This is a genomic window from Clostridium sp. JN-9 (assembly GCF_004103695.1).
GTDB lineage: Bacteria > Bacillota > Clostridia > Clostridiales > Clostridiaceae > JN-9.
On the sequence record NZ_CP035280.1, the window covers coordinates 2,191,510 to 2,249,180 of the forward strand.

Here is a 57,671-nt window from a genome sequence, read left to right on the forward strand (position 1 = left end):
TAATCAGCTTTATATTCAGAAAGTCCAAGATACTGATCAGGATGATTGCATATTTGTTTAAACTTAATTATACTTCCAAGCACAAGGCCTTTTCTTTCTATTCCCTCTGTAGTTTTTAATTTAGCTTCAATGTCTTTTACAAGTTTATTATACAGAACAATTTGTTTCCTGCTTAAGGATGCATATTCTTTAATTTCAATTTTCTCTGGAAGATCAGCTATAACTCTTTTATCAGTCTTTAACCTTCTTAATATAAATGGATTCACAATGTTTCTAAGCTTTGCATAATTAGTTTTGTTTTCTGATATTCCCTTGGTGAATTTCGTAAACTCCTTAGCATTTCCAAGAAGACCCGGGTCTAAAAAATCAAATAATGACCAGAGATCTGAAAGTCTGTTTTCAATAGGCGTACCTGTCATTGCTATCCTTGTTTTTGCCTTTATTTTTTTAATGGTTTTAGTCTGCTTTGTTCCTGGGTTCTTAATTGCCTGCGCCTCATCAAGAATCAGTATATCCCAAAATCTATTTTTAAGTTCATCTAAACGTGCTGCCATACCATATGTTGTAATGTATAAAAATGCACTTTCTTCTTCTAAGTTTGCCACAGCTTCTTTCCCATGGATTACAACTATGGGCATTAGAGGAGCAAACCTTTCTATTTCCTTTTCCCAATTTCCTATAAGAGATGCAGGTATTATGAGAAGTGCTTTTCCTCCTTTTGTAACTCTTACTTTTTCGAGAAAGGCAATAATCTGCACAGTTTTACCAAGTCCCATGTCATCTGCAAGGCAGGCCCCAAAGCCAAGTTTCTGCATATAAGAAAGCCATGAAAAGCCTGTATTCTGATATGGTCTTAAAGTGGCATGAAAATCTTCGGAAGGTTTTACTTCTTTTATAATTTCAGGTTTAATCATAGTTTCTCTTACTTTTTTAAGCCATGCTCCATTTGATACTTGTAAATCTACATATTCTTCATTAATTCCAAGACCTTCCTCTGGGTTTAATTCCATTCGCATTGCCTCTGATATAGTTAAGCCTTCTTCTTTAGATAAACTATCAGCTTTTTCATAAGCCTCCAAAACCTGTGACAGCTTGTTCTTATCAATCTCTACCCATTTTCCCTTAATTAAAGTTAAACCTTCTGATTCTAAAAGAAGCTTTTTCAATTCTTCTTTAGAAATCTTTTCTTCTCCAAGTAATATTTCAGGTTCAAAGGATAATAATGCATCCATTCCAATCTTTGAAGGCTCTTTTTCTCCAATATGAACTGAAAGCCTTAAAGAATTGCTCTTCTTCCTCCACCAGTTTGGAATTCTGCACATTATTCCTGCTTCCTCATAAATAGGAATTTCCTTTAAAATCGTATATGCTTCTTTTTTTGTAAACTTTAACGGTGAAAACAGTTCACCGCTTTCCATAAGCTGTGATATAAACTCGCTTTTATCTGCTGCCTTGCTTATGGTTGACATTAACTGAAGAAGCTTTTCCTTATCATCTTTATATTCTAAAAGAGCATTTTTTAAAGGCACATGTTTTGCCTTATGTACACCTGCATCTTTATTTTCCGTTGAATATGTAGCCAAAAATGCAAAAGGATAATTTTCATCCTTATTTTCCACCAGGTGAAAATATACTCTTCCAACTACATTGATATTATTATTTCTCTCCATTAAGAAATCCTTAACAGTTCCTTTATAGCCTGATATCTCTTTTCTGTATATATCAGCTATCTTTTCGAAGATAAAAGAAATCCATTCATTATTTATAAATTCTGTACCTATTGAAAAAGGTATCATGCTTTTAATCTCATCAAGCTCATCATAATCTAAGGATAATTCTGCTTCTTCCCTTGTGAACTCTATATCTGGCTGCCTTGAAATTTTCATTATTAATTTATTTGCAAGAAAGTTTAAAAAACTTATTGACTGAGACATCCAATCATCCTGCTTTGAAAATCCAAGTTCCCATAATGCCTTATATTTATCTTTTGAAAATCTTGTATACCATTCTTCCTGTTTTTTCTGATTTTCTTCAGATAGATTTTTTTTAGGAACTATTTCATAATCTACTATAAAACCTGTCTGTGTAAAAATAACTATTAATTCCTTATTTTCTTTATGCTTTTGTTCCAAAGTTACCCTCCTAACAAATTAGCCTCATCATATTCTACTGGTTTTATTCATCATCCATCAAATCCTTGTAATAACCCTGGGGCGCTTTTCCCAATCACCCAGCTCTACAGTCCAATACCCTGCCCATTCCTGCATTTCTTTGTATTCTGGAGAATTAGGATTCATCATAATTTCACGGAAGTTAATAAATCCTGGTACCCCTCCCACGTCCTCTGGGGGCGTTTGACCGCTTGCCTCCAGCAAATACGGAGACTCCTTATGATACTCATCTATTATATCTATAAGCTGGATTTCATGCTGCCAGCTATCTCCCATATCATAGGTATATATTATATATTTCTGCTTAGACAAAAATTCTGACAAGGTGTGATTTCCCATTAAAATTGCTTCATTATCATACTCTAAGTCCTCCTCAGAAGGAACAATTCTGGCAGTCATCTTGTTACTACCCTTATCAAAAACAGTGAAATCATATAGATGGTAGTTCTTCCATTCAAACACTGACTGCAGCACCTTGTGTAATTGCTTAAATTGTATATCAGCAGGTACAATAATTTTCCTTACCGCCTTATATATGTCCAAATCAAGTGTAACAAGTAATTCAAAAGCACGATATTTATAGGCTTGCCTCCCAGTAACCTTAGAAAGTGCATTAATCATTGCAACATAAGGGTAGAACGCATCTTTATAAGCACCAGAACAATTGACAATAAGTCGGTTTACAAAAGAGCCTACTGTATCATTAAACATTTTTGGTATTCCATTATATTCGCTTGCCACATATAAAGCACAATCCATTCCTGCCTTTGATACCCATGATGATGCCTTTCTGCTGCTATTTTGAACGAATTCCACTTCACCTGACATCCGCATATATTCTGCCACAAGATCTGGATTTAAATTCATAGAAAGAAGTGTATTTAAAATAGCTGTTTTCATCATTTCAGCTACATTTTTCAGCGAATTTCGCTTAACTTCATAAATTGCAACAACAAAACGTGTCTCATTATTCACTAGAACAAGCATATCCTCTGCCCTGCGATTATCCCAAACTTTAGTCCAGTTTGCCGTCCATGAAAATATTGGATCTACAACCTCATGAATACGAGGTGGATTTATTTTCATGGCAGTAGCCAGTTTTTTAGTTAGTGCTATCTGCATATTCTCTCCTCACTTTCATCAAATTTAAATTTTTACACTTAAATATGTATATTTCATATTATCACCACTTTGTTACATTGCTAAACCATTCATTTGTGGCCTTTTTCACCTCTTTTGGCAGCTTTTTATTATACACCTCATCATACAGCCATGCCAATGTCTTATTATTTAAGTATTTTCTCATTTCATCTTCTGCTTCTAACATTACAACTTTTATTAAACAAGGACATTTGGTATAAGTATCTGGTAAATTATCTTTATCTAATAATATATTTTTTTGTCTGATTTCTGCACATTGAAAAAATGGTTCATTTCCTTCTACTGCTTCAACAACATCCCAAAATGTTATTTTTTCTGCACTGCGGGCTAATGCATAACCACCTTTTACACCTGGCATAGATTTTATAATTCCTGACTTACTTAATTTTGCATATACTTTTGATAAATAAGTTTCCGAAATGCCTTGAAATGCGGCTAAATCCCTTATTCCAACAGACTTACCTTCATCCAAGTTTACCATATATAATAAGCAATGTATTGCGTACTCTACTCCTACTGAAAATTTCATTTTTCATACTCCTCTGATATATACTCTTTTATTAATATTATCCCATAATTTATTTTCATTCAAGGTGATCATAATGCAATATTAAATATACTATTGACCAAGGTATGAAAAAGATATATCATTATTAAGGATAAGTAATGTCCACGATAATGATTGTCTTTAATTCAAAAGAAGGAAGGAATATAAAATGCTTACAGAAAAGTTTTATGAGGTATTAAATCACGAAGGAGTAGTTTCAATAGTATCATGGGGAGTAGATGAAGCACATGTAACCTGCACCTGGAATTCCTACTTAATAGTAACAGATGATGAAAAGATTTTAATTCCTGCAGCTGGAATGCATAGTACAGAAAATGATGTAAATCATAATAGTAAAGTAAAGATTACTTTAGGTGCCAGGGAAGTTATGGGACGCAATAACTACCAGGGAACAGGTTTTGAAGTTGAAGGTACTGCAAAATTTCTTACAGCTGGTTCAGAATTTGATATGATGAAAGAAAAATGCCCATTTTTAAGCAGAGTATTAGAGATAACAGTTACATCTGCAAAACAATTGCTTTAAAATAATAGCTGCATCAAAACCTCTTGTTATCTTGATTTCTAGATATCTTCTTAGCTATTTAACTAGCTGCTTTTAGAATTAGAGGCCTGTCCTTTTGCAATAGGTCAGGCACTTTCATAAACTGGGACATCCTTTGTTTCTAATTACCAACCATCGAGGTCATTAAATCGGAAATCCATGGCCATATATTAGGATATTCTTTATTAATTACTGCTTTTACGTCACTTCTATTAATTGTACTTAAATCATGTTTTGGTGAATTGTCGATGAATGTTTTTGCCCCATGGGCTATATGACCAATAGCGATATATCCATTTGCATAATCACCAACAGCGATATTCGAAGCGACGGAACAAGCGCCCATTGAAAACATACCAATAGATACAGCACCGATTGAAATGATACCTACTGCTATAGCACCAACTGCAAAAATTCCAACAGCAACTGATGCAGCAGCAAATAAAATACCAAGGGCAAAAACGCCTATACTGATAAGGCCAAGTGAAAGTAATCCAAAAGAAATAACTCCCTTAGATAAAAGACCAACGGCAACAATACCTGTAGCATTGTTACCAACTGCAATAATACCCTTTGCTTTTTTCATGCCTCCACCGATATTAACATGGACAATGGGCAATCCAAATAACGAACGCTTGCTTTTATATTCGTAAAATCTTCCTCTGGTAAACCAAAAGGGTTGGCTTACCACATTCTCATTATCTTTTTTCAATTCGCCGTTTTTAACAAGGCTGTCCATTGTAACACTAAATAATTCGCTAAGCGCAATCATTTTATCCATTTCAGGATAAGACTGACCACTTTCCCACTTGCTGATAGCTTGCCTTGATACATCCAGTATCTCAGCTAAATTTTCCTGGGACATCCCTTTTTCTTTTCGCAGCTTTTGTAATTTTTCATTAAACTCCATTAGTCACCAGTCCTTAAATAATATTAGAGACAAACTCTTATATAAGCTTACCAAAAGACTGTATTTTCACCTACCAACCTTCACTTGCATTTTGTCAACTTTAGGTTGCAAACGTGTTTTTAGGCTCTTTTGATATTGAGATAGGTTTGATTTGACCTAATAGTATTATATCATCTTATAAACGAACATTTGGCCAATGCTTTTTATATTTTACAGTTTAAATTTAGTATTCAATTGAATCATTGACCTTATTATCTCTCTATAAAAAACTTCACATAAATAAGAATAATCACCATTCAGATCTGCTTCTTTTAAAGCTTCATAGTAATAATCTTTATTATCATATTTTAGGTAAACAGGAGGTAATCCTTTAATCTTAAATAGCCAATTTAACATAACCCTAGAACATCTGCCGTTTCCGTCAATAAATGGATGAATTACAGTTATTCTATGATGGATTTTTACAGCTTCTTCTATATATTCTGCGATAGACATATCATTCATTTTATTTATTAATTTCTTTAACTTTTCTTCTAGTTTTAACAACTCATTAATTATATTATTATAGTCAACTGTTTCAAATTTTGCTTCTGTAACAAAATTGTTTGAGTTTCTTATTTTCCCAGCTGCTTCTGGGTATGGTGCAAATTGAAAAAGCATAGTATGTAGCTTTAAAAGTTTAAAGATGCTAATTGGTTCTTCTGTTTCTAGTAAGAAATCATACATGGATGCATGTCCAACAACTTCAATTATATCTTTGTATTCAGATTTGCAATATACACTGTTTTGCTTATAAATTCTAATATCTGTTAGAATTTCAGCAACATCTTCTTTATCAATATTTACCCCTTCAAGTCTATTTTCATTATAAATAAAGTCATTCTTGAATTTATACCAAACAGCCTTACTTTCATTGTTGTAAAAATAATCGTAGGAATTTATTATATTTTTTAATAATGATGAATCATATTTCTTAAAACCTAGTTCAATTCTCTTTTTATCAGGTTTAAATTTATTTATTCGCTTTTTTAGCCTTAAAGGTTCTATGTTTCCTTCAATTTTATTAAGCTTATAGGCTATATTAAATACACATGCTTCAAAACTTACGCCAAAGTAATCAGCAATATAAATAATATTTTCAAAATTTATGTACCCATTATTTTCAAATTTACCTACCTGTTTTTTTAATTCTTCTGTTGGCATTAATAATTCACTAGCAAATTTATCCGCATACTTTTCAATAGGGTTTTTTTCTCTTCCATCAATTGGACATATAGAACTTTCATTTTTATCTTTTATATGATGGCATAGTTCATGTGCGGCTGTAAATCTTTGCCTTGTTACTGGTCTATTGTTGTTTATACCTACAATAGCTATATCATCCTCGTCCTCAGGAACAATATAAATACCTTCTAAATCCCTAAAATCCCTGAATTGATAGACTATATTCATCTGTTTTAAAATATCAAAAGGATCTATTGGATAAGAAGGTATTTTTTGAGAAAAATATATTTCTAAAACCCTTTTCGCAAGAATTTCCGGCTTATAGAAATAATCTGATAAATCTATACTACTAAACATTTGTTGTAAGTCTCTCTTTTATTTTTCTCTTGAATTCAATTAGATTCATTATTTCTTCTTTATCTATATCTGAAAGGCTAGAAAATGCTCTTGCAAACATTTTAGTTTCTTTGGTATTGTCCTGATCATAAACTAATTCATCTAAGGTTACTCCATATAATTCAGCGAATTGCTTTAATTCATCTGCTGTTACTTTTCTACTTCCCGTTTCGATAGCCGTTATAGTTGTTCTATGCACTTTCATTACACAGGCAACATATTCTTGTGAAAGTCCTAAGTTTTTTCTAGCTTGTTTGAGCCTTTCATTTAACTTATTTGACATGCTATCCACTTCCTTTCACTATTATTATATGCAATTCGGATTGTTTTCGCAACAAGAATTGTTAGATATTATAACATTTTTATTATTACCATTTTATTAATATTTATGCAATGTTCATATAATTCCAAGCTGTTCCTTTTCAAAAATTGTCAAATAAAAATATAAATTTATCTACCAATCCTTTTTTCATCTCATCCTTCAATGCTGGTCTTCTTCTGTTAACATTTATCAAATTATCATAATAAGTATTAAATTCTTCCGATTGTTTTAAGAGTGTTAATGTATCTTTAATAACACTGCAATAATAGGCTGCTTTTTCATACCTTGTTCTTTTTGCAGCCTCTATATGAAAACTAACCATTTCTTTAAGAAAATTTATTGCCGTTCTTAAATAGAATTCTCTTTTACTGTTATCTTCCTGCAGCCTTTTCAAATCAACTATACCTTCTATATTCTCATCTTCAATATCTTTCATAAACTCCTTTAGATTAGCAGGTTCTGCTTTCTCATCTTTAAGTGCACGGTAAACCAATGCTCTTGCGCCATATTTCAAATAATCATATCTAGAATAGTCGGTAGCCCCCTCTATAAAGTTTTTAAGTTTTTCCATGAATCCCTTGTAAGATAAAATTCTTATAAGTAAAGATGATGCATAATAGTCCTTTTTACCTCATCAAACCCGCTGTTATATCTTTCGTAAAAATTTTTAAGAAGCTCAAAAAACAAGTGCTGCGAAGTCCAGTCGCTTGAATCCTCCGCATTTTTTCTAATAATTTTTTCTATGCTTTCCAAATCATCTATATGTTCTAATATATGCACAGTGCATCTTTCACCGAAACTAATTCATACTTCAAAGGCCTTATTTGTCATTTCCATTTTATCTTTGATACAATTTTTTATACAGATATAATACTGATCAAAAGCATCATTCCAGTCAATTTCTATATAATTCTCAGGTGACTCTGTGCCTAGAATCTTTTCATCATAACTGGCTTTATAAATACATTCAAAAAGATGTTCAAAAGCATCAAAGGCAATATCATAGTCACCATTTCTTGAATACATAACAGTCAGGTTAAAGTCTTTAGTAAAGATTTCAGCCCATTTGCAGCCATTAAAAACCTTTTCATTATAGCTGTCCCAATAGTCATTGTAGTCTGGTTGAATATAATAATCTCCGTTAAGGCAGCCTTTACAGAATTTCTTGACTTCTTTTAAGAAATTCTCTTCGCTCATATTTATTTCTCCAAAGTATGTAACTTATTTACATTAATTTATTTTGCCTTATCATCTATAATAGGAATAATTCCATTGCTTTCACACATATCACTCCATGTACAAGTTTTTTATTTTAATATAACCCTCATGCTGTAATTTTATATCTTCCAATAAAATATAATCCAGTTAACAGCTCTAATAATGCACCGAAAATAAAAATCCATTTCACTTCAATTAAATTAGCACAAATACCGCCTATTAGAATAGATACTACACCTACAGGTTGAACTATTGAATTAATAAAACCTGAAACACGCCCCAGTAAATTTCCCGGGGTTTCTTCCTGAATAACTGTTTGTAAAATGCTGCCGTTAAATGCACCAACCACTCCCATTCCTCCAAATATGAATAAAGTAATAGGAAAATACCTATTTAATGAAAAAGCTATAACTAACATACTATCAAAAACAAGAGAAACTGAAAGGAGCATTAACTTATTTCTATTTTTAAAACTTCCAAGTATTATTCCGCCAAATATTGTGCCAATACCTGCAAAGGAAAATAGAAGTCCAGTTCTTTTTGCCATCAGGATACTTCCACCTAAATATTTTTCTACAAAAATATATGTAAGCGGCGTCTGCATTGAAATAATAAAGTTGATAATTATGTCAATGAAAAACATATATTTTACATTCTCGTTATTCTTAATGAAATTCCAGCCATCAATTATATCTTTTTTTAAATTTGTTTCATTATATCTATTACTAATAAAATTAACCTTATTAATACTAAAAAAAATAGATATCATTGCTATAAATATAAAGGATAACCCATCAAGAATAAAAGCTATAGTATCTCCAGTAAAACTAATTAAAATACCGGCAAATGCGTAACCAGCTATCATTATGATTCCACTTATAGACATTTTAAGGCCATTAGCTTGAGTTAAATATTTTTTATCAACTAATAATGGCATTAAAGAAGTTTCAACTGGAATGTAAAAGGCTTGAATAATGCCATTTATAAGAACAATAGAAAAAATAATAAGTTTATTATAAGTTAAAGCAAAAGTAAAAGAAGTAAAAGCAAAAATAATATTAATTATTATAAAGGCTGCTTTCTTATTAATCTTATCTACTACATTACCAGCTAACATACCAAAAATTAAAATGGGTATACTTTGAAGCATAAAAACCAAACTTACATTAAAATCATTTCCAGTAAGCCTCAGCACTTTATCAGATAATGCTATAGTCGTAAGTTTTGTCCCAATACCTGACACAAATATACCAATTAAATAAATAATCAAATTTGAATTTTTATATATACTTTTCATATGTTTAATAATCATTATTCTTTTTTTCAAATGCCAAACTTCCAATAGTTGAACCAAAGGAAATAGCTATGGAACTAATAATTTTATCCGTCATTCTTAATTCACCTTTAGTTATGTAAATAAATAAAACAGTCAAGCCCCAGATAACAAAGGAACTAATGATAAATCTTAATATTATTTTTCTCACTATACTTCCTTTTAATTTTTTAATATTAAAAAATGCAGAGATTATAGACTTTACAAATAGTACCAATAAAAATACTAACCAACCTATTACAAATTGAAAAGCAAAAGGAAATTTAATATTTTTATAAACAATAAATAATACAATTACAGTCCAGATTGTACCTACAAAAAATAAAGCTTTTTTTATGTTAGTTCTCATATATTTTTTATTTTCTCCTTAATGTGATATCCATAGTATACCATGCAATTCGAGGAAGTTGTACTAAAAAAGCATCTATTTCTTCACTATTTCTTTTTTGCTTACTCATCTTAGTGTGGTGGACGCTAGATGCAGATACATATCATTGGCAAAACATACCTGTTAGAAATAATTCTGAGTTAAAAATACTATATAGATTTCAAAGTAAATCAGCTATTTAAGCTTCTCAAAAAACTGTAGAAGCATCAGTATTTTTGCTCGCTTAAATAGCGATTTACTAAATGAAATTATATAGTAACCAAATTCTAATATATGGTTATACTAAGAAAATAGGTACATTATTCCAATTACTGATTTGCACCCATATTTAATTATTTCGGAAAGAATTAGACAGGCAAGATCTTATTTAAATGATTAGCTTATGCTTGGGAACAGCGTAAGTATAGCAATGTATTTACAAATATACCACATAATACTTTAGCTAGATCTGAATTGAATTACAATTCTGGTCTAGCTAAAAACGTACATTACGGGGATGTTCTAATCAAATTTGGAGAATTACTAGACGTCGAAAAAGATGAAATACCGTATATTACAGATGGTGCTATGGTAAACAAATTCAGGTCATCAAAATTGAAAAATGGGGATGTAATTATTGCTGATGCAGCGGAAGATGAAACGGTTGGAAAGTGCACAGAATTGGTAAATGTAGGCGAAGAAATAGTCATTTCTGGACTACATACAATTCCATGTAGACCAACATTATCTTTTGCATCAGGATACCTTGGATATTTTATGAATTCTTCTGCATATCATACTCAGCTTTTACGATTAATGCAAGGAACCAAGGTGTCATCTATTTCCAAATCAGCATTGCAAGATACAGTTATCTTTTACCCATTTGATATTGTAGAACAAAAGAAAATTAGTGAGCTTTTTCAACAGCTAAATAACCTTATCACCCTTCATCAGCGTAAGCAATTTTCCATAAATTAAAAGGAGGAATTAACATATAATGTTAGAAAAAATAAAAGGGACTGATTTATTTTACCAATATTATGCACAATGGATTACAGTATACAAAGATGGTGCTATAAGAAAAGTAACTATGGATAAATATCTTATGACAGAAAAGTGGCTTGAAAAACTCATTCCAAACCTTATGATTTGCGATTTGAATCGTATAACTTACCAGCAATTACTTAATGAATATGCTGCGTGGCATGAGCGTCAAACAACAATGGATTTTCATCATCAATTAAAAGCTGCAATTTTGGATGCAGTGGATGAAGGCCTAATTGATAGGGATCCCACGCTAAAAGCAATAATCAAAGGAAAAACTCCAAAAAATAAAAAGACAAAGTACCTGAATCAGTTTGAGCTGCATACTCTATTAAGCAGTCTTGATTTAAAGTCTGAAGTAAGCTGGGATTGGCTTATACTATTAGTTGCAAAAACCGGGATGCGCTTTTCGGAAGCATTAGCACTTACCCCTAAAGATTTTGATTTTTCACATCAGATGCTTTCAATTAGTAAAACATGGGATTACAAAGGAAATGGCGGCTTTCTTCCAACAAAAAATCAATCCTCTGTACGAAAAGTACAAATAGACTGGCAAACAGTAATTCAGTTTTCTGAGTTACTAAAGGGATTGCCAGAAGATAAACCCATATTTACAGGAAACAAAGTATATAATTCAACTGTTAATGAAATATTAACAAGACACTGTAAGAATGCAAAAGTTCCAGTAATTTCAATTCACGGGTTACGCCATACGCATGCCTCTCTTTTGTTATTTGCTGGTGTATCAATTGCAAGTGTTGCAAGAAGGTTAGGGCATGCTAGTATGACAACAACCCAAAAAACCTATTTACATATTATTCAGGAACTTGAAAATAAGGATATAGATTTGGTTATGCGTTCATTGTCAGAATTAAGTTAAGAGAGAATTAGATTAACTAGTAACCATTATGGAAAATTGCCTCACGCTGTACCTGGAGCAAATGCGGGAAAGTGAATGTATCACTTTCCCACTGCCAACAAATCTAATTTTTCACTCCCAAAATCTTCAATTGTTCATTAATTTCAGCTTCAAGTTCTGCGATTTCCTTATTATCTTGTTCTAACTGCTTATTTACCTCTCCCAAATCAATTGGAGTTTCTTCTTCAAAAGTATCAACATAACGTGGAATATTCAGGTTAAACTCATTTTCCCTAATTTCCTCAATTGATGCCACATGAGCATATTTATCAACATCTTTACGTTTCTTAAAAGTATTAATGATCTTATCTATATTTTCATTGTTTAAGTTATTTTGATTCTTACCCTTTTCAAAATCATTGCTTGCATCAATGAATAATATATCCTTGGTTTTACGATTCTTCTTAAATACCAAAATGATTGTTGGTATACTTGTCCCATAAAATAAGTTAGCTGGCAAACCTATAACCGTGTCAAGATAATTTTTTTCAATGAGAGTTTGACGAATTTTACCTTCTGCTGCACCTCGAAACAGCACGCCATGAGGCAAAACAATAGCCATTGTACCAGTGTTATTTAAATGATATATACTGTGCAATATAAAGGCATAATCAGCTTTTGAGGCTGGTGCTAATTTTCCATAATCACTAAAACGTGGATCTTTTAATTTTGTTTCATCATTATCCCATTTTGCAGAATATGGTGGATTTGCAACTACTGCATCAAAACTGCGTGGGTGATCAATGCCTTTTTCATCTGGTCCATCCGGCCAATCGTTTTCCAAAGTATCAGCATTATTCAGTGTCATATTATTATAAGGTACATCATGCATCATCAGGTTCATACGTGCCAGATTATAAGTTGTTGTATTCAGCTCCTGGCCAAAATACTTAATAGGAGTACCATTAGGCAGTTCTTGTCCAACAGTAAGCAGTAATGAACCTGAACCCATTGTGGGATCATATACATTGAAGAAATCATCTGATTTTTCTACACCGCTGGTGACTACTTTAGCTAAAATCTTACTTACCTGATGAGGCGTATAGAATTCGCCGCCTTTTTTACCGGCACTTGCAGCAAATTGACCAATTAAATATTCATAGATTTCACCTAGAATATCTTTTCCATCATCTCCCTTGTATTCAACTCCATCAACTAATTTAACCATATTGTTAAGCGATTTTGCACGTTCATTTGTAGAACTTCCAAGACGTGAATCTCCCAAATTAATATCGTTGAATATACCACGAAAATCTTTCACTGCTTCTTTATTTAATTCTGCATTTTTATTAAAATTATCAAAAATGGTTTGGTAGTCACTAGGGATAACCTGTGCATCATTAATTTTATTAATCAAAGACTCCCATGTATCATTTGGTGCAATTGCATACCCAAGACTTGATGAAATATCTTGTAAATAGTCATTTAAATCTTCACCTGCAGCTTGTTTTAGGTAAGCATCATTGATAGATCCCCCATCGAGAACATCAATAACATTACTTTCCACTAAATATTGCTCTTGATGTTCCGAAAGGTATCGATAAAACATGAATGCTAAGATATAGTTTTTGTACTCTGATGCATCCATTGTGCCACGCAGTTCATTCGCCATAGCCCAAAGTTTGCTGGTAATTTCTTGTGAATTATTACTCATTATTTTTATTTCCTTTCTTTTTTCAAATTATTTTATACAAACATCTGTTGTAGTAATGCTTTCTTTAGTTCTTGCAGATGGCTTAACTTCCGCTGATGAAGGGTAATAAGATTGTCAAGCTGTTTAAAAACCTTTCCAATCTGAGATTGTTCTTTTAAGTTTTCTGGAATATAAACATCTACATCAGTAAAAGAAGTTTTATTCACAATAGGAACTGCTTGAGTAGCTGCAAGTCCTTTTATAGTTTTAGCTTTGGTCTCCATTAATGAATAAATGAAATCTTTATCTAAAATATCATTAACTTCTATTGCGTTGATCTGTTGATTTGTTACTGATAATCTCTTTGTTTGAGCCACTTTCCCAATTGTTGAACCAATACTAACGAAAAGAATAGATCCTTCTTTTAGTATCCTACTCATACGAAATCCTTTTTCGCTTAAAGTAGTATTTGTATTTTCAACATATCTAGCACCCTGAATATCTGCTGGACTAACAAATAAATATTCTCCACCATAATTTGATAGATCATTTGTAGGCGGTGTTGATCCTGTTATGATATTTCCCAAATCCCCAACCTTACGCTGTTCCCAAGGGTCAGTAAATCCCGGAAAGCGAAGTTCTGGAAAGCATTGTCCACTTTTCGGGAACATTTTTTGTAACAAACCTTTCTTCTTATCTTGCAGGTGATTTAACTTACGCTGATGAAGGGTTATAAGATCACTAAGTTGGTTGAAAAATTGTCCTATAACTATTTGTTCTTCCACCTTTGGAATAGGAACGGATAGTTCCATTACCTTTGTTTTAGAAATATTATATCTAGAAATTCCTTGGGCTAAAAATAAAAATTTCTTTCTAACATCTGGAGATCGTAGCATATACGCCATGTAATATGGATCTAATTTTTTCGTAGGTCTATATCCAAAGCAAAAGCTATTAAGGTAAACATTTGGCTTATTTCCAAGCCAAACGGAAGACATGCCAACTTCTTCTGGTGTCTCTGAAGAAGTTGTAAAAAAGATATCTCCATATTCAACTTCATTTTGCCTCTCATCTATTTCAACCTTTTCTATTTGGTCAGTATTAGTTAGAGAATTACTAAAAATATTCATATAAGTTACAAATTCTGCACCTCCATGCCCAAAATCATCCTTCGTTTTCCCTGATAAACCAGTAAATGTTTTTCCCATATCTCCTAACTTACGCTGTTCCCAAGGGCTGGTAAACCCTGGAAACCTTATTTTAGGTACATTCCCTTTATTCTTATTCATTTTATCTCCTATCTTAACTGTCAATTGATAATCCACAGTTCAATAATTAATTTTAAAGTGTCATTAGTTATAATTTAACTTTCAGCCTGATCATCAGCCAATTCATAAATTGCTTCACGCAAACCATTACGGTACTTGATTTTAGACAAGGATTGTATATCTTGGTTATGCGCTAACATCTTATAATCCACGCTTGCCTTAGCAATTATATCCCGGATTTGACCAGTATCATCTAAATCCTGCATACCATAGCGATGGCGGCTGAATAATTCACGCATCTGAGCACTAGTTATAATATCTGTAATTCCCCATTCCACTCGAAAATCCAGGAACATTCTATCAAGACTCACATTGTTAGCTGCCTGAATAATCTGTTCACTATCCTTCAATTTAACCGGATATTTAAGATCAAAGCCTCTAGGAGGAAAATGCCCTTTGATAATGGCAATTGCTGCATTTATAACCTTGGCAGCGTAATTTCTGTCTTCCAATCCATTGGCAAATTGATTAATTTTCTCTCTGGTAATTTGTGCTTCCTGGTTCCTGCCCTCATGCACCTGGTTTAATAATTGTTCTACCAATTCAGTTAAATAATCATAATCTATTTTAACATCCTTCACATGAGTCATTCTTAATTCAATTTGATTAAAAGGGATTTTCTTCTTTTTTGACATATATTGTTTAAGCTCATTTGTTAAAACTGTAGTAAGCATATTTTCCTTTTCACTTGTCATTCCTAGTTTTTCAACTAACTCATCAGGATTATCATAATTGAAACCTACTGCATTTCCATTAACTTTTTCAGGTGCATATTGTTTTAACTTAGCCATACCAGCATTATAATCATGCATCAAATCAAACATATATTCTTTTTGCTTCTCAGAATATGGCAATTGTTTAAAATTATCAGTTAAGCTGTCCAATTTCTCAACAACCTTTTTAACTTCTTTAAATATATCTTCAAAGGATTTAGCTATAATACCAGCATTTTGGTTAGATTTACGCTTTTCATCATCTGATAAATCTGCTGAATCCTTATTAGCATAAACTGCCAGAGCCTCATTCATCAGCTTCTCATTCTGAGCAGGCCAGCGATAATTTACAATATGCCCCCAAGGTTTTTCCTGCATATCAGCAATACGGTTTGTTCTTGAATAGGCTTGAATAAGTCCAGCCCCTTTAAGTGTTCTATCCATATAAAGAGTATTAAGTTCCGGCGCATCAAATCCAGTCAAAAGCTGGTCCACCACAATTACAATATCTAAGAATTTCTTGTCTGTAGCAGTTTTATTCAAACGACTAGTAACATCTTGCGTATATCCTGCTACATCATCCATGCCAAAGCTTGTACCAAATTCTTTGTTATAAGCTTTAATAGCATCATGCAAACCTTCATTGGTGACAAGCATACTATCATTATTAGATGAATTTTGGCTAAATGTAACTGCTACTTTTAATATCTGCCCGCCATTTTTCTTATTCTCTTCATTTACCCGCTGAAATTCATTGAAATACATCATTGCCATTGGGGTACTGGCTTTCCCACCTCCCACATGGGTGGTAAACAGGGCATTATACTTACCCTGGTTTGAACGATTTCGCCAGTTCCTGAAAATATCTTCAACTACTAACCTTATATGGTCTGGATTTTCATCATAGAAACTTGGTTCAACTGCATCATCCATATCTTCCTGGCTTAGATTGCAAATTTTCTCTTGAATCTGCTTTTCAGTCCACTTGGGATAATGTTCCCTGTAGAAATCTGGCAGATATCTTAATTTCATTTGTTTTTCATCAATGGTTGTTTCAAAATCCACTTTAAAGCCTAAAACATTTCTATCTGCAATTGCTTCACGAATGGTATAGGCGTGTAATAATGGTCCAAAAATATCTTCTGTTCTTAACCCAGTAGTAGTTTCTTCAAACATTGGAGTTCCTGTATAACCAACCCATGCAGATCTCTTAAAAGACTTTTGTATATTTTCAAAACTTTCGCCGCCAGTTGAACGGTGTGCCTCATCCACTATAAATACAATATTTTTATCAGGTGATTTAAAAGATTTACGTTTCACCAAGGTATCAAGTTTTTGAACAGAAGTAACAATTATATTATTATCTTTACTTTTTAGTTTACGGCTCAGGTCATTAGTATTATAAGTATTTTGAACGCTGCCAATGGTATCTTCACCAGCATCTGGATCATAGGCCCTGTAATTTTCATTTGTTTGTTTCGTTAAAGCAATTCTATCTACTACGAAGATAACTTTATCAACTTTTGGCATACGGCTTGCAAGCCATGCTGTTTTAAAACTGGTTATAGTTTTACCAGAACCAGTGGTATGCCAAATATAACCTACTTTATTTGTGCCAAGTTCAAAATCAACCTGCTTTAAACTTTCAATTACTTTCTGAGTAGCATATACCTGATATGGACGCATTACCTTTAAGGTTTGTTTGTTTTTTGTGCCATCCAGAATCATATAATTAGTAGCCATCTGATGAGCCATTGGAATACTTAACATGGAATCGGCAAACTCTTTCCAATTACGTACAATGGTATTATCACTTTTACGCTGCCAGTTAAAAGCAAAGTCCTTATTAAACTTATCCGGGGTGGTATTTGCCATATACTTCACGTTATTTGGTGTAATTGCAACCAATATCTGCAAAGTTGAAAAAATATCACCGTATTGGTTTTCTTCAGAATATTGATGCATTTGATTTAGTGCTTCATTAACATCATGTGTATCACGTTTTTCTTCAATTTGTATAATAGGCAGCCCATTAATGAGAAGTGTGGTATCAAAACGGCGATCTTGTTTACCGGATTGGCCCCTTTATTTTGGACAAAATCTTACCAAAGCTACGAATATCTTAATATTTTAAAATTATTTATCAAAACTCCCATCCAACTATAAATGAATTGCCATACTTTCAATTTCTTTCCCCATATTCTGTATATAAAACTCATTTGGAGTTTTGTATTTAAGGCTTGAGTGAAGCCTCCTAGTGTTGTATCTTTTCATAAACCTTGCTACTTCTGCATATGCATCCTTGTAACTATCAAATTCATATATACCTATGCATTCATCTTCAAAGATCCTGTGGAAAGACTCAATATGAGCATTTTTATTGGGAGTTCTGCTTGGAATCCTTTCATGATAAATGTTTATATCTTTACAGCTTCCTTCAAATATATTACTGATAAACTGTGGGCCATTATCAGTCCTAATGACTGGCTTGCCTTCACTGTCAAGCAGATCTCTCCTAATCAGGCAGCGTCTTATTAAGCTTGCTGCATCTGAGCCTGTACATCTATAGCCCATGTAATAATCGATTATGGATCTATCAAAAACATCTATTACTGACAATACAAAGAAAAACTTATCTTCACCAATAATATAACCATATTTGATGTCTGCCTCCCAGAGTTCGTTTGACTTTTTAACTATCCTATTGACTGATATTGAGCTTTTAACATGAGGCTTGATAACTCTTTGTTTCTTGAGTATATTGAGTTCTTTACACAGCCTGTACACCTTCTTATGATTAATAATCAGGTTGTATTCTTTCATCAAATCGTGGGTAATTTTATGATAGCCATAGAAGAAAGCATCACCCTGGATTAGCTCCATAATGTTGTCTTTAATCTCTTCATCACATATCTTTTTACCACTTGTTGTAATAGAATATCCTACAATAGGTCTTCCAACATTCTCTGGCTTCACCTTAACTTTATTTTCACTTGAGACATGATAGTAATATGTAGATCGGCTTAAACCAGCGTATTTCAGCACTAACGTTATTTTATAACCTTGCCTTATATAATGCCTGGCTACCTGAAATCTATCATCTATAGAAAGCTCTTTTTTTTTAATAAGTCCTTTAAAATTGCTATTTCAAGGTCTTTTTCACCAAGCGTTTTTTTCAATAAATCATTTTCTTTTTCTATTTCTTTATTAGAATTAATTGAATTAAAGTTACTTGATTTTGGGCCCCTGGCAAAGCCAGCTTTAGCAGCATCCTTTTTCTTTTTTACCCATGTATTAATGGTTGTAGATGGTATATTATGATTTCTTGCAACCAACGTCATGTTACCCGTTTCGCCTACTTCTTTTAACACCTGCTCCTTAATCTCTTTTGAATAACAGCTACCTTTCATTAATTCTTCCTCCTTAAGCTTCTAATATTATTTTAGCTAAAGGTTCGTAGATTGTCCAAATCAATTAAGGGGCTTAAGAGGGCGATCTTGTTTACCTGTGATAATTGCAGGACGTTCAATTTGATTAACTACTTGATACACTGTATCTCCTGCACCAATTTGTTTTTGGTCGAAAACTGTTAAAAACACATGACGGCCGTCATCTAAATCAATTTCGATTTGTGATACACCATTAAGTCCATATAAAAATTGTCCAGCTTCATATGGTGTTTGAATATTAGATATAATCTTTTTAACCTGATTAAATTCCACAGTACTTAGCGGATGATCAAGTGTATTCTGATTGTGACTTTCAAGAATCTCTTTGAAGTTGTCCCAAAGCTGATCTGTAGTTTTAATTTTTGCTTCATACTTCCACAATTTCTTTTTTACACCGTAATCAGCAGGTCTTTCACTAACCATAGAGCCACTGATTCCTTCTATGTGCTCAGGTTTGGTTATGGTTCCACTGGTAATATATTGTATTAGTTCAGTTTCAAATTGTTCTTCATTCATTTCTCACTTGCCCCCTCTAACTTGGATAATATTATTTTTGTTTCAAGTTCTGCTGCTCTATTTCTAATGGCCTGCAGTCTTAACTGATTAAAATAGACTTGTCCTATAATTTCCTGCTTATCTATGGAAGGTATTTTCGGTATTTTAAGTTCTTTAAGCTGCTTAAGTGTATATTTTAAAACCTGCGAGCCTTGCAGTCCAATCATAAGCTGTTTCCTGATTGTTTTGTTTTCATTAATAAGATAAACCAAAAACTTTGAATCAATATTATGTATAGGTAATAACTTAACATAGTTTTGCGTATAAAGATATCCCTCATGCTCTTTTCCCACCATGGCTGCAATTCCAGTAATTAAACTAAACACCACATCACCACGACATAAGGTATTTACTTTATCATTGGTTCTCACTTGTTTGTTGTCCACATCCTTTGAAATAATATCTGCCAAATCATCTGTTAAATCTGTTTGACTATAATAAGTAAAAAGCGGTGTTTTCTCGTCAAACATTTCAATAATTCTAAACTGAGGTGATCCACTTACTAACTCAACCAACTCACTCAACTTTTTCATAAGATATTGTGCCTTTCCAAAATTAACTTTATTTGCTATGATGTAATAATATCGCAAAAGGAATTTTATTGCAACTATTAAAAATGTAATTTTAAAAAATTACATTTTTAATTCTACTCAAGCATGTTTTAATGAGAGCCCTTAACTGATTATCTAATTTAGTTTACCGGCACACATACAAATTAAGGCATAATACAGAAGTTTAGCACCTAAAAAAGTTTTAGGGCGCAGCCCGCTGATTTATATTGATTTGCTAGTATTTAATAAAAACATTGTAAAATCCGATTTCTACTGGAAATTATAAAAAAAATTTGCATAATAAAAGCATCCTTTTTATAATAGTTTTGCACAACACAATAGAAAGGATGCCTTAAGATGAATAAAAGTTATTTAAAACAAATGCTCACCTATATTAATAAAGTATACGATATAGGTGAAAAAATCAATACCTTAGAGGATAAAAAGATAAAATCTCTAGTAAAAATTTCAACAATCACCTTTGTAGTTTTGTTTGGATTTATGCTTCAAATAAGAAGTTTCAACAGGTTAGAGCATTGGCTTAAAAAAGGTAAATTTAAAAAAGTATTACCTAAAAACACTAAAATGATTCACATTGATGCCGTTAGGCGCTGCTTAAGTGATTTTGATTTGAATGGTTTGAAAAATATTCATGATAGTATAATTAGAACTACGATAAAAAATAAGATATTTAGAAATGGTACCATAGATGGCTTAAAGGTAGTTGCTGTAGATGGTGTAGAATTATTTGAAAGTGCTAAAAAATTTTGTGACAAATGTCTTTCACGAAAGAATAAGGATGGCACTACTCGTCATTTCCACAGATCTGTAGTTTGTATTACCGTAGGTTCGGATCCCCATGTTATTTTAGGACAAGAAATGCTTGAACCTAAGAAAGATAGTTCGAATAAAGATGAAGGTGAAATCACCGGAGGTATAAGATTAATAAAAAAATTATATCGTAAATATCACCATTTTGCCGATATTATAGTAGCTGATGCTTTATATTGTAAATCTACTTGGATAAAAGAAGTCCTTTCAATAGGAATGAATGCAGTAGTAAGAGTTAAAGATGAGCGTCTTCTCATTGTAAAGGATGCATTAGCTCTATTTAAGCGCCGTGAGGCTGATAAGAAATGGATTGTAAAGCAGGGAAGTAAAGACTATACCAAAATTAAAGCTTGGGATGAAGATAATTTTGAAATATCAGATCCGACTATCAAAGTTAGATTTATAAGGTTTATAGAAGAAATTCATACTGGAGATAAGGTAGAAATTAAAGAAGGCTGGATTATAACAACAGACAAATTTGCCTCAGTAGAAACCTTGTGGAAGATAATGCACAAGAGGTGGGATATAGAAAATAATGCCTTTCATCAGCTTAAAACAGAATGGCATTTAGATCATTGCTTTCTTCATAGCCCTACGGGCGTAGAGACAGTACTGATGTTTATAATTATAGCGTTTAATCTGATGCAGTTATATTTTTTTAGATGTATCAGAGGTTTTAGAAAGAAACGGATGCTTCAAATAGATATTATTGAAGATATAAAAGATGAAAGATTTACTATAGATGACAACTGGAATAATCCAATATTTAAAAAGACTTAATATAAAAATAAAATTGGAAATCGATTATTAAAATTTCTTAGGGTAAGGGTAATTATAACTATTTTTTCGACATATCGGTCTGTTGATTTACCAGCCATGTAAGAAAGTACAATAAAATACAATTCCAGTAAAAGTAAATCTTTTACTGGAATTTAGATGCGAAATCTCTGGGCATAATATATTATCATTGATAATGCTGCCTAATTTGGGTATAATGATATAAATAGTGAAGCCAACTTAAAAACTACATTAATATTATAGTATTTAAGTTCTATATTCTATAAATTAGAGGAGCTGTGACCATGGATAATGAAAAATTATTTGATTTGATGACAAAAATGTATGCAGACTTAAAAGCAGGGCAGGATGACTTAAAAAAAGAAGTTAAAAGTAACACAGAAAATATTAATAAGTTAAGCAAAACTGTGCTTCATATTGAGCAAGACCATGGCAGAAAGCTTGATGCTTTATTTGATGGTTACAAACAAAATTCTGAAAAACTCACAAGGATAGAAGAAGAAGTTTCAAAGCATAAAGAAATCATTTTAAAAAGAGTAAAATAATTATATATTTTAAAAATAGCAGGTGCTATGGATAAATTTCTGTAAAGTCAGAAAAAGGATAAAAGGTTCCCTCAAACTATTAATCTGAGGGAACATATTAATTTATATATTATGAAAATTTCATTAATTGATCAGCAATGTTTGCACCGATAAAGAAGGATGGAGCCGAGGTATTACCATCTGAAACAAATGGTGCAATGGAATCATCTGCAACAATCAAATTCTTTACCCCAAAAACGTGTCCTGAAGCATCTACAACTCCACACTCCGCATTAGGTGCCATTCGCAGTGTGCCCTGTACATGGTGTGTTGCATCCAGGTTTTCCTTTATAAACGCCTCAAGCTTTTGATCATCATCAATGGCTTCAGGTGTTGGTGAAACAAGCCTATAGCATGAATCAATTCTTGAGAGTTCTGCTGCAATATTTTTAATATATACTTTAAAAACATTTTTTATGGCTGCAATATCATCTGGATGATTCAAAAATCCTTCATCTGCAAGTGACATCTTTAATGGATCATTGTTTTGAATTACTAAGGATCCCTTAGCTTTAGGCTCTGTGAGATAAAAGGCAATATTTAATGTGTTATTTTCACCAGCCAGCCCAATAATCTGTACTCCACGGCGGCACTGGTCTGCTCCAGGAGTTGGATCCGGTAAAAAGGCCCCGCCGGAATATAGTGCAAATGGATCATTATCTGGTAATGCTTTATCATGTGGATTTGTTGTGAAAGTTGCCATATTAACAGCGTGGGTTGTCAGATGTCTGCCAACATTAGGGTTATGGCATATAACGGGAACACCAGCTTGTTTTAGAATCTTTGATGGCCCAATTCCAGAAAGCATTAGCAGCTGGGGACTTCTAATTCCAGCAGATATAATGACTTTTCTGCGGGCATAGGCACAAATACATTTTCCTTCTTTGACGAATTCAACGCCTATTGCACATTTTTCATTATTGAAAATTATACGCTGTGCCATTGAATTTAAAGATAATATTAATCTTCTTCCTCCCACCCCTTGGCCGCATTGGTTCACAATATCTGGTGACAAAAATGCTGTATCTGAACTTTCTCGGACACCATTAGGCATCTGATAGAGCTGCCAGCTTGTAAAAGGCCCAATTGGAGTGCACGGATCATTATAGTCCAGAATCCTTGGAAAACCAGTAGCCCTTTCCATAGCCAGAACCAATTTTTCAACCATACTGGTTGGGTGCGCAGGTGTCTGTCTAATATCTAATCTTCCATTGAATCCCCGTGCATTGGGGTTACTGGTCATACCGTTATAGCACTCCAGTTTTGAAAATTCAGCTGTCTCTTGCTTCGGAGACCAAAGTGGGCCAAGTAGGTCCTCCCACTGTTTCATATTGGCCTTTGAAGGTCTTACATACTGTTGATTGTTAACCGAGGAAGTACCGCCTAGGGTTCGCCCCCCTGTCCATGGAAAAGAGCGAAAATTTACATATTTTTGAGGCATACCTTTTCCTGGCCAATAATATTGCGCGGAATAATTATTCCTTAAAATAAATGGCGGGGCATACAGGGAATCCCTAACTGGAATTTCATCACTATTGTTATCCCCTGCTTCTAAAATAAGTACCGACGTTCTATTATCGTCTGTAAGTTTTTTAGCAATAACAGCACCCGCAGGTCCTGTTCCTACTACTACATAATCAAATATTAGTTTATTCCTTTCACTTTGATTCATTTAAATTCTCCATAATAGGTTCTACTCTGTATATTATGTTCCAGGACATGAAGATGTTACCATTATAAATAAAGAACTTTGATGTCCTCCTGCTCCAGAATCAAATCCTTTTCTGCTCAAAATTATTTTCAAAATAGTTTGACTAATGTCGGAACATAGTGGTAAAATGTTAATTAACTGATAGACATATACATTATATTAATTTTTTGTTAATGAGGAGGTTCATTATGAAAAATTATTTCGATTTGACAGGTAGAGTTGCACTGATTACAGGAGGCTCTTCCGGTCTTGGTGTACAATTTGCAAAAGCATTGGCAAATCAGGGCGCTGATATTGCTCTTTGCGCTCGTCGCATGAACCGTTTGGAAGAAGTCAAGAAGGAAATTGAAGCAATTGGATCAAAATGCTATATTCACAAATGTGATGTTACGCATCCTGATGAAATTGCAGCTACTGTAAAAGATACAGCTGAACATTATGGCAAAATAGATATCTTAATTAATGATGCAGGACTTGCTATTTTTGACGCTGCAACAGATATTACAAATGAGAATTGGAAAAAAATGATGGATACCAATTTAAATCAAGTTTATTTCTTCTCACGAGAAGCAGCTAAGTATATGATTCCAGCACATTATGGCAGAATTATCAACTTAGGTTCCATCCATTCTACTGTTTCTATGACTGGATTCCATTTGTCAGCATATGGCACTACAAAAGGCGGCGTTTTGATGTTAACCAAGTCTTTAGCAAATGAATGGGCTAAAACTGGTGTAACGGTGAATGCAATTGGTCCAGCTTATTTTTCAAGTGAGATGACTAGTGCTGCTCTTGATAGTGATGAAGCAAAGAAAATTATTCAAACATATTGTCCTATGGGCAGAATTGGCAACCCTGGAGAATTAGATACGGCTATCATCTATTTTGCTTCCGAATTTTCCAGCTACACTACAGGTCAGCTTTTACAAATTGATGGTGGTTGGACAACCATCTAAGTATCTTACAGACAGGCAGTAAATAATGCAAAAATCCAACCTATGAAGTTTTGATATGCTCCCTTTATACAGGCAGTTAAAATAATAAACTGTTTTCATGAAGGGGGCATATTTTATGGGTTATATGCAAATATTACATTTCTACTCATTCTTTCATCAGCCAATCCAGAACATTTATCTGCTTTATACCATTATAAGAAGTAAGCGGTGTGTAATCCATGGTAAGAAGATACTTAGGATTATGATCCTTTATGGCATCAAGGGATGAAAGTTCTCGCTTTAGCGTCCGCTCCTCCATTACCGTCTGCGATACCTGATAATACTCTTTACCCTCAGCATTGATGGCAGTAAAATCAACCTCGGAATCACCAACTTTTCCAACATATACTTCGTAGCCTCGTCTTAAAAGCTCAAGATATACGATATTCTGCAAAATATGTCCCATATCTGCCTGCCTTGTTCCTAATATAAAATAACGAAGCCCGATGTCTGCCACATAATATTTTGAACCTGTTGCAAGATATTGTTTTCCCTTTATATCGTATCTTCCAACTTTATATAGGATAAAGCTGTCAGTAAGAGCAGAAAGATAACTTTCCACAGTAGGGACACTTATTTTTCTTCCAGATGATGTCATTGCATTGGCTATCTTAGTAGATGAACACATATTCCCGATATTATCAAACATAAATTCCACCACGCTTTGAAGCATAGATGGGTCAGATATTTTTTTTCTTGTAACAATGTCTTTAATCAAAATCGTATTATAAATACCCTCAAGATAAGTTCTGATATCCTGCTTTCTTGTGAATTCAAGGGTTCCCGGAAAAGAACTATTCTGCAAGTAATTCATATAAAGGGCTGCCATATTAGTATTATTTGGATATGCTGATACATATTCTTTAAACGAAAGCGGTAGCATCTTTACTTCAACATACCTGCCAGAAAGTAAAGTCGCTAGTTCCCCAGAAAGCAGAAAAGCATTAGAGCCTGTGATATATAAATCTACGTTTTTTTTTGTATAAAGCCAGTCAACTGCCTTCTGGAAGTTCTCTACTTGCTGCACTTCATCTAGAAACACATAGTTCTTCTTGTCCTTTATCAATTTGCTTTCTACATATTCATATAGTGTTTCTGGTGTACGAATTTCACGATAATCTCCATCTTCAAGATTAACTGTTGTGATTTGTTCATTCTCTATACCATTTGCTTTAAGATAAGTCTGAAACAATTCAAACATAGTTGACTTACCACAGCGGCGGATTCCAGTTATTACTTTTATCAATTTTTTGTCTTTAAAACTAATCAAGTCTTCAAGATATTCTTTCCTTTCTATCATTATCTACACCTCCTCATAGACTTTGTAAATTCATAATAGTATAAATTTGTGTATTTGTCAAGTTTATAAATTGCACCTTATAAACTTGCTGTATCTTTATTGTTTAGAAAGTATATTAAATATTATAGCCATTTTGTTCAATTATACACAAAAAGCACCCTACTAATTTCAATAAATCAATAAGGTGTCTTTATTCACTCTTAAATCCGTATATTTTACCACTGTAAAAGATTTACAAACCATTAGTAACCAGTTTTTTCGCCCATTCTTCAACATCAGTATTACCACTTATCACAAACTCCTGTCCTCCTACCGCTTTTTTGCATTGCGAATGGTATTTTGAAATCTTCTTTGCATTTCTTCCTCTAAATCATTATCATAGTCCTTTGTGTGCTTATACATTGCATTAATAAAATCATCAATGTAAGGCACCTCATTAAACAGATTTCTATTTTCAACAAAGAAATTATATATTTCCCTGTAATAAACAATAGTATATTTTTCACCGCAGGAAAACTTACTTAAATCAATGCGATTGTAATTAGGTAAAAAAATAAAGCAGCTTGCAGTTTTCCTGCAATACTCATCATCAGTTGTAACAAATTGATAGTATTTTTTTAGCTGTGACTGTACCTTATCACTGTAGATATCATGTCGGTCATCAATACCGTTGATGCTGGATTTGATTTTGTTTTCTATTACAACCACATTATTTTTGTCAGAAATAAGCAGGTCAATGTTTTTCTTTTCTCTCTCAATGGTAAAATCTGTTTGTATCACCATGTGTAGAACATCTCCTGCGAAACGAGAAAAAGCCTTTCTATTTATATTAAAAAAGTATGCAAACATATTTGAAAAAGCAAGTTCATTGTCTTCCTGCCTGATTATTTTCAGGAAATTGAAATATGGATCTTTTTGAAGCTTTGGCAATTCAGAAATTGCTTGTGTGGTATTAGTATCTTCCCATAACTCATCGTTCTCAATTATCTGATTCAAATCAGCAAAAGAATCCGGCTTTTCATTTTCGTTGTAGAATTCCCTTAATGTCTGCTTGCCAAATCCTTTATTTGTACGAATGAAAAAGGTGTTGTCATCACTTACAGATGCTTCGTCTGTAATATATATCTGATTTTTGGGCTTAATAACCTTACCTGCAGCAAAGGTAGTATAAACATTTTTTTCTTCTTGAAGGCTGCCGTGATATGAGTTTTCATTAAATAAATCTACAAGACTTATTCCGCCATAGGTCAGTCCCAATGAAACTTGTCCTTTATATCTCTCTTCCCTTGGAAGTCTGCTGTCGGCAAAATCAAGAATCGTAATGCCCCCTGCCTTGGCTAGTACTTTATATGTTTTCGAAGCACATTTTCGTACAAGCAAAACAGTTATTTTGTTTTCTCCATGAGATAATTCTATTGTTCCTTGTGAATTGAGATAAATATAGTTTTTCCCATCATCTGCCTTATAAAGATTTATGATTTCATGGCCTATATTGTCACCTTCTGACAAAAATGCTCCAACATACATTTTGTTAATTATTATTTCACGGCTCTTATGTGTTGGGTTTACTGTGATTCGATTAACTCTATCTGATTTACAATTACCGTCAAATACATATAAATCATCCATCTCAAGTGAATCTCTAATAAGGTCTGAAAGGTCAGTGCCATCGACCTCAAAATCAGCACAAAGGGAACCCTTAAATTTATATGTTTCATCATCTGTGTTGGTTAGTTCCATTTGCCAATCTCCGATGTCGGTTGCAAAAATCTCATCATATTCCTGGCTAAAATAAGCAGCAACGGCATTTAGAACTTTTCCTGCCGCTTCTTTTCCTATTTTATAGTTCTTAGTTCTATCTTTTTCATATTGACCGAACCCACCTCCAAATGTATATGCAGAAAACCATACTCGTCCTTCAGCATTGATTGTTATATGCTGCCCCACTTCATCTGAAGGCTCTGGGCATGGACCATAACTAATATTATTGGATACAATACTGATTTTTTTAGGTGTTCCTTCAAATATGAAAGGATTTTTCCCGGTAAGCATAGCCAATCGACTCAATGCCAAGATAACCCATGAACGATTTTTAAATTCCAGGATTTCTTCTCCCATATATGCCCAGTGGTTAAAATATCTCCACTTAGAATAGATAGCCGAGCCGAGAAGTTCAATATCATTCACATCATCAATAACTTTATCCAGTTCCTCATAATCATTGATAGCTTTTCCATATCTTTCAGAAAAGGCATTACCACAGTCCATATTAAATCCAAGTGCATCACAATCATCTGCCATATAGTGGTCTATCAATTCTATGTAATTGATTTTCTGGTCTTGAAATTTATTGCACCATTTTACTGCAAAATCATGAACCTGTTCCATATCTGCCACTGTGATACGCCTCCATTCTTTACTCATTTATTGCATCGTTACTTTTTAGGATTCACTTTTTCCCTTTATTACTACTGCAATTGCTATACTTCCGACAGCACCTACACAACCAAGCACAGCTTTTCCTGCATCCTTAACTCGTTTTGCGTGTTCATTTCTGCAATTCTCACAGTATTTATATTTATATCCATCAGGGAGAGGTCTTTGGCATTTCTTATTCTTACACTTCCTAATCTCCATCATGTTCACCTCCTAAAAGTTTTTGTTCTTCATTAAACGGTAATGCCTGAATTTTCTTTTCAATATCCGGCAGCGTCTTCGACCAATAATTCTTTGGTGATGGATCTATCAAATCCAATCGCTCCACCAATCCCTTGGTTTCAAGATATGTTTTTTGTATATACCCTGCATAATACTGAAGGCTTAGCCGTGCCGTCTCAGTTTCTCCCATTTCCTGATAAGCAATTGCCTCCGATAACGAAACCATATTTACTGCATATAGGCTTTCTCGAATTTCATTCATTCTCGAATTAACTTTTTCCGGAGCAGCACCAGAGATGAATTTTCCCAGGAATGATTCCGGCTGGTTTTTAATAAAGGTCAGATTAGCGTTTTGACTTTGCATTAAAAGATTTCTGCTATCTTCTGCATCGGAAGCAATTCGCAATAAAGCCATTATTTTTAGTTCTGGATTTTTTATTGTCATTGCTTGCAATAATTTCTGTTGGCAACTATATGCTGTAGCCAATCTATCATATTCCTGCCCTTGTCGAACTTCTTCAACTGCAACCTGTATAAGTTGAATCTGTTCTGCTATTTGAGCCATCTGCATTTGAGTTGCGTAACTCGTCATGGCCTGAGATATTTCTGGTGTAACCTTTACACTCTTTAGTGAAATTGTAGATACTATTTTATTGGTTTTCGGATTCACAAGGTTTGCCATTAAGGATCCATCTTTTTTTGTCATCATCTTCAGAACTCCTTGGGCTATTTGAGACTTCTGCTCATCTGTCAAAACAGCTTGAAATGTTTCATTCGGAATACTCGCCTTTACTGCATTTATAAACGCTGGTGCAGAATAGAGCATCTTTTCAATTTTGCTTAATGTGACCTTTGCACTTTTGAGCAGTGGTTTCGCAACTTCAGGTACAGAAGAAAAATATTCATCTACATCATCACAATAGCCTGAAACATCAGCTATCTCAGTATCATCTGGAGAAATATAAATTGTATTATCCATATGCACACCTACCTTTATACTACATTTTATAATACAGCTTGTAAATTCTGCGAAAAATTATTTATCTGGATTTTGTTAGATTCATTGCAAGGCAAAACTTTTCAAATATATCTTCACCTATGGAAATAGTAATCTTCCTATCTAGCTTTATGCCACTATACACTAATTCACTGTTTCCAGTATACTGTGTTTATTAGTATTTGCCAATACTAGCAGTCTAATTTATATTTACTGTTTAGGAGTATTTTTGACTTGCAAATCCGTCATTCTTAAAAAACAGCGCCTTTTTCGCATATCGAAGCCTATGAATCTCATCTGCAAGGACGGAATAATCCTGATTGTTATCCGCAAAGTTTCATTTCAAATATAAGGTATAAAAAAAGACTCACACTTAAGTGAACCCTAATATAATATTTTATTTAATTTTCATCATTTACTTGCTTGTCCAATTCTGAAGCAACTTCTACATCTATCTTACCATCTGCTATTACTAATGAATATTCACAGCATTTAGTTTCCAATAGTTTATACTTAGAGCATCTTGAAATAAGCTTTTCATTAGTTCCGCTATTTACTATACTATATAGTAACTTAGCCTTTGCCTTAATTTTCTTGTGATTCATCATTATTATTTTAGCTTGATCTCTTAATAGATTTTTATATTTTTCATCTGATACTTCTTCAATATTTAATCTTATTATTTCTGTTCCTGGAACTGGAATCATATTATTTAAATTTATAACTCCTAATTTTCCATCATCTATTTTAAATATATCTGGTGCTTTATTACTAATCCTAAAATACTTAGGTTTTGGTGAAGATAAGGGTGCATAATATTTATGCTCATCTATTTCTAGTAACACGCCAGCAAACTTTCGTGATTGATTTTTATTTTCCCTAATAGTATCATCAAATTTTCTTAAATAATTAATATAGTCATCAGTAACAGAACAAATGTAAATTTTATTTCCCATATATCACCTTTATAGCATAATAGGGCAGCATAAGCTACCCTACTTCTGTCTTTCAACTCCTCATTTATACGGCCGAGGTTTAACCGACTCTTTCAACTCCTCATTTATACGGCTGAGGTTTAACCTACTTATATATATAAGTATACAATTATTATAGCTATTTTTCAATAATTTTATGCAAGGATTTTAGTTTTAACTTTACTTAAGTATTAACAATGGATTTATTTACCCACATAATATTTGCTTAACAAGCCAGTTTCATAAGCCTGGCTTTTATTATATATTATAATCCTTTAGTTTTTTTCCATCAGCGTCAATCCAGTATTCGTTTCCTGAAACATAGCCTTGTGTAACCACACCAGCCGCCGCTGAAGGAGATGAAAAAGTATATTCTTTTTCAAATACCCAGTCCGCAATTATTTTATTCTTTATCAGTTTATCAAGCAAGTCACTATATCTGCTTTCTTTAAATGTTTTTGATGAGCAATTTTCTACAACCTTGCTGCCAGGTAAAACTGTAAATCCCTTATCAGAATAAAAGCCTTTTGCATTAGCGCCTGCTTTAGTTTTGCAATAAAAATAAGTCTTATCAGAAGATTCACCAGATGCTCCTGCCGAGTTTTCCAATATTGTATATCCGATTGCGCCCATAAGCATATCAACATTATCAGAGAATTCCTGCATAGCAGCTATCTCTGCACGCTTTAGTGTCATATTCGGAGATGATTTCTGTGTCAGAAGATTATATGTACTGGAATGTTTGACCTGCTCACAATAATAATTTTCAAGATGTCTTATAAGTGCTTTATTAAGGTCTTTTCCAGAAACACAAACCGCAGCTTGCCAGAAGAACTTTTCTTTGCCATTCTTATGGTCATTAATGTGCTGTTTTAATCTTAAAAGTAAGTTTTCAGCCTCTCCAACATATACGGATTCACCTGTCTCTTCACTGTTACAGAATAGAAAATATATACCAGGTTTGTTCAGTTCAGCACCTGTATATGTATTAACTTCTTTTCTCGGTAATTTTATTACCATGCCATTCCAATTAAGCATCTCTAACTCAATAGGGCCGTCTGATGAACCAGTAGGCAAAAAAATATTAATTGATTTCGAATATGCCATATACCTAACCTCCCATTTATTATTTCTATTTTCTCAACCCACCCAATAATAATCCTATCCATTCAACTATCCTATTTCATAGATATATTTTTAATCATAACAATCAAATCATCAACAACTTGATCTACCGATTGATTATTTATAAAATACTTATTTTCAATCTTTTTAAAAGTCTTTCTTGCATAAACAATATCTTCATGTATTTCTTTTATATAATAATCTTTGTGCAAACTCTTATATATATCATCTTTGCAAATATTATCTTCATCATCAGTAAAAACAAGTCTTTGAAAAATATGTTCTTCTGTGTCTTGTAATTCAATTGCAATTACTTGTTCCAAGTCTAAAAGAAAGTTGAAATTTCTTGCATAATAAATTGGACTTACTGCAATTACAATATTCTCTTTATATTCCTCTAATAAATCGCCTAAAATTTTACCCTTTATTTTACATCTCTCATCACTATATGGATAATCGTGAATAAATCTTTCCAAAGTCGTGTGTAATCTCTTTTTTATTTCTTCATCCATATCAAGAAAAGAATATCTTAATTTTTCAGCGCTCTGATTAGCAACATCATCGGGCGACGCATTTCATCTGACATACCGGGAATGTCCATCATATCGGCGCTTGGCATGGCTTCTTCAACAACTTCCAAACGAAATCTAGCATTTATGAGTCCCATCAGAATCTGCGTCAGTGTGTGATGCTGCTTCGTGACATTCTGCCCAAGAAAATGAGTAACTCGCTCTCCGGGATAAAAATAATCATCAACAGGCCAATACAGCGGTTTACTACTGGAATTATAAATCCAGTCCTGCTTCACACCTGCCGTAAAGACAGGATGTTCAATGTTAAGAAGAAAAATACCATCTGTCTTTAGCGTTAAGTATACCTTTCTGAAAATTGCGTCAATGTCTGCAATGTAATGAAGTACCAGATTAGAAATCACGCAATCAAATGAATCGGCAGGATAATCATAATCGTCAAGACTGCAGACTCTATAGATGATTTTGGGATCATTGTTTTTTTCTTTTGCCTCATGTATCATTTTTTCGCTTAAGTCGATGCCAAGCACTTGTTTTGCACCACATTCCACAGCATATTTGCAGTGCCAGCCGTAACCGCATCCAAGATCAAGTACACTTTTACCGCTTAAGTCTGGAAATAAAGCTTTGAACTGATGCCATTCACCCGCTCCAGATAAGCCATGTTGACTTCGCGTCATCTTCGCATACTCATCGAAAAATTGCTTATCATCATAAATATTGTTCATATACTCACCTCAATAAATTTTAATTTCATTTTTCTATTCATACTGCTCGTAAGCATATTGCATCCTTAAAACATTATCTTTAAAGAACATGTTACAGCATTTCAAATCAAAATCTCTGTAATCCTATTCCTTTTCTTCTCCAGAAAATATTTCTACCGCTTTTGGGACTTCTCATGTCTAATCAGTATGTTTAATTGCTTCCAAAATCATTTGTATTACAACCTTCCTTTTCCTATCACTTATTTTTATGTTCCTTCCTATGCAGTAGCCGCTTTTGCAATGTAGATGTTTTCCGAATCAAACATCAATTGCATTGACTGATTGTATAAATTATCTATAGTATGGATGTTTTCAATGAATGAACTGATATAATTGGTCTGTCTATCTGCAAGTACCTGCATTACATTTTGTGTTCTGTTAGTATCTACATCCTGAAGAATTCCACCAGCCTTGAGGAGATTTTCGCCAAACTGCGACTTACTGATTACAGGAATTTTCTCTACCATCTTTCCGGCACCACTACTTAGTTTTGATAGTCCCTTTAGGGCATACCCTTCAAGAGAAGCCTCGGAGTCCTTTTTAATTTTTTCGGTGCACTTTTCATACAAAGCAGTGTAGTCACTGGAATATTCCTGAATCTTACTTGCTATACTGTTTAAATAGTTAGTATCGAAATTTTCAAGAAGCATAACCTCCAGGAATGATGAGAAGGAAAATGTGTACAGCGCCAATTGATAATCGTTTAATCGGGCCATTGTCTTGTTTAATGTAGCTTTGACTTCCTGATTGCTATGGAATAGAGCTTTTTTACTGAATGCCTTTGTAATCTGCTCACGATAAAGTATAATGCTCTGCTCGGCCTCGCGCTTAATATCCTGAACTAAAATATGCTTGTGGTCTTTGTATTTATTGTTGTCCCAATTGAATTTATAGTTGTTCAGAACATCGGCTAACGCATTAAGGTTACCCTTGAGCTTTGCTTCCTCTTTCATTTCTAAAAAGGCAAGTATCTCTTTTTGCGCTTCATTGATAGCGTCTAATTTCTTTTCAACAGCCATAATAGCTACTGCCATACAAAGCATAGTTGGATCAAGTGGTACCTGCGTCATTCTAGCAAGACCACCACCAACGCTGCCATTGGCTGCTTGAAGATTACCAATAAACTTACCGCCTTTTTGAAACATAGTCTTTCCTGCAGTATCAACAAAATACAAACCACTTTGTCCAGCACCGCCCGCTGCATAGCTTACAAGCTGTGTTAAGGGTTGGAAAGCTACACCAAGTGCAGCTGCTTTCTCGATAGGGAACTTCTGCGTTTCAGTCATATCGATATTCATTTTTACAAGCTCTGACGGAGGATAATATTCAACATCCATCATTGCTTGAACAAGGGCATTTTTATTTTCCATTATTGTTTCCTCCAATATTAAATCTATAACAGTGTTTGTAAATTTCGCGTTTTTCTATGACATCAGTCCTATAGTCTAAACTATAACGATACCCTGTGTAGATATTGTTTCCGAAGGGCATTTTGATGCTTATTTTTCTTTGCTTTTAAAATTATTATAACTCTGAAATGGCTTGAAATAAAGACTTTTTGTCACCCCACTTATTCACTCTTGACATCAAAACTACCGTCTCAGCATACCTTGAACGGTCAATAAAGATGCCGCTTGAACCCGGTGGGACCTTTGTGGAAGAATGTTTTCTTAATATATCGTTTTTATGTTGTTAACTTATAAAGAAGCTCATATGCGGCAACTCCCAATACTGTATATGAACAGAATGAAATTAGTGGCTTCCATTGATAAAAAGCCTTCTTATATATGATAAAGTACAGAGCCAGGCCTAATAGAATCCTTCCTATAACCGCAGGGATCATATGCATATATTCAGATAAATGGATTATTTCGCTTAGGCCTTCCGCGAGGAAAACGGCAGGAAGAAGGCTTGCCCCCCAATTATAATGCGTACTCTTTTGTCTGTAAAGATTAGCGCCAAATCCGAAAATAATACCGGCAATTACAGCACATATAAGCCAGAGATAGAAGTAGAAGTCTCCGAAAACAAAGGTGTGCTGATTAAAAATGGATTCTGCCCAATAATAGGAAATAACACAGACCATCAGTGTTTCAGCACAGAGCATAATTGCGGGGAGCTTTTTTTCCGCAGTGGAAGCCATAAAGAAGGCTGGAATTAGCCAAATAGCACCTGAGTTTGCTAATGAGTTTAATGAACCGGGAAGGTATTTCTGTCCCATAGCCGTCAATATACCTATTAATAGTCCAAGTAAGAGGGCATATATTCCTTTAAAAACGTTTTTTGTGTTTAAATTCATGGTATCACTCCAATCCAATCTCTGTTTGTATCCTTATATTTTATGACATAAAGTATATCCTTAAAGGTTCGTAGTTTGGGTTACTGCAAATTCGCACAAATCCCTTATTTGTCAATGCTTTTCTCATGCTCAAGCAGGCAAATTGCTTCTGTGTGAGGTGTGTGCGGGAACATATCCATAAGTACCACCTTTTTAATGGCATACCCTGCTTCACTTAATGATTTTAAATCTACCATTAGTGATTTAGGGTTACAGGACACATATACTATTTCAGGTGCATTAAATTTAATAACATAATCCATGGCCTTTGGATGCACACCTGGGCGGGGAGGATCTAAAATAATTAAATCAGGTTTTTCATGGATGTTTTTAATTACCTGTGCCACATCACCTGCTATAAATTCACAATTAGTTAATCCATTAAGCTTTGCATTCTCATTAGCAGCTTTTACAGCCTCCTCTATGAGCTCAATGCCTATAACCTTTTTAGCCTCAGGTGCTGCAATCTGACCTATGGTTCCTGTACCGCAGTATAAATCAAATACTACCTTGGCTTTACTTTCCTCTATGAAATCCTTAACAATGGAGTAAAGCTTTTCAGCTCCCCTTGAATTTGTCTGAAAAAAGGAAAAAGGTGATATTTTAAATTTAAGTCCAAGTATTTCTTCTGTTATGTGGTCTTCACCGTACAGTACTTTAATTTCATCGGGCTGAACAATCTCTGACAGTCTATCATTTATGGTGTGAATAAATCCTTTAAATACACCATCATAGTCTGCATTTACAAGCAATTCAGTTAATGGCTTTAAATCAAAGTTAACCTGAGAGGTTGTGACCAGGTTCACAAGGATCTCTCCTGTGCTCTTAGCCTTTCTTACTACCAGATTTCTTAAATATCCTTCTTTTTTCATTACTTTATAAAAGGTCAGATTTTCTTTCCTGAAATAATTAACTATTATAGTAATAATCTTTCTAAAATCATTGTCTACAATTTTACAGTGATCTACAGTAATAACACTGAAGGATTTGTTTTTAACATGCATTCCAAGGTTAAGCTGTCCACCCTTCTCATAGTTTCCAAAGGTGAACTCCATTTTATTTCTGTATTCATATAATTCCGGACTATACTGAATTTCCAGATTATTAAACACTTCTGCTTCTTCTTTGCTCACTGCAGCTTCCAAATTATCCTTAAATAGTTTTAATACCTGTTGTTTTTTTAACTCCAATTGTTTTTCATAGGGTATAAATTGTGATGTGCATCCGCCGCACTGACCAAAATGAGGGCATTCTGCTTCTATTTTATAAGGCACATCCTTTAGTACACTTACTATTTTTGCTTCTGCATAATCTTTTTTCTTTTTAATTATCCTTGCTATGACCTTTTGGCCAGGAATAGCTCCCTTTATATATATTTTAAAATCATCTAAATAAGCTACCCCAAGTGCTGGGAATTCAGAATGTTCTATAATAAATTCATATTCATTTCCTTTTCTCATTATTATCTCCATTCATAATTAATTAGCCATGTTTTAAATATTTATCTAAAGCATGGCTATTAATTGATGTATATTTTTATTTAATTCTTATAGTTTTTAAGCCGCTTAACTTCTTTCCTATAGTATTCTTCTTTTTAGATGTTTCCATTATAGCTGGAAGTAAAACTGATATTACTGTAAAGAAAATAAGTATCATAGCTGATTTATCTGGAAAATATATTCCTATTGTATGTTTCAGTATAAAGTTTAACAAATAAAACAATATTACTGAAACTGCTATATTTACTGCTGTATCAACTAATCCAGCCAGAAAGCTTTCTGAAAATCTGAGATTGCCGCTATGTATGCTGCTAAGTGACTCTAAAGCTTCTGTGTCATTTGAAGTTTCCATAGTTTCTTCTTTATTTTCTGATGCCTGTTCTTTATTTGAACTTTCCGGCTTGGCCTGTTCTATTTCATTTGTACCTTTTTCATTGTCATTTTCACTCATGTCTAAATACCTCCTACAAATTTACATCATATTTTATTATGCTATAGTATTGCACTTATGTAAATACTATTTTAAAATATAAGGTATTGTTTTGGATGTTTAATAGTTTCGTAATAATTTATTAACATATTCTTTTAATATTATACACAAATTATTATTATACTTTTAATAGGTGTCTTATTTACCTGGGTGTTCTGGAGGTTTATTAATGAATTCAATAAAAAGTTATATTATAGATATATCAGATGTGCTTTTTTTTACAATTATTATAACCATAAAATCTATATTTTTTTCAAAGTATTTAAATTACGCAGACGTTACAAAGCATATATTCTGGCCTATTTTTTCATCGGTTATAATTTTAGCAGGCATATCTTTTTTATTTAAAAAGAAAGCAAGGGCAAGATTTCTTTTTATTCTTAATGTTTTAATTACTATATTTATCATAAGCGACATTACATATTTCAAATATTTTAAGGATTTAATTTCCATACCTGTGCTGAAAAACGGCATAATGCTTGGAGCTGTAAAAAGCAGCGTTGGTAATCTTTTTGATTTTAGAGATTTATTATATGCTGCTGATTTAGTTTTTATAGTTCCTGTTATTCACCGCATTAAGTATAAAAAAGGCAGAGAATATTCCACTAAAATTAAGCTGGCTTTTTTTTCTGTATTATTGGTTTTCGGACTAAGTATTGATGCATTTAGTATGATTTCCTTGGAAAAAGAACAGCCAAGGCTGTTAACTACCATGTATAACAGAGTTTATGTAGTAAAAAAACTTGGTATAGTAAATTATCATGCTCTTGACCTTTTTAGCGCAGCTTCAGTGCAGATAGCTAAAAGCACACCTGTTTCTTCTAAAACTGAAAATCAGATAAAATCATTTTTGCAAAGCAATTCCGAAAAAAGTACAAACTACAAGGGTTATGCTAATGGCAAAAATCTATTAATGATACAGGTTGAAGCACTGCAGAACTTTGTAATAGGCAGTAAAATAAATGGAGTAGAAGTAACACCTAATTTAAATAAATGGGTAAATAAAAGTATGTACTTTAATAACTTTTATTATCAGATAGCAGCAGGAGGAACCTCAGATGCTGAGTTTATGACCAATAACTCATTATATCCTGCTCCATCAGGCGCAGCATATTACTTATACTGCGGTAATTCATTTAATTCCATGCCTCAGGCCTTTAAGGAAAAAGGCTATACCACTGCTGCAATGCATGGCTACAGAGAAACCTTCTGGAATAGAAATGTTATGTATAAAAAAATGCAGTTTGATAAATTCTATAATGAAAATGACTATAATTTAAAGGAAACTATAGGGCTTGGATTAAGCGATAAGGAATTTTTAAATCAATCCATAGAAAAAATAAAAAGCTTAAAGCAGCCTTACTATTCTTTTATGATTACACTAAGCAGTCATTTTCCTTATGATGATACAAAAAATTACGGTAACTTTAACGTGGGCGAATATGAAAATACTATGCTTGGCAATTACTTAGAGGCCATTCACTATACAGATGCTCAGTTGGGTGCATTCCTTGATAAAATGGAAAGCCAGGGGTTGCTTGATAATACAGTTGTAGTTTTATATGGAGATCACTATGCAATACCAAAAAGTGATGAAGCAAGCCTAAATAAATTTTTAAATATAACAAAGCCAAATGAACTTTCCTGGATGGAACTTCAAAAAGTACCTATGTTCATCCACTTTCCAAAGGATGCAAACAAGGGAGTAAACAGTACTTATACAGGTGAAATGGATGTTTATCCAACCATTGCAAATTTGTTCAATTTACCTGCCAAGTCTCTTTTGGGGAAGGATGTTTTAAATCCTAAAAATGAAAATGTGATTTTTAGGAATGGCTCCTTTACTGATGGAAGTGTATTTTATTTATCTCAAAGTTCAAATTATTATGATATTAAATCAGGCAGTAAAATCTCAGAAAATGATGCTCTTAAAAGTAAAAAAGAAAATGTATTAAATCAGCTGGAATATTCTGATGAAATAATGAAGCATGACTTACTGAAAAAATTTGATAAAGAAACAAAAAGTAAATAAAATAAAGGCATTCTTTTAAACTCCAGAAAGAATGCCTTTTCTTTATTAATCACCACATTGATAAATTCCAGTTAACTTTTAAGCTTATTGATTTATTTGGCTCAATTTTCTTCATTCCTCCTAAAATTTCAAGCTCTGCATATGGAAGTGTAGTATCTGCATAAACTTCAATATTGCTGCCATGAGGATATACAACCTGCCCTTCATACATAAATTTCTTTTTTAAAATAATGTCATTATCATAAGCTGTACATTTGTAGCTTACTTCTCCGGAGTCTGTAACCACACCTATTTTAAACTTTTCTTTTCTATTGCAGTTTATGGTTAATATTTTTCTATCTTCTTTTCTTATGGAGTATGCATTACTGGAGGGAATGTCAAAATCCTGATAAAATGTTATGCCCCCTGTAAACACATTGGAGTTTAGTTTTATTTCAGCAAATCCAGGGGATAGAACCTGAGTATTATCCCAAACAGCCCACTGTACTGCCTTTTCACTGTGGTTCACTATTGTTTCCTGAACATACATATCACTACTGTTATCATATAAAGTAATAGTTCTTATAAATTGAAGGCCCTGTATAGGCTTTGTTTCAGATATACGAGAGATAAGCTTCAGCTCAATTGATTTTTCAGATTTTTTTATTTCGTAGCTGAATGTATTTTGGTCAATATCAAATACAGGAGGCCACTGCCACACTGTCTGTGGTGCAGGCCAGCCTTTATATCCTCCGAAGTTCATCCAGTTTTCAGCAGTTCTTTCCTTATTTATATCATTGTTTTTTCCTATTAATTCTTCATTTCTGTACAGCACATTTAAACCATTAATGGAATATTCCAGTATCCTTCCGCCCTGCTTGGGCACCGCAATAACATTGATTATTCCATTACTCATGCATATTTCTTCAGTTTCTTTATTTTTTCTTATATTATAATTTATCATTTTGACCTCCATACATTAATTATATTCCTAAGCATTATTATATTAACTCAATTGCCCTAATAGCATATAAAAACTCTGTTTACCTTTAATTACAATGTGTGATAAAATATTTATATCATATACCCTATAAAATGAGGAAGGTGCTGGTAATGACCTATACTGTATTCAACTTTATATTTGTATGTGCTGCAGGCTTTTTTGCAGCTATAGTGGATTCAATTGCAGGCGGAGGAGGATTAATAAGCCTTCCAGCTTTTTTATTAGTTGGGGTTTCACCTCACTATGCATTGGGTACGAATAAATTTGCAGCTTCCTGTGCATCCTTTACAAGTTCTGTGAAATTTATAAAAAGCGGCAAAACTGATTCTAAGCTTTTAAAATATTTAATCCCATTTACTTTATTAGGTGCTGCAGTTGGAGTGCAGATAGTTCTTAAAATTGATCAAAAATATCTTTATACAATGGTCCTCATAATGATTCTTGCTGTCGGTATTTATAGTTTATTTTCTAAAACCATTGGCTTAGAAGATAAATTTACTGGCTTAAGCATGGGGAAAATTATATTAGGTATCCTATTAGCCTTTTCATTAGGTTTTTATGATGGCTTTTTTGGTCCAGGCACCGGCTCATTCTTAATTTTCGGCTTAATAAAAATATTTGGTTTTGATTTTGTAAGAGCAGGAGGCAATGGTAAAATATTAAATTTTGTAAGCAATATAACTTCTCTTATTTTATTTGCTTTTCATGGGCAGATATCTTATTTAATTGGAATACCTGTAGCCATATGTATGATATTAGGTGCTAAAATAGGTACGGAAATGGTTCTCTCTAAAGGTGCAAAGCTTATGAAGCCTATTTTTGTAACCATGTCCCTGGCTGTAGCAGTAAAAATGCTGTACAACCTTCTATGTTAAAAAAAGCGCAGTTTTAAAATAACTGCACTTTTTTAATTACTTACTACTTTTCTGATTTCCACGATCAAAATAAACCCAGCCTTTTCTGTTTAAATATCTAAGATACATTATTAATCTATCATAAACAGGATCACACTTTTTACCAAATTCCTTTAATAGCCTTTCACCTATTTCATAAACTGAAATTTTTCCATCTATGGACTTCCATACGTAACTGCCAATGTCATCCAATTCTACATCGCTGACATATGGCTTCTTTACCAGCCATCTCATAAATTTTTCTATTGGTTTATTATGATAAAACAAAAGGTATACTTTTCCACTCCTAACTTCCCAATCCGTATGTTTCTTCACTGGGACATATAGTAAAAAATTATCTTCATTCTTATGTTTCTTTTTCATTAAATCACCATTCTCTTTCATTGAATGTATATAGATAATTTTATACTCTTTTTAATTGATTTTCAATATATTCGCCTTAAGCTAATGATATTTATTTAACTAAGCCATTTTCCCTAAGGAAATCGTCTGCTACCTTCTCAGGTGACTGCTGAAGCTTATCCACCTTATAATTAAGATCTCTCATTTGCTGTTCATCGATTTTTCCAGACAATTTGTTTATTATACCCTTTAGTTCAGGATGTTTTTTTAGTGTGCTGTTTTTTACAATAGGTACAGCATAATATGATGGGAAAAAGTTTTTATCATCTTCCAAAACTTTAAGATTAAACCCTTTGAGAAGCCCATCTGTTGAAAAGGCATCTACAACATCTGTCTTTTTATTGGCAATAGATGTATACCTTAAGCCGCCATCTATAGCCTTAACATCTTTAAAGTTCATATTATATTTTTTATTTAATCCTAAGTATCCATCCTCTCTGTTGCTGAATTCTATAGTACTGCCTAATTTTAATTGATTACTCACTTTAGCAAGATCAGAGAATGTTTTCAGATTATATTTTTCAGCTGTGTCCGGTCTTACAGCTAAGGTATAGGTATTATTAAAACCTAATGGATTTAGCCATGTTACATCGTAATTTTTAGTATAATAATCACTTACAACTTTGTAGGCTTTGTCTGGATCTTTAATAGGAGCCTGATTCATAATATTAACTAATGCAGTTCCGGTGTATTCCACATAACAATCAACTTCTCCTGCTTTAAGTGCACTAAGTGCTACACTGGTACCGCCTAAATTCATTTTTCTCTCAACTTTTATGTCGGAGTTCTTTTCTATTAATTCAGCAATCATGTTTCCTAGTATTAATTGTTCATTATAATTCTTAGAGCCTACCACTATAGTGTCCTGTTTTTTCTCATAAGTAAGTGCTGCTCCAATTATTATAACAATTACCAAAGAAGCTGCTATTATCTGCTTTAAATACTTCTTTCCCTTTCTTTTCTTCTTAGGAATTTTAATTGTACCATCTGATTTTTTAATTCCTGGGGGAGTTACACCTTTTTCAATTTTGCCTATAATATAATCCATAAGCAGAGCAAGTATGCATGCAGGTATTGCTCCTGCTAAAACCATATTATTATCTACGGTTTGAACTCCTGCGAAAACCATATACCCAAGACCGCCTGCTCCAATAAATGCAGCAATAGTCATAAGTCCCACTGCGGTAACCGCTGAAATTCTTATTCCTGACATAATTATTGGAAGAGCCAAGGGTATTTGTACAATTCGCAATATCTGGCTGTTAGTCATACCAATACCTTTAGCTGCCTCAATAATGTCAGGGTTTATATTATCCAGACCAGTGTGAGTATTTTTAATTATTGGAAGCAATGAATATAAAAAAACCATCAATATAGCTGGCTTACTTCCAATCCCTAAAACGGGAATCAAAAAACCAAGCAGAGCTAAACTTGGTATTGCTTGTACTACATTGGCAATTCCTATAACTGGCGCTGATAATTTTTTATATCTGGTTATAAGTATACCAAGAGGCACTCCAACAACTATGGCCATAATTACTGCAAAAACTGTTAATTCTATGTGCTGCATTGTTAAATTCAGGATCTGTTGTCTTCTTTCAACTACAAAGCTTCCAAACTGTCTTATAAAATTAATTGCATCCACTATATGTCCACCTCCTGATCAATATACTGAGTAGTTAATACGCTTAATAAACTACTTTTTGTTATGAGTCCTGCTAATTTGGAATTATCATCTATAACAGGCATATATCCTACTTTGTAGCAATTCATTTTCTTAAGGATATCTATAAGTGATTCATTAATATTAACTGCTTTAATTTCTTTTTCCATGATACTTTCAAGTTTAAGGCTCTTATTATCATGTTTTCTAATATCCTTTAATGTGACAATACCAGTAAGTTTATCCTCTTTATCAACAATTAATAAGCTGTCTACTTTGCTGGATTTCATAATTTCAACTGCTTGTACTAAAGTTCTGTTTGCTGAGGTTTTAATGGGCTCAGTAATCATAATATCTTTGGCTCTTATTAACTCAGGCTGCTTCCATATTCTATTTTTGCCAATAAACTCTTCTACATATATACTTGCTGGATTCTTCAGTATTTTCTCTGCAGTATCAAACTGTAATATACCCCCATCCCTCATAATACAAATTCTATCACCAAGTTTTAATGCTTCATCCATATCATGAGTAACGAAGACTATAGTCTTTTTTAATTCCTGCTGAAGATTATACAATTCATCCTGCAGCTGATTTCTTGTAATTGGGTCTAAAGCACTAAATGGTTCGTCCATTAAAATTATTTCCGGGTCTGTAGCAAAAGCCCTGGCTACTCCAACCCTTTGCTGCTGTCCTCCGCTAAGTTCACATGGATATCTATCCATATAAGTATCGGGATCCATTCCAACCATTTTTAAAAGAGTTATTGTTTTATCCATAATTTTTTTGTGTGTCCATTTTCTTAAAGTTGGAACTATTGATATGTTTTCACCCACGGTCATATGAGGGAAAAGTCCAGTCTGCTGGATAACATATCCTATACCCCTTCTTAGTTCAATAGGATCAACATCAGATATATCCTGACCATCGATATATATACTTCCTGAAGTTGGAATAATTAGTTTGTTTATCATTTTTAGTGTTGTAGTTTTTCCACATCCGCTTGGTCCTATTAAAACAACAAACTCTCCCCTATTTATATTTAGATTTATTTTTTTTATTACTTCTTTGTTTTTAAATTTTTTATTAATATCTTTAAACTCTATCATTCCATCACCCCTAAAATTATTATCTTTAAAAAAAATGAACTGACAACTTAATTATAGTACAAAGTTGTCAGTTTGTAAATACATTATTCTTGATTTTAAGTATATATTATCCAATTCATAGTTTATAGAATAAAAACCATAGGTAAAATACTCTTAACCTATGGCATAATAGTTACAATTATTCATTTATAAAGTTTTTCACTCTTTCATAAGAGTTTTCATCACCAATCATTATATATACATCTCCCTCAATAAATGCAGCATATGGACCAGGAGATAATATCAATGTCTTGTTTCTTCTTATTCCAATTATAGTTGTTCCCGTATTCTGCCAAAAGTTAACTTCTCCTATTGTTTTTCCAATAAGTTTAGAGTTTTTTGGTATTTCAATTTCCATGGGAGCAAAAGGATTTGAATTTTTAAATCTTTCAGTACTATCAATAAGTTTATCTATATAAGCAGTTAATTCTTCATCTAATTTCCCTTTTCGTTCAATAACGCTGTTTATACTTTTTTTTAATGAATTCATGGAATCATGACTTCTAAATTTTTCTATGAATTTAAAAGCTGAATCAATGGATTTAACCATTATTCCTTTTCCATGTGACACATCCACTATGTTCATATCATCTAATAAGGTTACAGCTCTTCGTATAGTCTCAGGGGATACATTATATTGACCTGCTAAAGTTGATCTTCCATGCAGTTTTGTTCCTATTTTAAATTCTCCCCTGGTAATTCTATTTGCCAAATCAATAGCTATTTGTTGATATACAGGTTTAACAATATCTTCCTCCATAAATCTTCCTCCATTGTATTTATAAAGCACATCAGCCATAACCATTATAAGGAGGATGTATTAATTTTGCAACTATTTATTTTTACACAAGCTTCCTTTTAACCATTTCAGTAACTGCAAATGAAGCCACATTATCAGCATACTGACCAGGCCCGAAGCCTGCATCGTAACCCATTTCCTTTGCCATCTCATTAGTGATCCTTGGTCCCCCGCATATTAAAATCACCTTTTCTCTGATGCCCTCTGCTTCAAGGAGTTCCACCAGTTCTGTTAGATTTTTAATGTGAATATCTTTCTGGGTAACTGTCTGTGATACTAAAAGTACATCTGCCTTTAATTCAATAGCCTTTCTGATAAATTCTTCATTAGGAACCTGGCTGCCTAAATTATAGGCTTCTATCATATCATACCTTTCAAGGCCATAATGGCCTGCAAATCCCTTCATATTCATAATGGCATCTATGCCTACCGTATGAGCATCTGTACCAGTACTTGCACCTACTATTCTTACCTTTCTGCCAATATTATCTTTTATATATTGTGACACTTCATTCATATCCATAACTTTAATGTCTACAGACTGCACTTTTATTTCTTCATAATTAATGCTTTGAATAAAACTTCCATATGCAACAAAGAAGGTAAAGTCTTTATCTAATGGCTCGTGATGAGTTATTATAGGATCATTTAGTCCCATGGTTTTAATTATAAGCTTTGCAGCTTCAACGGCTTTATCCCCATCAGGAACAGGAAGTGTGAAGCTAAGCTGAATTTTACCATCATTCATGGTATCACCATAGGGTTTTATTTTTGTTAAATCCAGATGCTTATCATAATCCTTTTTTTCAGTTGAATATAAGCCTGTGCTCATTACTCTTCACCTCCAACCATTAACTCTATAAATGGATTAAAATACTGAGGCTCTTTTTCAAATACTCCATCTAATCCTTTGCCTCCATCTATTGGCCTCTTTATACCTGCAAATTTTCCCTGACTTAGTGTACTAAATAATCCTTCATTTTGTATCTCTCCCAATAACTCGCAGGATTTTTCAAGAACTTCCTTTGCCCTGCTTTGTATTATTCCTCCTTGTTTAAATGTTATCTCTTCCCCTAAATCCGCCATGTTATTAAATATATATTTTGCATTTTCTATGGATAGAGCTCTGTCGGACATAAATGGGGTGTGTATTGCTTCTGTGAGCATTCCAAGAAGATGTATCTTTTGTCCTGTAATTATTGTAACCATATTGAACAATGCATCCTGAACCTGACCCTTAAATATATTGCCTGTCATAAATTTAGTAGGAGGCATATATTTTAATGGAGCTCTTGGAAATATTTCTCTTGCCATTTGCGCCTGGGCAAGCTCTAAAAGAAATCCATTTTTCAAATCAGGACTCATTTCAAAGGCATGACCAAGTCCCATCTGTTCCTCAGGCAGCCCTGCTAAAAGTGCAAACTGTTCATTTATAAACTGTGATGCCAATACTGTGTGGGCCTCCTCCACTGCATCTGATGTGGTAAGATAGTTATCTTCACCTGTGTTAATTATTACTCCGGCAAATCCATTTATTACTCTTGAAAAATATTGATCTACCATGGTTCTTTTCATATTAATATCTCTGAATAAAATTCCATAAAGGGCATCATTCAGCATTACATCAAGCCTCTCCATAGCACCCATGGCAGCAATCTCAGGCATGCAGAGTCCTGAACAATAGTTACATAATCTTATATATCTGTGAACCTGTTCTCCTGCTTCATCCAGTGCTTTTCTCATAAGTCTGAAGTTTTCCTGTGTGGCAAATGTGCCTCCAAAGCCTTCTGTGGTGGCACCATAGGGTACATAATCAAGCAGGCTCTGACCAGTAGTTCTTATTACAGCTATTATGTCTGCTCCTTGTTTTGCAGCAGCTACAGCTTGTGTTATATCCTCATAAATATTTCCTGTAGCAACAATAACATATAAATATGGCCCTTTTTTATCTCCATATTCATTTATAAAATCCTGTCTGATTTTTTTGTTTTCTTTTATTTTTTCAATGCTCTTCATTGCAGCTGTGTTTACAGCTAATTTTATGTCAAACAAATCAGAAGATGGCAGTTCAGTTAATTCTAATTCATGTTTTGAAACCTTTAAGGCAATTTCCCAAGGTGAAAGTTTTGTCTGCACCATTGCATTTCCAATATAGTATGCTGCCCCAATGCCAAGTCCATTTCCCTTTTCAATATTATCTACAACAATATTTGGAAGCGGCACAGAAAATTCATCTATTCCATCTATGCCAAGAAGTCTGCATATAGTTCTTTCCACTGTAACTGTTGTATGCTGATTTATAAATTTCTGTGTTTCCTGTGCTATGTTCCTTGCATATTTCCTAGCCTGTTCCACAACATTTAAATCAAGATTCAACTTACTTTCCATAGTAATATCCCCCCCAAATCATTAATGCTTGTAATTTATCATATCTAATATTTCTTTATCTAATCCTAATAATCTGCAGATATTTACAGCATCCTTTGGAACCTGACAGCATTTTGATTTTTTTTCTATACCGTATTCCATTTCCTGCTGTATGATTTCTACTGCATCTTTTTTGTTAAACTCTATTTTTCTTTTCATCATATTAAAATCAGCATTCTTTAAACCAATGATCTGATAATGCTCCATATTCTCATCTGTAATTCCATCGTAATGTGTAGCTATTAATGTAAAGGATGATAATTTATTTAAATACACTGCCACAGCTTTTACCAAGCTGCTCCCTTCCTGTGGATTTGTACCCCTTGCAAACTCATCCAGAGCAATGAATCCCATATGAGACTTAGCAAGATTAATTATGTCCTTTAACTTTATAATTTCACCTGCAAAACTGCTTAATCCTTTTGATATGTTCTGCATGTCCTCTGATACATACTGTATAAACTGCAGAATTGGAATTTCAGCCTCTCCGCAGAAAACATTAAAACCATAAATAAACAACATTAAATTCAAAACAATAGTTTTTATTGCTACACTCTTTCCACCCATATTGGCTCCTGTTAAAATAGCTGCACCTGATTTAAGCTGAATGCATATAGGAGTAAACTTTCTTCCTTTTTCCTCCAATATATCAGATACCATAGGGTTATAAGCATCCTTTAAATATATTTCATTGTTATGGCTTATTTTAGGCTTATGGCCTCCAATTAAAGCTTTTCCTATAAGAAAGTCCAACGTTCCAACTGACTGCAGATTGTTAAGTAAAATATTTGTATACTCCTTCAGCCTTGTACAAATTTTCTTTCTTACAGTGAGCTCTTCCTCACCTTCTTTTATAACACACTGTATTCTTTCTTTTTTAAGATTATCTATATCTTTTTCATCTTTGGAAATGTATATTCTCTGCTCCAGCCTTTTCTTTTCATCTCTAATATCTGCAAGTTTCTTGCTATATCCATTGTAAATATAGAATGTGGATAATTTTCTTTTTTCAGGATCCAGAATTTCTATAATAGGTGTTAATTTATGAAATTGTATTCCACTTACATTTATGTTCAGCATTTCATAAACTTCTCTTATATTTTCAAGTAAAATGCAAAGATATTTAATTTCATAAATTTCAACCTGGTCCAATATTTCATCATTACAGCATCTTTTTATGGTATTTCTAATATCTCTTATACTGCAGAACAAATTTCTTATTTTATTGAATTCACTTGGATGTATTTCCATTGAGTTTTGAATTTCATCAATTGAATCAAATTCCTGCTGTAGTTTGCTCTTTTCCTTAAATGGTGCTATGTTCTTTTTAAGCTCCATTCCATATGGAGTAGTTACCTGGATTTTATCTAATATATATGTAAAGCCCACCAATTTTCTTTCATCACTATTTAAAAACAACTAATCACCACCTAATACATTTATTACAGGAACATTAATTTTTTTCCGAAGCTTTTCCATAAACTCATTATTATCAAAGCTGTAGCCAAAAGGGCTGCTTGGATTGCAGGTTACCATAAATACATTAGTTGAATTTAAAACCTTTATTTTACCGCAGGTATTTATATATCTATGAAATGTTTCACTGCTTATAAAAAGCTTGATACCGTTTTCAGCTATAATTGTAATATGATTTTTAACCTTTCCGCTATTCATAATCTGCAGCAATAATTTATCAGTTATAATTCCCCTTATTAATATGCACATTGTTTCATTATTAATATTTTCTAAGATTTCCTTATATGCATTTAAAGAAGTAGCCACATTTAAATCTTTATGTGTATAATCACTGTTTATTAAAATTATTTTTTCTTCTTTGAAATCATTTGATATCCTTATTACTTCTTTATCATGAACTGTGTCTAAAGAAAGCAGCTGTATTCTATGCACAGTTTCATTTACCACATAGTCTATTTTATTTGATAACGCAGCTCCTGTTGCAAGTATTACCCCATCGCACAATTCTGAAACAGCAGTACTTTTTCTGCTTAAAGCACCATCAATTAATACAAGCTCTGCACCTAGTTTTTTCAGTGTACTGCTTATTTCAATCATTTGTGAGGTTATGGATGGACCTGCTAGTTCAACATTGCCTTCACTAAGCGCTTTTCCAATAATTACATTGCCAAGTGGAGTACCAAAGGATGTGCTTTCTATGGTTTCAAAAGTTATGTCACTTTTTAAAAAGCACTGCTTTGCAGTTGCAATTATAGTATTTTCAGGCACATATATTTTTGGCTTATCATTTCCTGTAACAACATCCTTACTTTCTCCATCAACACCAACAGAAGTGAGACCAAGAGGAAATATCCCCCTGGTCTTTTTAATAATATAATTTAGGGCTGTAGTCTTTCCAACATTTTTATCCATTCCTATAATAGAGATAACTTTATAATTTTTTATATTTCTTAAAAGTATATCTTTTTTCATTATTGTCACCCCTATTAATCTTTTATTTTATTCCTCCTCTTTCTAGCCAATCCTTCTGGCTCCAATGCAACCTGCTGATTATTTAATAATCCTGCTATACCTACTTTCTTACTTTCCCTCATGTCTTCACAATCTTTACAGCCGCAGTGTGAAGTATAATTTGTTGGCTGATTATAGGTTGTTATTACACCTTCAAAATTTCTTAAAATCACTTTATCAGGACTTTGGGATATTACATAGTTAGGCATAACAGGTATTTTCCCTCCACCCCCTGGAGCATCTACTACAAAAGTCGGCACGCAGAATCCGGAAGTATGCCCTCTTAGTCCCTCTATTATCTCTACACCCTTAGATACTGGTGTTCTAAAGTGTTCCAGTCCAACTGAAAGGTCACATTGATAAATATAATATGGCCTTACTCTTATTTTAACTAATTCATGAACAAGCTTTTTCATAATATCAACACAATCATTTACACCTTTTAACAAAACTGATTGATTCCCCAAAGGTATTCCTGCATCGGCAAGTTTTTCACAGGCAGCTTTTGATTCTTCTGTAATCTCATTTGGATGATTAAAGTGTGTATTTAACCATATTGGATGATATTTTTTAAGCATATTTACTAAGTCATCAGTTATTCTTTGGGGCATAACCACAGGTACTCTGGAACCTATTCTTATTATTTCCACATGTGGGATTGCCCTAAGCTTTTTTATAATGTATTCTAATTTATCATCTGATAACGTCAATGGATCTCCTCCTGATATAAGTACATCTCTTATAACGGGAGTTTTAGCAATATATTCAATGGCATTATCGATTTGTTTCAAAGGCATAGGTTTGTCATTCTGCCCTGTAAAACGCCTTCTGGTACAATGTCTGCAGTACATTGAACACTGATCTGTAACCAATAGCAGCACTCTGTCAGGATATCTGTGAGTTAATCCCGGCACTGGTGAATCTCCATCCTCATGAAGAGGATCCACTAAGTCCACAGGGGATCTTACTAATTCCAAAGCTGTGGGAATTGCCTCCTTCCTTATAGGATCATCAGGGTTTTTTGGATTAATTAAAGAAAGATAATATGGTGTAATTGCCATTCTCAGGCTTTTAAGACATAGTCTTGCCCCTTTTTCTTCTTCTTCTGTAAGGTTAATATATTTTTTTAATTCGTCAATAGTTTCAATTCTGTTTTTTATCTGCCAGTGCCAGTCATTCCACTGTTCATCAGGCACATTATTAAACAATCCAGAACCTTTATTCATAATAAACAACCCCCGTAATACAGTTTTAAGTTATGAGTTATAAGTTTTGAGTCAAAGTTATGAGTTTTAAGTTATGAGTTTTGAGTTACAAGATAAAAACCAAGAGCTAAGAACTAAGAACTAAGAGTTAATGTTGTTTTGCCTTAGGCAAAACTTTAATTTGGATTTGCTGTAAGCAAATCATCATTTACTTTTAACTTACAACTCTTAACTCTTAACTGTTTTAAGATTATTTTAAGTAATTTTTTTCGAATATTTTTCTCATGGTTTCGCTCTCTCTTAGTTCTGATAAAGTTATTTCAGCATGATCTTTTGTATATCCATTTCCTATAATCATAGTGACATCTTTACCTACACCCTCTGCGCCTAAAGCTGCTTTTGTAAAACTGGTTGCCATTGAGAAGAAGTATACAATACCTGTATCTTTTACTGGCAGTATACTGGACATTTCTGTGTTCTGAATGTTTACGCAGTTAATTGAAATATCAACTTCTTTGCCATTGTTTGCTTCCAGTGTCTTATTTAAAACATCAATTGGTTTTTGTGCATCTCCTAATATTGCAGTATGGCATAATCCCCAATTCTTTAAATTTTCTGCCTGCCATGGTTTTCTGACTAAAGCTATTACCTTCCCTGTAGGTCCTACTCTCTTCATAGCTTCATAACAGCAAAGCATACCTGACTTTCCTGCTGCTCCAAGTACAAGGACACTTTGTCCTGGTCTAACAAGCTTTGCGGTTTGAGCTGGTGCCCCTGCTACATCCAAAGCTGCCAGAGCTAATGTTTCTGACATATCGCTAGGAAGTTTTGCATAAATGCCGCTTTCAAATAATATTGCCTGTCCTTTTATCTCTACTCTGTCAATGTCCTTTTTTACATCTGTAATTTCTTCTATTTTTAAAGGAGTAAGTGATAAGGATACAAGTGAAGCTATTTTGTCTCCAACTTTCAGATCTCTGCCCTTTAAAGCATCACCAATCTTAGCTACAGTACCTATGAACATCCCACCAGAGCCTGTGACAGGGTTCTGCATTTTTCCTCTTTCATTAACTATAGACATGATTTTGGATTTTATTTTTTCTATGTCTCCCTCTGCTTCTTTTTCAATTTGTGTAAAGCTTGCAGAATCAATGTTTAATGCAATAACATCTACTAATATTTCATTATCATAAATATCCATATTGTTATCTATTTTGTATGCTGCCTGAGTTAAAACTCCTTGTGGTTCAATTACTCTGTGTGTTCCAAATTTACATCCTTTTTTCATATTTCGTCCCCCATTTCAACATTATTTCTTTAAACCTAATATGGCTCTTGCTTCATCTGGAGATGCAATTTCTCTTCCAAGCTCCCTGGATATTCTTACAACTTTCTCAACTAGTTCTCCATTTGAACCTGCCAGTTTGCCTTTAGACATGTAAACGTTATCTTCAAAGCCCACTCTTACATGCCCCCCCATTATAATAGCTAAAGTTCCCATTTCAAATTCTTTTTTTCCAATTCCGGATACGGTAAAAGTACTTCCCTTTGGAATACTTTCTGCCATAAATACCAAATCTCTTGCTGCTGCACTTATTCCTCCGTTAACCCCCATAACAAAATTAAAATGCATTGGAGTTTTTATATATCCTTTTTTTTGAACACGAAGAGCCATATCGATCATTCCCTTATCAAAAACCTCCAGCTCAGGTTTAATATTTAATTTCATGAACTTTTCCCCAAAGTTTTTAATAGTGTTCTCAGTATTTACGAATATGTCATCTCCTCCAAAATTACAGGTGCCGCAGTCAAGTGTGGCCATCTCAGGTAAAAGATAAACAGGCTGAAGCCTTTCTTCATCGGTCATACCTACAGCACCCCCTGTAGATGGCTGTATTATTACATCTTTACAACGCTTTCTTATCTCTTCAAAACATTCATTAAATCTTTCTTTACTTTGTGTTGGTGTACCATCATCTTCTCTCACATGGAGATGAATAATGCTGGCCCCAGCTTTATAGGCTGATTCTGCTTCTCTCCCTATTTCCTCTACAGTATAAGGAACACTAGGATTATTATCCTTTGTAACCTCTGCGCCGCAAATTGCCGCAGTTATAATTAATTTATCCATACAAACCCTCCCGTAATACACTATGAGTAAAATCTATTTACTAAATCTTTGCTTTTCTTTTGGAACTACACAGGTGCCTATTGCTCTGCAAACGATTACAGGCTCTTTAAGCACATCACATGCGGATTCATTTATATCCGGCCTTGGTACGATAACCTTTCTTGCCTCAAAAATCATTTTCCTTGAGCTTTTTCCAATTTCCACAATTTCACCTTCTGCTTCAATATAATCCCCTGCATATACTGGAGCTAGAAATTCCACATTGCTGTAAGCTCTGAAAAGTCCTTCATCCCCATCATTTCTAATTAGTAATTCTGTTGCAACATCCCCAAACAGCTGCAGCATTTTTGCGCCATCTACAAGATTCCCGCCATAATGTGCATCCTGCAGACTCATTCTCATCCTCACTAAAGCTTTCATAAAATTCCCCCATTCATAGATAATATAGTGATAAATAAATTTAGCATAAATAAAAAGCCCTGAAATTTTCAGTGCTTTAACGACTAATAGAACTATTTAACTCTTCAAATAGCCATTATGCAATGAAAATCTTTCCATTACATAAATAGCTCTCCACAAAAGTTTATGGCAGGATTAAAACTGTATGCTTTACTCCCAAGAATATAATTAAGAACCATTATATCCTTTCGGCAAATATATCATTTATCTTTAACATTGGAGGTTCTTCTCCTTTCCATTTAAAGATTACACGTATATCTGCACCTCTATTTATGTATAATTTAATTTATTTATCTCTGTAATATAATTATAATATTTTCAGTAATAATATGTCAATACATTTTCCGAAAATTATAATTATTCAATATAATTAGTTATTTTAGAAGATTTTTAAAACTTTTCCTGCAAATAATGCGAGTTTTATAATGTATAGAGTTATTTTTTAAATAGTGATATATTTATTATGTAATGCATTAAATGTTATACTAATGAGGAAGTGATTGTATGGAATTAACAAAAATTAAAGGTAATACCTATTATATAAATGCTCCTACAAACTGCGGGGTATATTCTTTTAAGAATAAGAACTGCTTATTAATTGATACAAATATAAATAACTCAACAGCTAAAAAACTTGATGAAGTGTTAATAAATAATAATCTTCATCCAAAATTTATTATTAATACCCATAATCATATTGATCACTGTGGAGGAAATTTATATTTTCAGGAAACCTATCCTGGGTGCTTAGTGTATACATCTGCAAAAGAAAAACTGTTTATGGAAAATAATGAAGTATTTCCTTCAGTTTTATTTTCAGCTTCTCCAGCAAGCCAGTTAAAATCAAATAAAGTCTATAATGTGGACTTTGAATTAAGTTATGGAACCAATAAGCTAAATGATGAAAAGTTTGAAATTATTTCATTAAAAGGTCACAGCTTAGATCAAATTGGTGTTATTACACCTGAAAAAGTGTGTTTTCTAGGGGACTCAATATTCAGCAAAGAAATAATTTCGAAATATTCCCTTCCATATTTATATGATATATCTGAGTCTGTTAATACATTGAATAATATAAAAGAGCTGGATGCAGATTACTTTGTTTTAAGCCATGGGAACAGTGTTCTGGACAAAGAAGGCATAATAGATCTTGCAGATTTTAATTTAAAAAATATTGATTATTATATGAATACCATAATGGACTTGCTGGATGAACCTCTCACAAGAGAGGATATTCTTCAAAACCTGGTTATATTAAATAATCTTACTATGAATTTTAAGGAATATCATTTAAATTTAGCAGCGGTATCAGCTTTCATTAGTTATTTTCTAAATCTTAACTTAATTAACTATTCCATTGAAGATGGTAAACTATACTATTACAAGGCAGCAAAAGAACAAAGATTAAATAACAGATAACTAAATTTAAAGATTAAAGAACAAATAACAAATAACAAATAACAAATAATGGGGCTGTCGCACAATGAATTTACATAAAATATATTGTAGTATTTATTCTTAAGGCAACAGCCACTTAAATTTTAGGTTTTTAGTCAAATCCGAAAATCAGCATTTTTTAATTTTTATTTTTAATTTTTATTTTTATTTTTATTTTTCAGCTCTATCCTTCTCCGATACTGTTAGCTAAACATATATGGCCCTTTTAAATAATAATGTTGATATGAATAGGACAATCCTCTAATGGTAATAATTAAAATACCTACATATTACTGAAGGGATTGGATTACTATGGAGAATAAAAAATGTACTGATATAAATATATTATCTTATTTTGCTTCATTAAGACATGATTCTGAAAGAAAATGCCCATACTGTGGCTGCACCCATACAGTGCTATACGGAAAATACAATGATAAACAAAGATATATATGCAAAAGCTGTAGAAGAACATTTAATGACTTTACAAACACGCCAATTGCAAGGACTCACTTCCCTGAAAAATGGGAATCATTCATTAGGTGTACCATTGAGGGCTTATCCCTTAAGGCGGCAGCCATGGAAATTGGTGTTTCTTATGTAACACTATTTTACTGGAGGCACAAGCTGCTCTCTGCATTAAAAATGGTTAAACAAAATAAAATGCAGGGAAAGTTTGAACTTGAGAATTTCTTCTTAAAATTCTCCCGGAAGGGACAGAAAAGCATTGAACATAATGAAAAAAGAGTTCATGATCAAAGCATAAGTTACATTAATATCAGCAATAATAAAGTCTGCGTTATTACAGCATTGGATTCACATAAAAATATTTATTCCAGAGCAGTTGGCACAGGACGTATGAATGCAATGGATATGGAAAATTATATTGGAAAAATATTAAATAAAAATAAGCAGGCAACCTCAAGACCGAAAAGCTTTTTTGCCATGTTCTTTAGGAGAAAGAAAATAAGAGAGATCAATAAATATCTTGATAATAGCTCTGAAGCAGTAAAATATAGACGTGACTGTATGGAATGGATGTACCGTTTTAGAGGAGTAGCAACGAAATATTTAAATAATTATTTAAGCTTATTCAAATTTTTAAAAAGTTCTAATTTTAATAACATTTCATTTGCAATAAATATATTTATAGAAGCAATAAGTAAAATTAATATTGAAAATACATATATAAATATGAGAAATGCTGAAATCAGTTTTAATTGACCTGTCCCTACGGGAATTTGTTACTTTATCAACACTATTGAATAAAAGAGCCATATACCCAAAGCAGGAAAGGTTAAGGAACAAACTTGGTTCTTAAAACGTATGACCCACTCAATCAATTGAGTTTTAAGATTTTCTGCCAAAGCAAAAAATCTACATTATTTGTTCTTTATTCTTTAATCTTTAGTTTCAGCCTTCAATAAAAAATGAGCCTTGCATCAGCAGTTTTAACTGCTAATGCGACAGCCCCTAATTTATAATGGTTATTGGTAATACTAAAAAAGAATTTCTAATTTGATGTACAATGCAGTTTTGAATAGTTGCTTTTGGAATTGAAACCATTTTTAGTTATTAAAACCTA

At 33.1% G+C, this 57,671-nt stretch carries 52 protein-coding genes, 2 pseudogenes and 1 riboswitch (1 of these 55 running past the window's edge); of the genes and pseudogenes, 10 read left to right on the plus strand and 44 right to left on the minus strand.

The features are described from left to right. The 3 genes from EQM05_RS10445 to EQM05_RS10455 form a co-directional block, all read right to left on the minus strand. Positions 1 to 2,132, minus strand: partial view of a DEAD/DEAH box helicase gene (locus EQM05_RS10445; RefSeq protein WP_128749987.1) — the 5' portion only. Its footprint begins 535 nt before the window's first position; 2,132 of the gene's 2,667 nt are visible here — the first part of the coding sequence; its start codon is at positions 2,130 to 2,132; the stop codon falls past the left edge of the window. 57 nt (positions 2,133 to 2,189) lie between these two features. Next, positions 2,190 to 3,293, minus strand: a complete 1,104-nt coding sequence (locus EQM05_RS10450) for a plasmid pRiA4b ORF-3 family protein (protein WP_128749988.1) — start codon at positions 3,291 to 3,293, stop codon at positions 2,190 to 2,192. 61 nt (positions 3,294 to 3,354) lie between these two features. Next, positions 3,355 to 3,861, minus strand: coding sequence for an Rrf2 family transcriptional regulator (locus tag EQM05_RS10455; RefSeq protein ID WP_128749989.1), 507 nt, complete (start codon positions 3,859 to 3,861; stop codon positions 3,355 to 3,357). A 187-nt stretch (positions 3,862 to 4,048) separates the two neighbouring features. On the opposite strand from EQM05_RS10455, the gene EQM05_RS10460 reads away from it, so the two are divergent. After that, positions 4,049 to 4,423, plus strand: a complete 375-nt coding sequence (locus tag EQM05_RS10460; RefSeq protein WP_128749990.1) for a pyridoxamine 5'-phosphate oxidase family protein — start codon at positions 4,049 to 4,051, stop codon at positions 4,421 to 4,423. Positions 4,424 to 4,562: 139 nt separating this feature from the next. On the opposite strand, the gene EQM05_RS10465 is transcribed toward EQM05_RS10460, so the two are convergent. The 8 genes from EQM05_RS10465 to EQM05_RS10500 form a co-directional block, all read right to left on the minus strand. Beyond that, positions 4,563 to 5,351, minus strand: a complete 789-nt coding sequence (locus EQM05_RS10465; protein WP_128749991.1) for a helix-turn-helix transcriptional regulator — start codon at positions 5,349 to 5,351, stop codon at positions 4,563 to 4,565. Positions 5,352 to 5,561: 210 nt separating this feature from the next. Beyond that, positions 5,562 to 6,932, minus strand: coding sequence for an ImmA/IrrE family metallo-endopeptidase (locus EQM05_RS10470; RefSeq protein WP_128749992.1), 1,371 nt, complete (start codon positions 6,930 to 6,932; stop codon positions 5,562 to 5,564). Further along, positions 6,925 to 7,254 (minus strand): helix-turn-helix transcriptional regulator, encoded by a 330-nt coding sequence (locus EQM05_RS10475; RefSeq protein WP_128749993.1) that lies wholly within the window; start codon positions 7,252 to 7,254, stop codon positions 6,925 to 6,927. Before EQM05_RS10475 ends, EQM05_RS10470 begins: the two co-directional genes overlap by 8 nt. A gap of 139 nt (positions 7,255 to 7,393) precedes the next feature. Beyond that, positions 7,394 to 7,807 (minus strand): hypothetical protein, encoded by a 414-nt coding sequence (locus tag EQM05_RS10480; protein ID WP_128749994.1) that lies wholly within the window; start codon positions 7,805 to 7,807, stop codon positions 7,394 to 7,396. Between the two features lie 80 nt (positions 7,808 to 7,887). Next, on the minus strand, positions 7,888 to 8,073 hold the full coding sequence (locus EQM05_RS10485; RefSeq protein ID WP_128749995.1) for a hypothetical protein: 186 nt from the start codon (positions 8,071 to 8,073) through the stop codon (positions 7,888 to 7,890). A 24-nt stretch (positions 8,074 to 8,097) separates the two neighbouring features. Continuing rightward, positions 8,098 to 8,490, minus strand: coding sequence for a hypothetical protein (locus EQM05_RS10490; RefSeq protein WP_128749996.1), 393 nt, complete (start codon positions 8,488 to 8,490; stop codon positions 8,098 to 8,100). Positions 8,491 to 8,617: 127 nt separating this feature from the next. Then, positions 8,618 to 9,838: an MFS transporter gene (locus tag EQM05_RS10495; RefSeq protein ID WP_243108046.1), complete on the minus strand. Its 1,221-nt coding sequence runs from the start codon at positions 9,836 to 9,838 to the stop codon at positions 8,618 to 8,620. Continuing rightward, positions 9,813 to 10,193: a hypothetical protein gene (locus tag EQM05_RS10500; protein ID WP_128749998.1), complete on the minus strand. Its 381-nt coding sequence runs from the start codon at positions 10,191 to 10,193 to the stop codon at positions 9,813 to 9,815. Before EQM05_RS10500 ends, EQM05_RS10495 begins: the two co-directional genes overlap by 26 nt. A 606-nt stretch (positions 10,194 to 10,799) precedes the next feature. On the opposite strand from EQM05_RS10500, the gene EQM05_RS10505 reads away from it, so the two are divergent. Both EQM05_RS10505 and EQM05_RS10510 read left to right on the plus strand, forming a co-directional pair. Continuing rightward, the gene (locus EQM05_RS10505; RefSeq protein ID WP_205694132.1) at positions 10,800 to 11,189 is read left to right on the plus strand and encodes a hypothetical protein; all 390 of its coding nucleotides are present in this window, start codon (positions 10,800 to 10,802) and stop codon (positions 11,187 to 11,189) included. 19 nt (positions 11,190 to 11,208) lie between these two features. After that, on the plus strand, positions 11,209 to 12,135 hold the full coding sequence (locus EQM05_RS10510; protein ID WP_128750000.1) for a site-specific integrase: 927 nt from the start codon (positions 11,209 to 11,211) through the stop codon (positions 12,133 to 12,135). A gap of 103 nt (positions 12,136 to 12,238) precedes the next feature. Here the strand turns inward: EQM05_RS10510 and EQM05_RS10515 are convergent, their stop codons facing one another. The 7 genes and pseudogenes from EQM05_RS10515 to EQM05_RS10545 all read right to left on the minus strand — a co-directional run bounded on the left by EQM05_RS10515 (position 12,239) and on the right by EQM05_RS10545 (position 20,385). Beyond that, entirely contained in the window at positions 12,239 to 13,828 is a 1,590-nt protein-coding gene (locus tag EQM05_RS10515) for a type I restriction-modification system subunit M (RefSeq protein WP_128750001.1), read from the minus strand. Positions 13,829 to 13,860: 32 nt separating this feature from the next. Then, positions 13,861 to 15,096 carry a restriction endonuclease subunit S gene (locus EQM05_RS10520; protein WP_128750002.1) on the minus strand — a complete coding sequence of 412 codons (1,236 nt, stop codon included), beginning with the start codon at positions 15,094 to 15,096 and terminating at the stop codon, positions 13,861 to 13,863. Between the two features lie 74 nt (positions 15,097 to 15,170). Continuing rightward, positions 15,171 to 17,924 (minus strand): annotated as a pseudogene (locus tag EQM05_RS10525) (HsdR family type I site-specific deoxyribonuclease); the annotation flags it as partial. Positions 17,925 to 18,008: 84 nt separating this feature from the next. Further along, positions 18,009 to 18,974 carry an IS3 family transposase gene (locus tag EQM05_RS10530; protein ID WP_128749104.1) on the minus strand — a complete coding sequence of 322 codons (966 nt, stop codon included), beginning with the start codon at positions 18,972 to 18,974 and terminating at the stop codon, positions 18,009 to 18,011. Further along, the gene (locus EQM05_RS10535) at positions 18,950 to 19,258 is read right to left on the minus strand and encodes a transposase (RefSeq protein ID WP_128748678.1); all 309 of its coding nucleotides are present in this window, start codon (positions 19,256 to 19,258) and stop codon (positions 18,950 to 18,952) included. The genes EQM05_RS10530 and EQM05_RS10535 overlap by 25 nt, the downstream gene beginning before the upstream one ends. An 81-nt stretch (positions 19,259 to 19,339) precedes the next feature. Then, positions 19,340 to 19,813, minus strand: a pseudogene (locus EQM05_RS10540) (type I restriction endonuclease subunit R); the annotation flags it as partial. After that, positions 19,810 to 20,385 (minus strand): restriction endonuclease subunit S, encoded by a 576-nt coding sequence (locus EQM05_RS10545; protein WP_128750003.1) that lies wholly within the window; start codon positions 20,383 to 20,385, stop codon positions 19,810 to 19,812. The gene EQM05_RS10545 and the pseudogene EQM05_RS10540, both read right to left, overlap by 4 nt. Before the next feature lie 375 nt (positions 20,386 to 20,760). Between EQM05_RS10545 and EQM05_RS16215 the strand changes: the two genes are divergently transcribed. Together EQM05_RS16215 and EQM05_RS10555 are read left to right on the plus strand one after the other, a co-directional pair. Next, entirely contained in the window at positions 20,761 to 22,014 is a 1,254-nt protein-coding gene (locus tag EQM05_RS16215; RefSeq protein ID WP_128749244.1) for a transposase, read from the plus strand. A 302-nt stretch (positions 22,015 to 22,316) separates the two neighbouring features. Beyond that, positions 22,317 to 22,577 carry a hypothetical protein gene (locus EQM05_RS10555; protein WP_128750004.1) on the plus strand — a complete coding sequence of 87 codons (261 nt, stop codon included), beginning with the start codon at positions 22,317 to 22,319 and terminating at the stop codon, positions 22,575 to 22,577. A gap of 109 nt (positions 22,578 to 22,686) precedes the next feature. On the opposite strand, the gene EQM05_RS10560 is transcribed toward EQM05_RS10555, so the two are convergent. Continuing rightward, positions 22,687 to 24,288 carry a GMC family oxidoreductase gene (locus EQM05_RS10560; RefSeq protein WP_128750005.1) on the minus strand — a complete coding sequence of 534 codons (1,602 nt, stop codon included), beginning with the start codon at positions 24,286 to 24,288 and terminating at the stop codon, positions 22,687 to 22,689. Positions 24,289 to 24,515: 227 nt separating this feature from the next. On the opposite strand from EQM05_RS10560, the gene EQM05_RS10565 reads away from it, so the two are divergent. After that, on the plus strand, positions 24,516 to 25,283 hold the full coding sequence (locus tag EQM05_RS10565; RefSeq protein ID WP_128750006.1) for an SDR family oxidoreductase: 768 nt from the start codon (positions 24,516 to 24,518) through the stop codon (positions 25,281 to 25,283). 145 nt (positions 25,284 to 25,428) lie between these two features. On the opposite strand, the gene EQM05_RS10570 is transcribed toward EQM05_RS10565, so the two are convergent. The 12 genes from EQM05_RS10570 to EQM05_RS10625 all read right to left on the minus strand — a co-directional run bounded on the left by EQM05_RS10570 (position 25,429) and on the right by EQM05_RS10625 (position 37,961). Further along, positions 25,429 to 26,622, minus strand: a complete 1,194-nt coding sequence (locus tag EQM05_RS10570) for an ATP-binding protein (protein ID WP_128750007.1) — start codon at positions 26,620 to 26,622, stop codon at positions 25,429 to 25,431. 309 nt (positions 26,623 to 26,931) lie between these two features. Further along, complete coding sequence (locus EQM05_RS16220) at positions 26,932 to 29,046, minus strand: PD-(D/E)XK nuclease family protein (protein WP_243108047.1); 2,115 nt, start codon at positions 29,044 to 29,046, stop codon at positions 26,932 to 26,934. 18 nt (positions 29,047 to 29,064) lie between these two features. Beyond that, positions 29,065 to 29,259 carry a hypothetical protein gene (locus EQM05_RS10580; protein ID WP_128750008.1) on the minus strand — a complete coding sequence of 65 codons (195 nt, stop codon included), beginning with the start codon at positions 29,257 to 29,259 and terminating at the stop codon, positions 29,065 to 29,067. Then, the gene (locus EQM05_RS10585) at positions 29,249 to 30,259 is read right to left on the minus strand and encodes a hypothetical protein (protein ID WP_128750009.1); all 1,011 of its coding nucleotides are present in this window, start codon (positions 30,257 to 30,259) and stop codon (positions 29,249 to 29,251) included. Before EQM05_RS10585 ends, EQM05_RS10580 begins: the two co-directional genes overlap by 11 nt. Positions 30,260 to 30,678: 419 nt before the next feature. Beyond that, entirely contained in the window at positions 30,679 to 31,233 is a 555-nt protein-coding gene (locus tag EQM05_RS10590) for a type III toxin-antitoxin system ToxN/AbiQ family toxin (RefSeq protein ID WP_128750010.1), read from the minus strand. A 276-nt stretch (positions 31,234 to 31,509) separates the two neighbouring features. Next, positions 31,510 to 32,358: a GIY-YIG nuclease family protein gene (locus EQM05_RS10595; protein WP_128750011.1), complete on the minus strand. Its 849-nt coding sequence runs from the start codon at positions 32,356 to 32,358 to the stop codon at positions 31,510 to 31,512. A gap of 71 nt (positions 32,359 to 32,429) precedes the next feature. Then, entirely contained in the window at positions 32,430 to 32,888 is a 459-nt protein-coding gene (locus tag EQM05_RS10600) for a hypothetical protein (RefSeq protein WP_128750012.1), read from the minus strand. A gap of 17 nt (positions 32,889 to 32,905) precedes the next feature. Then, complete coding sequence (locus tag EQM05_RS10605) at positions 32,906 to 33,634, minus strand: class I SAM-dependent methyltransferase (RefSeq protein WP_128750013.1); 729 nt, start codon at positions 33,632 to 33,634, stop codon at positions 32,906 to 32,908. Between the two features lie 257 nt (positions 33,635 to 33,891). Continuing rightward, a complete protein-coding gene (locus EQM05_RS10610; RefSeq protein ID WP_128750014.1) occupies positions 33,892 to 35,043 on the minus strand; it encodes a hypothetical protein in 1,152 nt (383 codons plus the stop codon). Positions 35,044 to 35,357: 314 nt separating this feature from the next. Then, a complete protein-coding gene (locus tag EQM05_RS10615; RefSeq protein ID WP_128750015.1) occupies positions 35,358 to 35,972 on the minus strand; it encodes a DUF6518 family protein in 615 nt (204 codons plus the stop codon). Between the two features lie 104 nt (positions 35,973 to 36,076). After that, complete coding sequence (rlmD, locus tag EQM05_RS10620) at positions 36,077 to 37,471, minus strand: 23S rRNA (uracil(1939)-C(5))-methyltransferase RlmD (RefSeq protein WP_128750016.1); 1,395 nt, start codon at positions 37,469 to 37,471, stop codon at positions 36,077 to 36,079. 76 nt (positions 37,472 to 37,547) lie between these two features. After that, positions 37,548 to 37,961 (minus strand): RDD family protein, encoded by a 414-nt coding sequence (locus EQM05_RS10625; RefSeq protein ID WP_128750017.1) that lies wholly within the window; start codon positions 37,959 to 37,961, stop codon positions 37,548 to 37,550. Between the two features lie 208 nt (positions 37,962 to 38,169). Here EQM05_RS10625 and EQM05_RS10630 point away from each other — a divergent pair, with 208 nt between their 5' ends. Next, a complete protein-coding gene (locus EQM05_RS10630) occupies positions 38,170 to 40,032 on the plus strand; it encodes an LTA synthase family protein (RefSeq protein ID WP_128750018.1) in 1,863 nt (620 codons plus the stop codon). A 49-nt stretch (positions 40,033 to 40,081) separates the two neighbouring features. Here EQM05_RS10630 and EQM05_RS10635 read toward each other — a convergent pair whose 3' ends face one another. Further along, positions 40,082 to 40,975, minus strand: coding sequence for a DUF4380 domain-containing protein (locus tag EQM05_RS10635; RefSeq protein ID WP_164917265.1), 894 nt, complete (start codon positions 40,973 to 40,975; stop codon positions 40,082 to 40,084). Between the two features lie 149 nt (positions 40,976 to 41,124). Here EQM05_RS10635 and EQM05_RS10640 point away from each other — a divergent pair, with 149 nt between their 5' ends. Beyond that, positions 41,125 to 41,889 carry a TSUP family transporter gene (locus EQM05_RS10640; protein WP_128750020.1) on the plus strand — a complete coding sequence of 255 codons (765 nt, stop codon included), beginning with the start codon at positions 41,125 to 41,127 and terminating at the stop codon, positions 41,887 to 41,889. A 36-nt stretch (positions 41,890 to 41,925) separates the two neighbouring features. Here the strand turns inward: EQM05_RS10640 and EQM05_RS10645 are convergent, their stop codons facing one another. The 12 genes from EQM05_RS10645 to EQM05_RS10700 all read right to left on the minus strand — a co-directional run bounded on the left by EQM05_RS10645 (position 41,926) and on the right by EQM05_RS10700 (position 54,610). Further along, positions 41,926 to 42,312, minus strand: a complete 387-nt coding sequence (locus tag EQM05_RS10645) for a PqqD family protein (RefSeq protein WP_243108048.1) — start codon at positions 42,310 to 42,312, stop codon at positions 41,926 to 41,928. Positions 42,313 to 42,382: 70 nt separating this feature from the next. Then, positions 42,383 to 43,900 carry a glycine betaine ABC transporter substrate-binding protein gene (locus EQM05_RS10650; protein ID WP_164917330.1) on the minus strand — a complete coding sequence of 506 codons (1,518 nt, stop codon included), beginning with the start codon at positions 43,898 to 43,900 and terminating at the stop codon, positions 42,383 to 42,385. 74 nt (positions 43,901 to 43,974) lie between these two features. Beyond that, positions 43,975 to 45,102: an ABC transporter ATP-binding protein gene (locus EQM05_RS10655; RefSeq protein WP_128750021.1), complete on the minus strand. Its 1,128-nt coding sequence runs from the start codon at positions 45,100 to 45,102 to the stop codon at positions 43,975 to 43,977. A 178-nt stretch (positions 45,103 to 45,280) separates the two neighbouring features. Beyond that, complete coding sequence (locus EQM05_RS10660) at positions 45,281 to 45,901, minus strand: TrkA C-terminal domain-containing protein (RefSeq protein WP_128750022.1); 621 nt, start codon at positions 45,899 to 45,901, stop codon at positions 45,281 to 45,283. A gap of 82 nt (positions 45,902 to 45,983) precedes the next feature. Continuing rightward, complete coding sequence (locus tag EQM05_RS10665) at positions 45,984 to 46,772, minus strand: OAM dimerization domain-containing protein (RefSeq protein WP_128750023.1); 789 nt, start codon at positions 46,770 to 46,772, stop codon at positions 45,984 to 45,986. Then, entirely contained in the window at positions 46,772 to 48,328 is a 1,557-nt protein-coding gene (locus tag EQM05_RS10670) for a lysine 5,6-aminomutase subunit alpha (RefSeq protein WP_128750024.1), read from the minus strand. Before EQM05_RS10670 ends, EQM05_RS10665 begins: the two co-directional genes overlap by 1 nt. Before the next feature lie 21 nt (positions 48,329 to 48,349). After that, complete coding sequence (locus EQM05_RS10675) at positions 48,350 to 49,786, minus strand: hypothetical protein (protein WP_243108049.1); 1,437 nt, start codon at positions 49,784 to 49,786, stop codon at positions 48,350 to 48,352. Beyond that, positions 49,787 to 50,815 carry a hypothetical protein gene (locus EQM05_RS10680; protein ID WP_128750025.1) on the minus strand — a complete coding sequence of 343 codons (1,029 nt, stop codon included), beginning with the start codon at positions 50,813 to 50,815 and terminating at the stop codon, positions 49,787 to 49,789. Positions 50,816 to 50,829: 14 nt separating this feature from the next. Beyond that, positions 50,830 to 52,080, minus strand: a complete 1,251-nt coding sequence (gene ablA, locus EQM05_RS10685; RefSeq protein WP_128750026.1) for a lysine 2,3-aminomutase — start codon at positions 52,078 to 52,080, stop codon at positions 50,830 to 50,832. 229 nt (positions 52,081 to 52,309) lie between these two features. Then, positions 52,310 to 53,347 carry an L-erythro-3,5-diaminohexanoate dehydrogenase gene (locus tag EQM05_RS10690; RefSeq protein WP_128750027.1) on the minus strand — a complete coding sequence of 346 codons (1,038 nt, stop codon included), beginning with the start codon at positions 53,345 to 53,347 and terminating at the stop codon, positions 52,310 to 52,312. Between the two features lie 21 nt (positions 53,348 to 53,368). Beyond that, a complete protein-coding gene (locus EQM05_RS10695) occupies positions 53,369 to 54,190 on the minus strand; it encodes a 3-keto-5-aminohexanoate cleavage protein (RefSeq protein WP_128750028.1) in 822 nt (273 codons plus the stop codon). A 33-nt stretch (positions 54,191 to 54,223) separates the two neighbouring features. Beyond that, the gene (locus EQM05_RS10700; RefSeq protein WP_128750029.1) at positions 54,224 to 54,610 is read right to left on the minus strand and encodes a hotdog fold domain-containing protein; all 387 of its coding nucleotides are present in this window, start codon (positions 54,608 to 54,610) and stop codon (positions 54,224 to 54,226) included. A gap of 138 nt (positions 54,611 to 54,748) precedes the next feature. Beyond that, positions 54,749 to 54,926, minus strand: a riboswitch (Lysine riboswitch). Between the two features lie 227 nt (positions 54,927 to 55,153). Between EQM05_RS10700 and EQM05_RS10705 the strand changes: the two genes are divergently transcribed. Together EQM05_RS10705 and EQM05_RS10710 are read left to right on the plus strand one after the other, a co-directional pair. After that, positions 55,154 to 56,068: an MBL fold metallo-hydrolase gene (locus EQM05_RS10705; RefSeq protein WP_128750030.1), complete on the plus strand. Its 915-nt coding sequence runs from the start codon at positions 55,154 to 55,156 to the stop codon at positions 56,066 to 56,068. Between the two features lie 330 nt (positions 56,069 to 56,398). Then, positions 56,399 to 57,310 (plus strand): transposase, encoded by a 912-nt coding sequence (locus EQM05_RS10710; protein ID WP_128750031.1) that lies wholly within the window; start codon positions 56,399 to 56,401, stop codon positions 57,308 to 57,310. Positions 57,311 to 57,671 lie beyond the last annotated feature (361 nt).

Excerpts from the sequence above, each read along its gene's own strand:
- EQM05_RS10450 (WP_128749988.1), bottom strand. The coding sequence starts at position 3,293 with ATGCAGATAGCACTAACTAAAAAACTGGCTACTGCCATGAAAATAAAT.
- EQM05_RS10455 (WP_128749989.1), bottom strand. The coding sequence starts at position 3,861 with ATGAAATTTTCAGTAGGAGTAGAGTACGCAATACATTGCTTATTATAT.
- EQM05_RS10460 (WP_128749990.1), top strand. The coding sequence starts at position 4,049 with ATGCTTACAGAAAAGTTTTATGAGGTATTAAATCACGAAGGAGTAGTT.
- EQM05_RS10465 (WP_128749991.1), bottom strand. The coding sequence starts at position 5,351 with ATGGAGTTTAATGAAAAATTACAAAAGCTGCGAAAAGAAAAAGGGATG.
- EQM05_RS10470 (WP_128749992.1), bottom strand. The coding sequence starts at position 6,932 with ATGTTTAGTAGTATAGATTTATCAGATTATTTCTATAAGCCGGAAATT.
- EQM05_RS10475 (WP_128749993.1), bottom strand. The coding sequence starts at position 7,254 with ATGTCAAATAAGTTAAATGAAAGGCTCAAACAAGCTAGAAAAAACTTA.
- EQM05_RS10490 (WP_128749996.1), bottom strand. The coding sequence starts at position 8,490 with ATGAGCGAAGAGAATTTCTTAAAAGAAGTCAAGAAATTCTGTAAAGGC.
- EQM05_RS10500 (WP_128749998.1), bottom strand. The coding sequence starts at position 10,193 with ATGAGAACTAACATAAAAAAAGCTTTATTTTTTGTAGGTACAATCTGG.
- EQM05_RS10505 (WP_205694132.1), top strand. The coding sequence starts at position 10,800 with ATGGTAAACAAATTCAGGTCATCAAAATTGAAAAATGGGGATGTAATT.
- EQM05_RS10510 (WP_128750000.1), top strand. The coding sequence starts at position 11,209 with ATGTTAGAAAAAATAAAAGGGACTGATTTATTTTACCAATATTATGCA.
- EQM05_RS10515 (WP_128750001.1), bottom strand. The coding sequence starts at position 13,828 with ATGAGTAATAATTCACAAGAAATTACCAGCAAACTTTGGGCTATGGCG.
- EQM05_RS10520 (WP_128750002.1), bottom strand. The coding sequence starts at position 15,096 with ATGAATAAGAATAAAGGGAATGTACCTAAAATAAGGTTTCCAGGGTTT.
- EQM05_RS10535 (WP_128748678.1), bottom strand. The coding sequence starts at position 19,258 with ATGAAAGGTAGCTGTTATTCAAAAGAGATTAAGGAGCAGGTGTTAAAA.
- EQM05_RS10545 (WP_128750003.1), bottom strand. The coding sequence starts at position 20,385 with ATGAAAAAGTTGAGTGAGTTGGTTGAGTTAGTAAGTGGATCACCTCAG.
- EQM05_RS16215 (WP_128749244.1), top strand. The coding sequence starts at position 20,761 with ATGAATAAAAGTTATTTAAAACAAATGCTCACCTATATTAATAAAGTA.
- EQM05_RS10555 (WP_128750004.1), top strand. The coding sequence starts at position 22,317 with ATGGATAATGAAAAATTATTTGATTTGATGACAAAAATGTATGCAGAC.
- EQM05_RS10560 (WP_128750005.1), bottom strand. The coding sequence starts at position 24,288 with ATGAATCAAAGTGAAAGGAATAAACTAATATTTGATTATGTAGTAGTA.
- EQM05_RS10565 (WP_128750006.1), top strand. The coding sequence starts at position 24,516 with ATGAAAAATTATTTCGATTTGACAGGTAGAGTTGCACTGATTACAGGA.
- EQM05_RS10570 (WP_128750007.1), bottom strand. The coding sequence starts at position 26,622 with ATGATAGAAAGGAAAGAATATCTTGAAGACTTGATTAGTTTTAAAGAC.
- EQM05_RS16220 (WP_243108047.1), bottom strand. The coding sequence starts at position 29,046 with ATGAGTAAAGAATGGAGGCGTATCACAGTGGCAGATATGGAACAGGTT.
- EQM05_RS10580 (WP_128750008.1), bottom strand. The coding sequence starts at position 29,259 with ATGGAGATTAGGAAGTGTAAGAATAAGAAATGCCAAAGACCTCTCCCT.
- EQM05_RS10585 (WP_128750009.1), bottom strand. The coding sequence starts at position 30,259 with ATGGATAATACAATTTATATTTCTCCAGATGATACTGAGATAGCTGAT.
- EQM05_RS10590 (WP_128750010.1), bottom strand. The coding sequence starts at position 31,233 with ATGGGAAATAAAATTTACATTTGTTCTGTTACTGATGACTATATTAAT.
- EQM05_RS10595 (WP_128750011.1), bottom strand. The coding sequence starts at position 32,358 with ATGGCATATTCGAAATCAATTAATATTTTTTTGCCTACTGGTTCATCA.
- EQM05_RS10600 (WP_128750012.1), bottom strand. The coding sequence starts at position 32,888 with ATGGATGAAGAAATAAAAAAGAGATTACACACGACTTTGGAAAGATTT.
- EQM05_RS10605 (WP_128750013.1), bottom strand. The coding sequence starts at position 33,634 with ATGAACAATATTTATGATGATAAGCAATTTTTCGATGAGTATGCGAAG.
- EQM05_RS10610 (WP_128750014.1), bottom strand. The coding sequence starts at position 35,043 with ATGGAAAATAAAAATGCCCTTGTTCAAGCAATGATGGATGTTGAATAT.
- EQM05_RS10615 (WP_128750015.1), bottom strand. The coding sequence starts at position 35,972 with ATGAATTTAAACACAAAAAACGTTTTTAAAGGAATATATGCCCTCTTA.
- rlmD (WP_128750016.1), bottom strand. The coding sequence starts at position 37,471 with ATGAGAAAAGGAAATGAATATGAATTTATTATAGAACATTCTGAATTC.
- EQM05_RS10625 (WP_128750017.1), bottom strand. The coding sequence starts at position 37,961 with ATGAGTGAAAATGACAATGAAAAAGGTACAAATGAAATAGAACAGGCC.
- EQM05_RS10630 (WP_128750018.1), top strand. The coding sequence starts at position 38,170 with ATGAATTCAATAAAAAGTTATATTATAGATATATCAGATGTGCTTTTT.
- EQM05_RS10635 (WP_164917265.1), bottom strand. The coding sequence starts at position 40,975 with ATGATAAATTATAATATAAGAAAAAATAAAGAAACTGAAGAAATATGC.
- EQM05_RS10640 (WP_128750020.1), top strand. The coding sequence starts at position 41,125 with ATGACCTATACTGTATTCAACTTTATATTTGTATGTGCTGCAGGCTTT.
- EQM05_RS10645 (WP_243108048.1), bottom strand. The coding sequence starts at position 42,312 with ATGAAAGAGAATGGTGATTTAATGAAAAAGAAACATAAGAATGAAGAT.
- EQM05_RS10650 (WP_164917330.1), bottom strand. The coding sequence starts at position 43,900 with ATGCAGCACATAGAATTAACAGTTTTTGCAGTAATTATGGCCATAGTT.
- EQM05_RS10655 (WP_128750021.1), bottom strand. The coding sequence starts at position 45,102 with ATGATAGAGTTTAAAGATATTAATAAAAAATTTAAAAACAAAGAAGTA.
- EQM05_RS10660 (WP_128750022.1), bottom strand. The coding sequence starts at position 45,901 with ATGGAGGAAGATATTGTTAAACCTGTATATCAACAAATAGCTATTGAT.
- EQM05_RS10665 (WP_128750023.1), bottom strand. The coding sequence starts at position 46,772 with ATGAGCACAGGCTTATATTCAACTGAAAAAAAGGATTATGATAAGCAT.
- EQM05_RS10670 (WP_128750024.1), bottom strand. The coding sequence starts at position 48,328 with ATGGAAAGTAAGTTGAATCTTGATTTAAATGTTGTGGAACAGGCTAGG.
- EQM05_RS10680 (WP_128750025.1), bottom strand. The coding sequence starts at position 50,815 with ATGAAAAAAGATATACTTTTAAGAAATATAAAAAATTATAAAGTTATC.
- ablA (WP_128750026.1), bottom strand. The coding sequence starts at position 52,080 with ATGAATAAAGGTTCTGGATTGTTTAATAATGTGCCTGATGAACAGTGG.
- EQM05_RS10690 (WP_128750027.1), bottom strand. The coding sequence starts at position 53,347 with ATGAAAAAAGGATGTAAATTTGGAACACACAGAGTAATTGAACCACAA.
- EQM05_RS10695 (WP_128750028.1), bottom strand. The coding sequence starts at position 54,190 with ATGGATAAATTAATTATAACTGCGGCAATTTGCGGCGCAGAGGTTACA.
- EQM05_RS10700 (WP_128750029.1), bottom strand. The coding sequence starts at position 54,610 with ATGAAAGCTTTAGTGAGGATGAGAATGAGTCTGCAGGATGCACATTAT.
- EQM05_RS10705 (WP_128750030.1), top strand. The coding sequence starts at position 55,154 with ATGGAATTAACAAAAATTAAAGGTAATACCTATTATATAAATGCTCCT.
- EQM05_RS10710 (WP_128750031.1), top strand. The coding sequence starts at position 56,399 with ATGGAGAATAAAAAATGTACTGATATAAATATATTATCTTATTTTGCT.